Origin of the sequence: Allobosea sp. RAF48, from assembly GCF_052114025.1 — a bacterium.
In the GTDB taxonomy this organism is placed as follows: Bacteria; Pseudomonadota; Alphaproteobacteria; order Rhizobiales; family Beijerinckiaceae; genus Allobosea.
This window is the reverse complement of the sequence record NZ_JBFRDZ010000007.1, coordinates 1-54185: the sequence shown is the minus strand read 5'-3', so window position 1 is coordinate 54185 and position 54185 is coordinate 1. Positions and strand designations below refer to the sequence as shown.

Sequence of the window (54185 nt, the reverse complement as noted above, 5' to 3'; positions counted from 1 at the left end):
GCAGGCCTGAGGCCTTGGGCGGCGTCGCCCTGCCGATAAATCCCGCTAGCAGGACAATGGTCATCAGATAGGGCAAGGCCTGGATCGCTTCCACCGGAACGAGGCCAACCCCCGGCAGGCTGACACCCTGGAGCCGGATCGCGACCGCATCGAGCAGGCCGAAGAGCAGACAGGCGCCGAGCGCGGGCCAGGGCCGCCAATTGGCGAAGATGACAGCCGCAAGCGCGATGAAGCCACGCCCGGCCGTCATATGCGGCAGGAAGCCGGCCGATTGCGCGGCGGCGAGATAGGTGCCGCCGATGCCGCAGAGCACGCCGCAGATCGCGACCGCGCCGTAGCGCAGGCCGGCGACCGAGATGCCGGCGGTATCGACCGCCGCCGGGTTCTCGCCGACGGCGCGGATGCGAAGGCCGAAGCGCGTCCGGCCGAGCACAAAGGCGGTAACGGCCACGCAGATGAAGGCGAGATAGGCCGGCGCGGCATGGCCCGAGACGACCTCGTCATAGAACAGGCCGAGAATCGGAACATGTTCGCGCGCCCAGGGAGCGAAGGGCAAGGTGAGCTCGCCGAAGCGCGCAGCGCCTTCCAGCGAGGGCGTGCGCCCGCCCTGCCCGTACCAGGCATTGCCGAGGACGACGGTGAGCCCCGCCGCCAGCATGTTGACGGCGACGCCGGAAACGATCTGGTTGCCGCGCCAGGTGATGGCGGCGAAGCCGTGGACCAGCGCGAGTGCGAGCGCGGCGAGAATGCCAGCACCCAAACCCGCCCAGGCCGAGCCAGTGACGAAGGCCGCGACCGCAGAGGCGAAGGCCGCGATCAGCATCTTGCCCTCAAGGCCGATATCGACGACGCCGGCCCGCTCCGACCAGAGGCCAGCCATCGCGGCGCAGATCAGCGGGACCGACAACCGGATCGTCGAATCGAGCACGACGGCGAGCGTCTGAAGCCAATCCATCAGGCGTTACCCCCGCCGATGCGCAGCACGCCCGCAACCAGGCGTCGAAAGAGCCCGTCGAGCGCTCCTGCGAAGAGGATGAGGACGCCGCCGATCACGACAACCATGTCGCGGGTGATGGTCGGCTTGTCGAAGGAAAGCTCGGCCCCGCCCTGGTAGAGGACGCCGAAAAGCAGGGCCGCAAGCGCGACACCCAGGGGATGGCCGCGCCCCATCAGCGCCACCGCGATGCCGACAAAGCCGTATCCGGCGGTGAAGTCGAGCACCAGCCGATGCTGCACGCCGAGCGCCTCATTGACCGCGAGACCGCCGGCGAGCGCGCCGGAGATCGCCATCGCGATCATGGTGACCGCAGCCGGCGAAATGCCTGCATAGGCGGCGGCGCGCGGATTGGCGCCGACGGTGCGGATCGCATAGCCGAGCCGCGAGCGATAGATCAGCAGCCAGACTGCGACGAGTGCCATCAGGGCCAGCAGGAAGGCACTGTTGAGCGGGGTGGAAGGCAAGTTCAGCCCGAGCGGGGCGAGGAGCTGGTGCATCGGCGTCAGCACCGCCTGCGCCGGGAAATCCGGCGTCTCCGGCTGCATCGAACCGGGCTTCCCGATCACTTCGCGCAGGAGGTAGACGATCAGCGTCGCCGCGACGAAGTTCAGCATGATCGTGGTGATGACGACATGGCTGCCGCGCTTCGCCTGCAGCCAGCCGGGGATGAAGGCCCAGAGCGCGCCACCCGCCGCCGCCGCCAGGATCGCGATGGGAACGGCGAGGACGCCCGGCGCCCAGGACAGGCCGAGGCAGGCGATCGCCATCGCGATGCCGGCCGCGGTCGCCTGGCCCTCGCCACCGATATTGAACAGCCCGGCATGGAAGGCGACCGCCACGGCAAGCCCCGTGAAGATGAAATTCGTCGTGTAGTACAGCGTGAAGCCGATGCCCTCGGCGCTGCCGAGCGCACCGCGCAGCAGGAGCGCGGTCGCTTCCAGCGGGTTCTCGCCGATGCCGATGACCACGAGGCCGGCGACGAGCAAGGCCGCCGCTACCGAGACGAGCGGCACCAGCGCGATGTCGGCCCAACGCGGCAGGTCGACCGGGGCCGCGCTCATCCGGCCAGCGTCACGTTGCCGGCGGTGTCGAGCGGGAAGAAGGGGTTGTGGGCAAGCTCCCAGAGATGGCCGTCCGGATCGGCGACATAGCTGGAATAGCCGCCCCAGAACACCTTCTGAGGCTTCTTCACGGCTGTCGCCCCCGCCGCAACCATCTCCGCGAACACCGCATCGACCTCCGCCTCGCTGCGCAGGTTGTGCGCAAGGGTGATGCCGGCGAAGCCGGCCGCCCCGTCGGGCACCTGCGCGTCCTTCGCCAGTTCGGTCCGCGGAAACAGCGACAGGCCGATGCCGTTCAGCTGGAAAAAGGCGACACTGCCCTGCCGTGGCTCGATCTCGTTCCACCCCAGCGCAGCATAGAAGCGCCGCGACCGTTCGAGGTCGGCGACGCCGAGCGTCACCAATGTCAGCCTCTGTTCCATCATGCGGCCTCCTCTACGCCAGCCATGAGCAGGCCCAGCTCGCGCTCATCCGCGCCAGACCCAGCTCGTTCGCCGGTAATCCGGCCGCCGCACATGGCAATGATTCGGTCGGAGAGCGCCATCACCTCCTCGAGCTCGACAGAAACCAGCAGGATCGCGACGCCGGCATCGCGCAATTCGACCAGCCGGCGATGGATGAACTCGATCGCGCCGATGTCGACGCCGCGTGTCGGCTGGCCGACGAGCAGCACCTTGGGATGCCGCTCGATCTCGCGGGCGAGCACGATCTTCTGCTGGTTGCCGCCGGAGAACTTCGCGGTCTTCAGCGCCGGATCGGGCGGGCGCACGTCATAAGCCGCAAAGGCCTCGCGCGCATGGGCCTCGATCCGCGTGGGCGACAGGAGCGGGCCGGCGCCGAAGGCGGGATCGTGCTGATAGCCGAGGATCGCGTTCTCGGCGGCCGAGAAGGTGGTGACGAGGCCGCTGCGGTGGCGATCCTCCGGGATATGCATCAGCCCGAGCTGGCGCAGCCGTGCCGGGTGGCGATCGGCGCCCGACAGAATCTCGCCGCCGAGGCGGATGACGCCGCGCGTCGGCTGGATCAACCCGGCGAGCACTTCGAGGAGTTCGCTCTGGCCGTTGCCGGCGACGCCGGCGATGCCGACGATCTCGCCGGCATGGAGGGTCAAGCCGACGTCCCGCAAGGTTTCGGCCCCGCGCGCATCGCGGCAGGACAGACCGGCCGCCTCCAGCACGGGCGCGCCGCGCTCGCGCGGCGGCTTCTCGACCCGCAGCAGCACGCGCCGGCCGACCATTGCCTCGGCGAGCGCCGGCGGCGAGGTCTCGGCCGTGGCGACATGGGCAACCATCTCGCCACGGCGCATCACCGAGACCTTGTCGGTGACATCCATGATCTCGCGCAGCTTGTGGGTGATCAGGATCACCGTCTTGCCCTGCGTCTTCAGCGCCCTGAGCAGGGCGAAGAGCTGATCGGCTTCGGCAGGCGTCAGCACCGCGGTCGGCTCGTCGAGGATCAGGATCTCCGCGCCGCGATAGAGCGCCTTCAGGATCTCGACGCGCTGCTGCAGGCCAACCGAGAGCTCGCCGACGATCGCATCGGGATCGATGGCGAGGCCATAGTCCTGAGAAAGCCTGGCCAGCGCCGCCCGCGCCTTCGCCAGACCGCCCTTGAGGAAGGCGCCGCCTTCGGCACCGAGCACCACGTTCTCGACCACGCTCAGCGTCTCGACCAGCATGAAGTGCTGGTGGACCATGCCGATCCCCGCCGCGATCGCATCCGCCGAGGAACGGATGCGGCGCGGCGTGCCGCCGATCCTGATTTCGCCGTCATCGGCCTCGTAGAAGCCGTAGAGAATCGACATCAGCGTCGATTTGCCGGCGCCGTTCTCGCCGACGATGCCGTGGATCGAGCCGGCGGCGACCGTCAGCGAGACGTCCTTGTTGGCCGCGACGGCGCCGAAGCGCTTGGAGATGCCAACGAGCTCGATGGCCGCCGGCGAGGGCGCGCCTTTGGCTGATGCTGCACTCAAGGGAGCGTCTTGCTCCTCACATCGTGCATTTCTGGTCGGACATGTAGTCGTGCACCTTGACGGTGCCGGCGATGATGTCGGCCTTGGCCTTGTCGGCCGCGGCCTTCATCTCAGGCGTGATCAGCCCCTTGTTGGCGTCGTCCAGCGCCCAGTCGATGCCGTCCTCCTTGAGGCCGAGAACCGAGATGCCCGGCTTCCAGGAGCCGTCCTGCGCGGCCTTGAAGGAATTGTAGGCCGCGACGTCGACGCGCTTGAGCATCGAGGTCAGCACCTTGCCGGGATGGAGGGCATTCTGGTTCGAATCGACGCCGATACCGAGCTTGCCGGCATCCGCCACCGCCCGCAGCACGCCGATCCCGGTGCCGCCGGCAGCGTGGTAGATCACGTCGGCGCCGCGATCGATCTGGGACTTGGCGAGCTCGCCGCCCTTGACCGGATCGGCCCAGGCGGCCGGCGTGGAGCCGGTCATGTTCTGGAAAATCTCGGCATCGGCCTTGCCCGCCTTGACGCCCTGGACATAGCCACAGGCGAATTTGCGGATCAGCGGGATATCCATGCCGCCGACGAAACCGACCTTGCCTGTCTTCGAGGCCATCGCGGCTAGCAGGCCGACCAGATAGGAGCCCTCATGCTCCTTGAAGACGACCGACTGCACGTTCGGCAGGTCGACGACCATGTCGATGATGGTGAATTTCAGGTTCGGGAACTCGGCCGCAACCTTCTGCAGCGCGGTCGCCTGCGAGAAGCCGACCGCGATGATCGGCGAATGGCCGTCGCGGGCGAAGCGGCGCAGGGCCTGCTCGATCTGGGCATCGTTCGCCGGCTCGAAATCGCGGAAATCGACGCCGGTCTCCTTCTTGAACCTGTCGGCGCCGATGAAGACGCCTTCGTTGAAGGATTTGTCGAATTTGCCGCCCTTGTCATAGACCACGGCCGGCTTAATCGCCTGCTGCGCCAGCGCCGCCACAGCCGAAAGCGCAACGCCGGCCAGTGCCGCCGCAAAAGAACCCAGACGCATGAACCGATCCCCTGTTATGGCCGGGCGCCGTGGTCCGGCCCTCGATGCCGACACGATGGCATGGCTCGTCGGCGCGGCCAAGCCGCCCAAAGCTCATGCCCGGCCGATGCCGCAATCGCCATGCCGATTGCCGAAGAACGGCCATCGTCTTACGCTGCTGCCATGATGATGGGCGACGACGAGATCGAGCGCTATGCGCGCCATATCGTGCTGCCGGAGATCGGCGGCCCAGGGCAGCAGAAGCTGAAGAACGCGCGCGTGCTCGTCGTTGGCGCGGGCGGGCTCGGCGCGCCGCTGATCCAATATCTCGCCGCAGCTGGCGTCGGGAAGATCGGCATCGTCGACGACGACATCGTCTCGCTCTCGAACCTGCAGCGCCAGACCATCTTCACCACCGAGGATGTCGGCGCCCACAAGGCCGTCGCCGCAGCTCGCTTCGTGCGCAACCTCAACCCGCATGTCGTGGTCGAGGAGCATGTCACCCGCATCGACCCGCACAATGCCCGGGCCTTGATCGCCTTCTACGACGTGGTGGCCGAGGGGTCCGACAATTTTGCGACGCGCTATGCCGTCTCCGACGCCTGCTTCCACGAGCACAGGCCGGTCGTCATGGGGGCGCTGGGGCGCTTCGACGGCTCGCTGACCACGATCCGTGCTCACGAAGCCGGCCCGGACGGCCGGCCGAATCCGACCTGGCGCTGCCTCTTCCCGGAGGCTCCGCCGCCCGGTTCGATCCCGACCTGTGCGGAAGCCGGCGTGCTCGGAGCGCTGCCCGGCATCATCGGCTCGCTGATGGCGCTGGAGGTGATCCGCGCCGTGACCGGCTTCGGCGAGCCACTGGTCGGCAAGCTGCTGCTGCTCGACGCGCTGACAATGCGGTTCGAGACGCTGCGCTATGGCTGGGACGAGATGAACCCGCTGAGCGGCGGCAGCGTCGCGGCCTGAGGCTTTCAGAATAGCGCAGCAGCCGTCATCCCGGACGAGCCGCGTTGGCGGCGTTGACCCGGGATGACGCGCGAAGCTGCAAAGCTCAGCGCTTCGACTCGATCACGTCCCAGAGCTGCGCCGCCAGATCCGGCCCGCCGAGCTTTTTGATGGCGCGCACGCCGGTCGGCGCGGTGACGTTGATCTCGGTGAGCTTGCCGTGGATGACGTCGATGCCGACGAGCAAAAGGCCGCGTTCGCGCAGCGCCGGGCCGATCGCCTCGCAGATCTCGAGCTCCTTCTTCGACAGGTCGGTCGGCCGGGCAGCGCCGCCGCGCACCATGTTGGCGCGCAGGTCGCCCACCGCCGGGACGCGGTTGACCGCGCCCGCCGCCTTGCCGTCGATCAGGATGATGCGCTTGTCGCCCTCGGTGATCTCCTTGATGAAGGCCTGCACGACCCAGGGTTCGCGGAAGAGGTTGCTGAACAGATCGAAGAGCGAGCCGAAATTCGGATCGGTCCTGCTGGTCTTGAAAACAGTCGCGCCGCCATGGCCGTAGAGCGGCTTCATGACGATCTCGCCGTGCTCGTCGCGGAAGGCCTCGATCTCGGCCTTGTCGCGGGTGATCAGCGTCGGCGGCATCAGCTCCGGGAAATGGGTGACGAAGATCTTCTCGGGCGCGTTGCGGACTTCGGCCGGGTTATTGACCACCAGCGTCTTCGGATGGATGCGCTCCAGCATATGCGTCGTGGTGACATAGGCCATGTCGAAAGGCGGGTCCTGCCGCAGCAGGACGACATCGAGCGTCGAGAGATCGATCTTCTCCTCGGCTCCCGCCGTGAAATGATCGCCCTCCGCATCCCGCACCGTGACCGGGCGCATCGGCGCCGTGACCTTGCCGTCGCGCATCGAGAGCTTGTCGGGGGTGTAGGTGTAGAGCGTATGGCCGCGCGCCTGCGCTTCCAGCATCAGGGAGAAGCCGGTGTCCCCGGCGATCCGGATGCGCTCGATCGGGTCCATCTGGATGGCGACGGAGAGAGTCATGGCAGGCCTTCCTGTTGCGGCCGGTTCTTATCGGGCCGCGGGCGGGGTTCCTGCAAGTGGGTCGCGTCGATCACGTCGCATTCTGACGGAATCGTCAGAATGCTGAAAACGTGATTGATTCCAGAATCTTAGAGCGTAGCTGCAGGAAAAACGGGTACCCACTTTTTTGCGCAATGCACTTGCGTCACAGGACGAGCGCAAAGGCAGCCGGCACATGGCACGGCCGGCGCCAGGGCGCCAGAAACACAGCGTCGGCACGCAGATGGTGATCGTTCGCCCAGGGATTGCGCGCGAGCCAGTGCCGGATGCGGCGCTCGACGAGGCGGCGCTTTTCCGGCGTCACCGCGGTCAGCGCATCATCGAGCCGGCCACGCGCCTTGACCTCGACGAAGGCGACGGTGAGGCCCCGCTTCATCACCAGATCGATCTCGCCGCCCTTTCCGCCGAAGCGCCGTTCCAGCAGCCGGTAGCCCTTCGCCGTCAGCCAGAGGATGGCGAACCATTCTGCACGGCGGCCGGTGAGGCCGGAGCGCCTGGCCTTGCGGCTGCGCTTGCCGGGATCGGCAGCCGCTCCGCTCACGGATCGTCGCGAGTGAGTTCAAGGGCGCGCGCGTAGACTTTCCGGCGCGGCTGGCCGGTCTCGGCCGCGACCTGCGCGACGGCCTCCTTCAGCGAGACCTTCGCCAGTGCGGCGCGCAACCGCTCGTCGATCACATCGCCGGCCGGCAGCAGCTCGACGGCGCCGGGCGGGCCGATGATGACGACGATCTCGCCACGCGGCTCCTCTTCGCTCTCGTAATGCGCGGCGAGTTCCGGCAGCGCGCCGCGCCGCACCGTCTCATGGTACTTGGTGAGCTCACGCGCCACCGCGCCGGGCCGCGAACCAAGCACCGCTGCTGCGTCGGCCAGCATCTCGGCGAGGCGGCGCGGCGATTCGAAGAAGACCAGCGTTCCGGGAATCACCGCGAGTTCGGTCAGGCGGGACTTTCTTGCCGCGGATTTGGGCGGAAGAAACCCCTCGAAGAAGAAGCGGTCGGTCGGCAGACCCGCCAGCACCAGCGCCGCCAGCACGGCCGAAGGACCGGGAATGCCGGTGACCGGCAGCCCTTCCGCCACCAGCTCGGCGACGAGCTTGTAGCCGGGATCCGAGACCAGCGGCGTGCCGGCGTCCGAGATCAGGGCAAGCTTGCCGCCCTCGCGCAGCTTCGCGAGAATCTTCGGCCGCATCTGCGCCGCATTGTGCTCGTGATAGGGCAGCAGCGGCGTCGAGATACCATAATGCGCCAGCAGCGTCTTCGACGTGCGAGTATCCTCGGCCAGGATCACATCGGCCGCGGCGAGCGTCGCCAGCGCCCGGAACGAGATGTCGCGCAGGTTGCCGATCGGAGTCGCGACGATGTGAAGCCCCGGCGCCAGCCGCTCGGCCTCGGCGCGCAGTCCGAAGGCGGTGTAGCTGGGAGGGCGGGCAGCGGCATCATTCGACATCGCGCCACGCTGCCACAGCGGCAGCCGCCACGCCATGGCACAGCGTCGCGCTGTGTGTGCAACTCATAGTTAACAACTTGAAAATAGGATTCCGCACTGGCACGTGTCCGGCGGGGGCAATTTTTCCGCTGGAACTCATCGCCGGGCGAGCGCCTGCCTGCCCGGTCACGACTGGAGATCGCCCGTGTTGCATCATCGGTACGTCACGCCGGTCCTGCGGTTGAAGGCACGGGCTCTCGCGGTTCTTCTGCCGCTTGCGCTGGCCGCCTGCGGCGGCGGCACATCAGGCCTGCCGGGCTTCGATTCCGGCTCGCCCGCGCCGGGTACGGCGCCAACCGGGCAGACCATCGGCAACGGCAAGGTCAAGGTCGGCCTCGTGCTGCCGCTGACGGCGGAGGGGCAGGGCGCGATCGTCGGCAACTCGCTGAAGAACGCCGCCGAAATGGCGCTGGCCGAGTTTCCGAACGCGGACCTCACTCTCCTGGTGAAGGACGACCGCGGCACGCCGGAAGGCGCCCGCGCGGCGACGCAGGAAGCGCTTTCGGAAGGGGCGGAACTGATCATCGGCCCGCTCTTCGCACCTTCGGTGCAGGCGGCGGCGCAGGTCGCGCGCGGTGCAAATCGCCCGATCATCGCTTTCTCCAGCGACACCAGCGTCGCCTCGCGCGGTGTCTATCTGCTCTCCTTCCCGCCCGAGAACGACGTCAACCGCGTCATCGCCTATGCCAGCCAGCAAGGCCGGAAATCCTTCGCCGCCCTCCTTCCCGATACCGCCTATGGCAAGGTTGTCGAGGCGGCCTTCCAGCAAGCCGTCGCCAGCCGAGGCGGCCGTGTCGCCGCGATCGAGCATTTTGGCGCCGATCCGGCCGCGATGCGCAGTGCGGTCCAGCGGCTGATGCCCTCGCTGCAGCAGGCGGATGCGCTGTTCGTGCCCGCCGCCGCCGACACCATGCCGACGCTCGGCCAGCTCCTGCAGGAGGCCGGCTACAACCCGGCAAAGGTGAAGCCGCTCGGCACCGGCGTCTGGAATGATGCCGGCGTGGCGCGCGTACCGGCGGTCCAGGGCGGCTGGTTCGCCTCGCCCGACACCGCCGGTTTCAACGCCTTCGCCGGGCGCTATCAGCAACGCTTCAACAGCGCGCCGACCCGTACCGCGACGCTCGCCTATGACGCCGTTTCGCTGTCCGCGGCGCTGGCCCGCACGCAGGGATCGCAGCGCTTCTCGGAGAGCGTCCTGACCAATGCTTCCGGCTTCGCCGGCGCCGACGGCGTCTTCCGCTTCCGGACGGATGGACAGGTGGAGCGCGGGCTTGCCGTGCTGGAGTTGCGCAACGGCCAGATCGTCACGATCAACGCCGCCCCGCGCGATCTCGGACCGCGCTCGCAGTAGGCGGGCCAGCGGTCCGCCGTCATTCTCGGGCGAAGCGGAACGCAGACCCGAGAATCGCTGGCAGGAAGAAACGCGGAGCCTCTCTCGGCAAGAGATGCTCGGGTCGAGCCCGAGCATGACGGCGGCGAGCGATCAGCTCAGCGGCGCGTATTTCACGACGCAGCCATAGGCCTTGGTGCTTGCTTCCGTGACCGGCTTGCCGGCCTTCAGCTCCGCAATCGCCTGGCGGACATAGCTCTTCGCACCATTGAGGCTTGAGGCTGCGGAGGACGGCTTGTCGTCGATCGCGCCCATATAGGCGAGCCTGCCCTTGGGATCGATGATGTACATGTGCGGCGTGGTCTGCGCGCCATAGGCCCGCGCCACCTGGCTCTTGGGATCGAGCAGGATGCCGGCCGGCGCGGCGTCACGCTGGACCGTCAGCTCCTTGGCCTTGGCTCCGTCGACATAGCCCTGCTCGCCCGGCGGCGAGGAAATGACCGAGAGCCAGACGATGCCTTCCTTCGCCATGTCCTTCTGCAGCGTCTGCATCGTGGCGCTGTTGTAGTGCTTCCGCACATAGGGGCATTCGTGATTGGTCCATTCGAGGATCACGGTCTTGCCCGCGAAATCGGCGAGATTGCGGGTCTTGCCGTCGGCATCGACGGCCTGGAAAGTGGGGGCCGGCGCGCCAATCCTGGCCGCTCCCTGAGCGAAGGCGACCGCCGGGACGGCGAGGCCGGCGAGAGTCAGGCCGGCGATGAAAGTCTGTCTGGTGAGGCCTTTCATGTCTGTCTCCCTTCCTGAACGTCGGAGCCTTACGGCGTTGCCGCAGCGGTCTTCGCATCCCGGCCTGCCGCGCGCTGGGCGGCCGCGATCACGGTATCGGGCGTCAGGAGCTGCGGCAGGATCTCGGCCTGCCCGTCCTTGCGGCCCGGATAGAACAGGTAGAGCGGCACGCCGGCGCGGCCCTGCTCGGCCAGCGCCTGGGCGATGCGCTGATCGCGATTGGTCCAGTCCGCCTTGAGATAGGTCACGCCGAGCCTGGCGAAGGCGTCTTTCACCTCCTGCCGGGACAGCGCGACGCGCTCATTGGCGAGGCAGGTGATGCACCAGGCCGCGGTGAAGTTGACGAAGACCGGCTTCCCTTCAGCCTGCAGCGCCGCGACGCGCTCGGGCGACCAGGCCTGGACATCGCCAGCCCGCGCCTCGGTGTTGGCGCCCGGCACGGCGTTCTCGACCGTGAACCAGCCGGCGCCGAGCGCAACCAGCACGGCCAGCACCGTCCCGAAGGCGCGGCGCGGCAGGGAGCCGCGGGTGACGCCGACGAGCCAGACGACGAAGCCCGCCGCGAACACAGCGACCAGTGCCGCCAGCACGCCTTGCGGGCCAGTCTGCACCGAAGCGACCCAGATCAGCCAGATCGCGGTCGCGAACATCGGGAATGCGAAGGCCTGCTTCAGCACCAGCATCCAGCGGCCGGGCTTCGGCAGCAGCCGCAGCAGGCCGGGGGCGAAGGAGAGCGCCACGATCGGCAGCGCAAAGCCGAGCGCCAGCGCCAGGAAGACGGAGAGAGCGACCGCCGGCGGCTGCGTCACCGCATAACCCATCGCCGCCCCCATGAAAGGCGCCGTGCAGGGCGTCGCTACGACGACGGCAAGCACGCCGGTCATGAAGGCACCGAAGCGGCCGCCCCGGCTGGCGAGACCATCGCCCACGCCGGTGATCGAAGCACCGATCTCGAAGGCGCCGAGCAGATTCAGGCCGATCAGCACCATAACCACCGCCAGCGCGATGACAAGCGGCGGTGATTGGAGCTGGAAGCCCCAGCCGACGCTGTTGCCGAGTGCGCCGAGCCCGATCACTGCGCCGGCCAGCACCGTGAAAGCGATGAGCACGCCGCAGAGGAAGAACAGGCCCTGTTGGCGCACGGCGCTGCGATGGGCATGAGCGAGCTGTGCGAAGCCGAGCGCCTTGATGAAGAGCACCGGCAGCACGCAGGGCATCAGGTTGAGGATCAGCCCGCCGGCGAAAGCCAGCGCCAGAGCCGCCCAGATCGTCAGATCGGCGCCCTCGACCGGGACCGGAATCCGCACAATGGCGGGCCGAGCCTCCGACGTGGCTGTCCCTGCCGCCATCAACAGCGCGGGGTCGGCATCGGCAGCGAGCGTCACGGCCCTGGCCGCGCCGTTCTCGCGGAAGGTCAGGACGCCGGAAACCTCGGGCTCCTGCAGCTTGAAGGCGCTGGAGCGGACCAGCGTCAGCACCGGCTTCTCGCCTGCGGCAAGCTGCTGGTCGGCCGCATGCTCGATCAACGTATCCAGAACCGGAAAGAAGCGCAGATCGCTCGCGCCCGCCGGCAGCCCCGGCAACTCCAGAGCGAGCCTGTCGCCCTCGCCGCGGAGCCTGCCCCGGAACGACGCCGGCTTCGGCAGGGCTGCCAGCGCCGCATCGATGCGCGCCTGCGCCGCTTCATCGGTGACGCCAGCCGGACCAACCGGCAGATCGAGCGTGAACGAACCTTCCTCCGGAATGCAGATCTTCTCGCAGACCAGCCAGGTGGCATCGGCCTTCAGCGAAAAATTGTCGCCGGGCCTGGCATCGGCCGGCACGGTGATCTCGACCGGCAGCAGCACGGTTCCTTCGAAGCCGAAATTGACGAGCGGTTCGACCCGGATCGCCTTCGGTGCGGGCCATTGGATGTCTCCGGCCGTCGCACCGGCGGGCAGGCGCCATTGGATCCGCGTCGCTTCGCCGGAATCGCCGGGGTTCAGCCAATAGGTATGCCAGTGCGGGGCGAGTTTCTGGACCAGCGCGACCTTGAAGCGCTCGCCCGGCATCACCGTGTCACGGCTCGACAGCAGCGCGGCGGTGACGCGCGGCGACGTCACCGGAGCGGATTCGACCGCCAGGGCCAAGCTGGGCGCCAGCAGTCCCAGCGCCAGCACCGCCTTGCCCAGGAAACCTCCACCGAAAATACGCCGCATGATCTCGTCGCTGTCCTCGAATACCCGGACCTCATGCCTCAATCCGGTCTCGCATACCAATGACAAGGCGGTGAGGCCGGCCCTGCCGCATTCTCCGTCATCTGTTTGCGGCAGGCAGCGTGCCATGATGTCGCCTCTGCTCGCGCCTTAGCTCCAGCGCCCGAATCGTGGACCATGAAGATCATGACCAGCCACCCCGCTCTCGCTCCTTCCCACGTGGCCGTCATCACAGGCGGCGCATCCGGGATAGGCTTCGCTGCCGCCCGCGCCTTCGCGGATAGCGGCATGAGGATCGTGATCGCAGACAGGGACACCGAAGCGCTGAAGGCGGCCGGCCAGGTTCTGGCGACGCTGATCGGCGACGACAATGTGCTTGCGGTCCCGACCGACGTCTCGCGCCGGGACGAGATCGCCCATCTGCACGAGGCGGTCATAGGCCGTTTCGGCAAAGTCCATGTCCTCATGAACAATGCCGGCACGCAGCCGGGCAGCGCGATCTTCGGGCCGCAGGACAATTGGGAGCGCACGCTCGCCGTCAACCTCGGCGGCATCGTCGCCGGTACGCAGCTTTTCGGGCCCGAGATGATCTCCCATGGCGAGCCGGCACTGATCATCAACACCGGCTCGAAGCAGGGCATCACCACCCCGCCGGGCAATCCGGCCTACAATGTCTCCAAGGCCGGCGTGAAGGCCTTCACCGAGGCGCTGCAGCACGAGCTACGCAACACCAAGGGTTGCAGGGTCAGCGCCCATCTGCTGATCCCCGGCTTCGTCTTCACACCGCTGACCGCGCGCGGTCGCGTCGAGAAGCCGGATGGCGCCTGGACGCCGGAGCAGACCGTGGACTTCATGCTGGAGCGGCTCGCCGCCGGGGATTTCTACATCCTCTGCCCCGATGGCGATACGACCCGCGCGCTCGACGAAAAGCGCATGGCCTGGGCGATGGGCGACATCATCGAAAACCGCCCGCCGCTCTCCCGCTGGCACAAGGATTACGGGGAGACGTTCAGGGCGTTTCTCGGCAAGGATTGAAGAACTGCGCCGTCACCCCGGGCGCAGCAAAGCGAAGCCCCGGGATGACCGCGCTTCGGATCGCACCGATCGCTAGATTGCGGCTCCGTCCATGACGATGTCGGCACCGAGCCCCTGGCGGACGGCCCGCACGATCTCAGCCTCGGCTGCTGCACCGCGCCGGCGCGGGCGGGCCGCGTCGATGCGGTGCTCGGCGATGATCTGGCCGGGCGCGCCCGACAGGATGACCACCCGGTCGGCGAGATAGGCGGCTTCGTCAATGTCATGGGTGACGAAGAGCACGGTCTTGCCGGTGCGCTGCCAGACGCGGATCAGCTCATCCTGCAGGGTTTCGCGGGTGAGGGCATCGAGAGCCGAGAAGGGCTCGTCCATCAGCAGGATCTCGGGTTCGACCGCGAGCGCACGCGCCAGCGAGACGCGCTGGCGCTGCCCGCCCGAAAGCTGATGCGGCCAGCGTTGCGCCAGCGCGCCCAGGCCGACGAGATCGAGCGTCTCGCCCGCCTTTGCCAGGCGCTCGGCCCGCGAGACCCGCCCTTCCAGGCCGAAGCCGACATTGGACACGACCTTGCGCCAGGGCAGCAGCCGCGAATCCTGGAAGACGAGAGCGACCGGCCTGCGCGTCGTATCCCTGGCATTGATGACGACCTCGCCGCCGCTCGGCTTCGCGAGCCCGGCAATGACGCGCAGCAGCGTCGACTTGCCGACGCCGGAAGGGCCGACGATGGCGAGGAATTCGCCGCGCCCGACACTGAGGTCGAGCTTGCGCAGCACCTCGGTCTGCTCGCCGTCGCGGGTGAAGGTCAGCGACAGCCCCTTGATCTCGATCACGCTTTCCAACGCAGCACCCATTTCTGGAAGGCGACGAAGCCGGTGTCGAGCAGGCCGTAGAGCGCCGCCATGGTCAGCATGTAGACGACGACGATATCGGTCGCGAGGAGGCTCGACGCCTGCATCATGCGCTGGCCGACACCGGCGACACCGAAGATCTCGGCCGCGACCACCGCCATCCAGGCCTGGCCGAGCGCCGTGCGGAAGCCTACGAGGATGCCCGGCATCGCCGCCGGCAGCAGGATCTTGGACAGGCGCGCCCAAGGCGAGCGAAAACCGAAGGCATCGGCAACCTCGACGAGATCGCGATCGACGCCGCGGATCGCGCCCTGCGCCGCGAAGAAGGCGATCCAGAACACGCCGATCGCGATGATGAAGACGGCAGCGCCGGGCGTCACGCCGAACCAGATGATCGCGAAGGGCACCCAGGCGAGGCCGGGAATCGGCCTGAGAACGCGCACGACCCAGGCCGTCGCCTCCTCGGCGATACCAGACATGCCGACGAGGATGCCGGCAGCAACGCCGAGGCCGGCACCAACGAAGAGTCCGACGAAGTAGTGCCAGAGCGAACCGAGTATGGCCGAGAGCCAGGCACCGGAGGCGACCTCCCGCATGAACGCCTTCGGCAGCGCGCTCGGCGGCGGCAGGAAGGCCGGATTTACCAGCCCGAAGTAAGGCACCGCCTCCCAAAGCAGCAGGAAGGCGACGAGACCCAGAAGCGCGAGGGCCGGAGCCCGTAGACTACTCACAATGTCAGCCGCCCGCCCTGACCGCGCGCTCGTAATACCGCGTCTCGAACAGGCCGTCGAAGGGCAGTTCCTTCTCCAGCGAGCCGAGCTTGACCTGATAGGCCTGCATGGCGCGGGCAGGCTCGATGATCTTGCGCGGATCGATCTCGAACTGGCTTGCCGGCGAGACCAGCGCCTTCTGGATCAACTCGGGGTCGACGATGCCCTTGCCGAGAGCCGCACCGACATGGGGCGCAGCCTTGGCGGGGTTCGCCTTGATCAGGGCCGCAGCCTTGACCAGCCCGTTGACGAGGGTCTGCACGGCTTCGGGGTTCTTGGTGGCGAAGGCGCCGGAAACGGCGACGACCGTGCCGGGCTGGCCGGGGAAGACTTCCTCGCCGCCGGCGATCAGCTTGATCTGCGGATTGCGGCTCTGGATGATCGTCAGGGCCGGCTCGCGGACGCTGCCGCCGTCGACGGCGCCGGCGAGAATCGCCTGCTGCGTCGCATCGATGCCCATCGGCACGATCTCGACATCGGCCTTGTCGACCTTCGCGACCTCCCAGAGCCAATACTGCAGCGTGGTGTTGGGCACGGAACCGGCCGGCTGGGTCGCGAGGCGGGCGGGCTTACCGTTGGCCGCGCGGAAGGCCTTGAAGGCGGCTGCGGCGCTGGTGCCGGCGGTGAAGAATTTCGTCAGCGAGGGCGCGCTGACGACCACGTTCTCGCCGATCGCCGTCGAGGCGACCACGCGGATGTCGACACCGCGCGAGCGGGCAACGGCCAGAGGGGCGACGCCGGCGACATAGACGTCGATCGTGCCGGAGGCGAGCGCCTGGATCATGTTCGGACCGGACTCGAACACGGTCAGAGCCACGTCAAGGCCGCCCTGCTTCAGCCAGCCCTCGCCCGACGCGACGAAGAACGGCGCCGTGCCGACGATCGGGATATAGCCGACGCGCGCCGTGACGCTCTGCGCCCGGGCCGCACCGGCGAACGGCAGGGTGGCAGCAAGGCTCGCTCCCGCGATGAGAAACTGGCGGCGGTCCATCGTGCAAATCCTTCTCGCAGCGCGGGCAGATCGAGCCTCGATCAAGCCCCATTGACAGATTGAGAAAAGGATTTTCTATCTGAATGCAATAGATCGACCTTAAAAAGATAAACCATCTTTATATGGACGATTTGATAGTTTAAATTTCTTCCAAGAGCGAGTTTGAGAGAATGGACGCCATCGACCGGAAAATTCTCACTGTCCTGCAGGCCGACGCGAATATTTCGATCGCCGAACTGGCCGATCGCGTCGGGCTGTCGCAGACGCCGTGCTGGAAGCGCATCCAGAAGCTCGAACAGGCAGGGGTGATCCTGAAGCGCGTCGCGCTGGTGGCGCCGGAGAAGATCGGGCTCGGACTCACCGTCTTCGTCCAGATCGAAACCGCTGATCATTCCGGCCCCTGGCTGGAGAAATTCGCGCAGATGGTCGCGGCGATGCCGGAGGTGATGGAGTTCTACCGGATGGCTGGCGATGTCGACTACATGCTGCGCGTCGTCGTCGCCGACATGGCCGCCTATGACGCCTTCTACAAGAAGCTGATCGAGACGATCCCGCTCAAGAACGTGACCTCGCGCTTCGCCATGGAGCGGATCAAGGCGACGACGGCCTACAAGGTGCCGGAGCTGCCACGCGATTGACGGCGGAACAGGCCGGGGCCTGGCTCGCAAAGCCAGTCCTCGTCCCCAGTGGCCCCGAAGGGCCGTCTCGAAGGACGTTCCGGCTGCCTCCGGAACCTCGTGAAGCATCCTTCGAGACGCAGGCTGGCGCCTGCTCCTCACGATGCGGGCCGCGGCGGACCGGGAGCGCATGACAGGCCAACATCCCGGATGCTAGGAAGCGGTCAGTCCGACGCTCTCGCTGCCCGAGGAGCCGCCTTGTCCGCTTCCCGCTCCGTCCTTCTGATCATCGGCGGCGGCATCGCCGCCTACAAGGTGCTCGAAGTCATCCGCCGGCTGAAGGATCGCGGCATCGCCGCGCGCTGCATCCTGACCAAGGCCGGCGAGCAATTCGTCACGCCGCTCACCGTCTCCTCGCTCGCCGGCGAACGCTGCTTCACCGATCTGTTCTCGCTGACAGACGAAGCCGATATCGGCCATATCCAGCTGTCGCGCTCGACCGATCTGATTGTCGTGGCGCCGGCGACTGCCGACCTGATCGCCAAGATGGCCAACGGCCTCGCCGACGATCTCGCCTCGACGGCGCTGCTTGCCACCGACAAGCGCATCCTGATCGCGCCTGCGATGAACCCGCGGATGTGGCAGCACCCGGCGACGCGCCGGAACATGGCCCAGCTCGAGAAGGACGGCGTCCTCGTCGTCGGCCCGAATGTCGGGGCCATGGCCGAGCGCGGCGAGAACGGGCCGGGCCGCATGGCCGAACCGCCCGAGCTGCTGGCCGCGATCGAGTCGGCACTGGCCGGCGAAAAGCCTGCGGCCGCCCGCGCCATCGGCTTCCTCGGCAGGCTGCCCGGCGGCGACCATACCAAGCCGGGCCCGCTCGCCGGCCGGCATGTGCTGATCACCTCTGGGCCGACTCATGAGGCGATCGACCCGGTGCGCTACATCGCCAACCGCTCCTCTGGAAAGCAGGGCCACGCCATCGCGGCGGCTGCCGCCGCGGCGGGCGCGCGGGTCACGCTGGTCAGCGGTCCGGTGAATCTGCCCGACCCGGACGGTGTCGAGACCGTCCATGTCGAATCCGCCCGCGAGATGCTGGGCGCAGTCGAAACCGCCTTGCCGGCCGATATCGCGATCTTCGCCGCCGCTGTCGCCGACTGGCGCGTCGCCGATGCCGCGCCGGAAAAGATGAAGAAGGATGGCAAGGCCCTGCCGCCGCTGGCGCTGGTCGAGAACCCCGATATCCTGGCCACCGTCGCGCACCGCAAGAGCGGGCGCCCGCCGCTGGTCGTCGGTTTTGCCGCCGAAACCCAGAACGTCATCGACTACGCCAAGGCCAAGCTGGCGAAGAAGGGTTGCGACCTGATCGTCGCCAACGACGTCGGCGGCACCGGCGTGATGGGTGGCGACGCCAACACGGTCCATCTCGTCACCGCCGCAAATGTCGAGACCTGGCCGACGCTGCCGAAGGACGAGGTTGCGAGCCGGCTGATCGCCCATATCGCGGACCTTGCCCCGACCGGCCGGGCGGACTGACGGCGATGGTGACGATTGCACTGCAACGCCTGCCGCATGGCGCCGACCTGCCCTTGCCGGCCTATGAGACGGCCGGAGCGGCAGGCCTCGATCTGCGCGCCGCCATCGGCGAGCCACTCCTGCTCGCACCCGGCGAAAGGACCCTTGTCCCAACCGGGCTGGCGATGCAGCTACCCGACGGTTTCGAGGGGCAGGTGCGCCCGCGCTCGGGGCTTGCGGTCAAGCATGGCGTCACCGTGCTGAATGCGCCCGGCACCGTGGACAGCGACTATCGCGGCGAGATCAAGGTGCCGCTGATCAATCTCGGGCAGGAGCCCTTCGCGATCGCGCGGGGCGACCGGATCGCCCAGCTGGTGATCGCCCCGGTGACGCATGCCGTGCTCACCGAGGTCGCCTTTCTCGATCGGACGGAGCGCGGCGCGGCGGGCTTCGGCTCCACCGGCATCGGCGGCGGCAAGCACGGAGAGAAGCGGCCATGATGCTGCTCTCGCGCCGCAGCCTGCTCGCCATCGCAGCAGTGGTCGACATCGCGCTGCATGCCCGGCCTTCGCCGGTCGCCGCCAAGCTCCTGGCCGCGCGTCATGCCCTGCCGCCGCGCCATCTGGAGACGCTGCTCCAGACGCTCGTCCGCGTCGGTATCCTGAAGGGCGTGCGCGGCCCGCGCGGGGGCTACGAGCTCGCCCGGGAGCGGCGCAAGATCACGGCCGGCGACATCGCCCGCGCCGCGATGCAGGAGTCGGGCGAAGAAGGCCTCGGCCCGCTGCCGCAATCGCGGCTGGTCGACGAGGTCGTCGGGCCGGAGGTCGAGGCAGCGTCGGCCGCCTTCCTGGCAATGCTCGACAAGGTGACCGTGGAAGAGCTCTGCCAGCGGGCGCAGGCGAAATCCGTCTTCGGCAGAGGTAGTTCCGGAGCAGATTTCACTATTTAGGATTGTGATTTATTTCTTTAATCGACACAATCTGTGAATTGACCTAGCTTCACCGCCAACCATCCGTCGAGGAGGATTGATCCATGGCTGAAGCACAGGCGCCGACGAAAGCCCCGGGGCGCGGGCGCATCTACAACTCCATCACCGACACGATCGGCGACACCCCGCTCGTCAGGCTCAACCGCCTGCCGGCCGAGCGTGGCGTCAAGGCGACGATCCTCGCCAAGCTCGAATTCTTCAATCCGATCTCGAGCGTGAAGGACCGCATCGGCGTCAACATGATCGATGCGCTGGAGGCGTCCGGCACGCTGAAACCCGGCGGCACGCTGATCGAACCGACCTCGGGCAACACCGGCATCGCGCTCGCCTTCGTCGCGGCGGCACGCGGCTATCGCCTGATCCTGGTCATGCCCGAGACGATGTCGCTGGAGCGGCGCAAGATGCTCGCCCTGCTCGGCGCGGAACTCGTCCTGACGCCCGGCCCCGGCGGGATGCGCGGCGCCGTCGCCAAGGCCGAGGAACTCAAGAACGAGATCCCCGGCGCGATCATCCCGCAGCAGTTCGAGAACCCGCATAACCCGGAGATTCACCGCAAGACGACGGCCGAGGAGATCTGGAACGACACCAACGGCCAGGTCGACATCGTCATTTCCGGTGTCGGCACCGGCGGCACCATCACCGGCGTCGGCCAGGTGCTGAAGGCGAAGAAGCCGGGCGTGAAGATGGTCGCGGTCGAGCCGGAAGATTCACCCGTCCTCTCCGGCGGCCAGCCCGGCCCGCACAAGATCCAGGGCATCGGCGCCGGCTTCGTGCCGGGCGTGCTCGATCGCAGCGTGATCGACGAAGTCGTCACCGTCGGCAACCAGACCGCCTTCGAGACGGCGCGCGCGCTAGCCAGGAAAGAGGGCATTCCGGCCGGCATTTCCTCGGGTGCTGCGGTCGCGGCCGCGCTCGAAGTCGGCGCGCGACCGGAGAACGCCGGCAAGACCATCGTGGTGATCATCCCCTCCTTCGCCGAGCGCTATATCTCCAGCGCCCTGTTCGAGGGTCTGTGAACCCGGCAGCCATCCAGATCGTCCGGCTGGCGGAGAGCCTGCCGGACGATTTCGAGGCGCTGCGCCACGAGGCGAGCGCAGAAAGCTATCGCTTCGTCGAGGGCCTGCGTGAGGAATGGCTGGCTGGCCACTATGCCGGCGACGACGACCGCTTCGTGACCTTCGCCGCCTTTCAGGAAGGCGAGCTCTCCGGTATCGGCGCTCTGACGCCAGATCCTTACGACCCCGAGCCCGATCTCCTGCGGGTCCGGCACGTCTATGTCCGGCCGCTGCATCGCGGCACCGGCATCGGCCGCGTTCTGGCTGCGGCGCTCATTCAGCAAGGGCTGGCGCTGGCACCGCGCCTCTCGCTCCGCGCCGCCGATCCGCGCGCAGCGGCGTTCTGGGAAGCAAGCGGCTTCAAGCCCGATACCGGCGGAACGCGTCGCTCGCACCTGCTGGCGCGCTGAGCCCTCTCAGCGAACCAGAACCAGCCTGTTGCCCCAGGGATCGCCGATCCCCGGCGCTCCGTCGCTCTCGCTGCCGCCACCGCTGAGGATTCGTTCGCGCATCGCGATGAAATCGGCCTCGCTGCGCGCCACGACCTCGAAGCGATCGAGACCCGCCTCGCCGGGCTGACGAGGCCCGGCGCCGCGGCTGCCCCAGATATTGCCGGCGATATGATGGTGGTAGCCACCGCTGGCGAGGAAGCTTGCGCCGGGATAGTGGACCATCAAATCGAAGCCGAGCAGGTCGCGATAGAAGGCCTCGGCCGCCACCGTATCGCCGACGCGCAGGTGGATATGGCCCATGCCGGTGCCTTCGGGCATGCCGGCATAAGGCCCGCTTTCGGCCTCGCTCAGGAGTCTGTCGAGATCGAGCCGCTCGGTCGCCATGGCAATGCCGCCATCGGGCCGGCGCGGCCACTCGGCACGCGTGCGGTCGCGATAGATCTCGATGCCGTTGCCCTCGGGGTCGGAGAGATAGAGCGCCTCGCTGACAAGGTGGTCGGAGGCGCCTTCGAGCGGGATACGCGTCTCGGCGGCGTGCTTCAGCCAGTTGGCGAGATCGCGCCGTGACGGCAGCAGGATGGCGAGGTGGAAGAGGCCGGCTGGCGAGCTCGGCTGCGCCGCACCGGCCTGTAGCCGAACGAGCACTCGTCCATCGATACCAAGTTCCGCGCCGTCACGGTCTTCCCGAATCAGGCGCAGCCCGATGGCGTCACGATAATAGGCGGTGAGCTTGGCAAGATCGCGCACGCGCAGGGTGACGGCCCCGATATGATAGGGCGCATCATGGGCTTCCAGCCTGGCGAGAGGCGCGGTCTTCTCTGCGGTCGCGGGCATGGCGTGGTCCTTTCGCGGCAGCCGCAACGGCTGACGCCACCAAAGATGGTGCTTCCCACCCCGCTTGTCGCCACCCTCCCTGGCAAGAGCGGGATTGCAGCGTTGCAATGAGGCTGCGGACTCCGCCTCACTCGGCCTTCGCCGGGCCGACCCTGTCGGCCATGGTCGCGCCGCGCTCGCCGAGAGGCTTCGGCTTGCCGGTCGTCGTGTCGTGTGCCGTCTGGTGTTCCAGCTCGGCATTGAGCTCGGCACCGGCGAGCACGATGGTCGCCGAGAGCCAGAGCCAGGTCATGAACACCACGACGGTCGCGAGCGAGCCATAGGCGGCCGTGTAGTTGCCGAGCGTGCTGACATACCAGGAGAAGGCATAGGAGGCCGCGCCCCATAGAAGGGCCGCGGCGATGGCGCCGGGCATCACCCAGACGAAGCGCATGCGCTGGCGGCTCGGGCCGATCCAGTAGAGAACCGCTATCGAGAGCGTTGCCATGACGAAGAAAGCGGGCCAGCGCACCAGCCGGATCAGTCGTTCCAGCTCGAAATGGAAGGGAAACAGTGCGGTCACGACCGGCAAGCTGGCGATTGCGACCAGTGCCGCGACGAGCAGCACGACGCCACTCACCGTGGTGAACAGCGAGATCGCGTTGAGCTTGAGGAAGCTGCGCTTCTCCTGTTCGCGATAGATGATGTTGAGCGCGTCGAAGATCGCCTTCACCGCCGCGTTGGCGGACCAGGCCGCGACGAGGAGGCTGATGTAGAAGGTCAGGGACAGGCCGACTCCCGACTGGGTGGAGAGCCGCATCGCCTGCTCATGGATGAGCTCCCGCGCGGCCTGCGGGAACATGGTCGTCACGGCGTCCAGCTGCCCGGCGATGGTCGCCGGATCGGTGAAATAGCGGTAGATCGTCACCAGCAGCGAAAGCGCCGGGACCAGCGAGAGCAGGGTGAAGAAGGCGACCGCGCCGGCGAGCGAGGTCAGCCGGTTGTCGGCGACATTGCCGATGAAGCGCAGCAGCACGTCCTTCCAGCCGAGCCAGGTCATTTGCAAAGGCGTCCGTGCCAGCCGCCCGCGCGCGGCTTCCTGCCGGCGCCTGTCGCGATGGTTGGACAGAGCTCCCGACAGATAGCCCAGCGCAACCCCCAACCCGGCGGCGCCCGTGATCCGTTTGAGAAATGCCATGTCGGGGTGAGGTCTCCGCGGCCGTTGAGACTGCAGCTTGCGAGCAACCGCGCCGCGCCGCAATCGTTCCGGCGAAGCCCGCTCACGATCGGCGCTTAGCTGATTGTTAACCTTAATGCTTCGTTATGACCGGGCGCGCTCGATCCTCCGGGCGCATCACGATTTCTCGGAAAGCCCGATGTCGAAGCTCAGATATGCCCTGGCAGGATGCGTGGCGCTGCTGTCAGGCGCGGCCGCCGCGGCCGATCTGCGCGGCGTCGCCCTGCCGCCCGCGCCGGAACTGCCTGCGCTCTATTCCTGGACCGGCGTCTATGCCGGTCTGCAGGGCGGCTACTCCTGGGGCAGCAACCGCGTGCGGATCGGAGCGCCGACCGGCCCCTTCGCGCCGATGAGCTTCCACATCGACGACGATTCCGCTTTCGGCGGCGCCCATGCCGGCTTCAACTATCAGTTCGGCAGCATCGTGCTCGGCATCGAGGGCGACATCGAAGCCGTCAATAGCCGCAGCCGCTTCGCCGGCGCCGGCTTCAACGGCCGCGTCTCGCAGGATTGGCAGGGCGCGGCGCGCCTCCGCATCGGCTATGCCTTCGACCGGCTGATGATCTATGCCGCCGGCGGCGCCTCATTCACGGAATATGAGCGGCGTGTCTTCGATACGGCCGGCTTCGGCGAAAGGCTGACCAGCGCCCGGACCGGCTGGAACCTCGGCGCCGGCGTCAATTTCGCCTTCACCGACAACCTGATCCTCGGCGCCGAATACCGCTACACCGATTTCGGGCGGAACCGCTTCGCGAGCTCCGGCGCCTTTCCAGGCCTGACCGGCGATCAGGAATTCACGGCGCACAGCGCCCGCGCCAGCATCGCCTACAAGTTCTGAAGGCGCCGCCTGGCGTCATGCCCGGGCTTGGCCCGAGATTCTCGGGTCGCAGCTCTGCTGCGCCGCGAATGGCGGAAGGCGCAGTTCTGCCTCAAAACCCCGTGCGCTGGCGGATCGCGGCGGCGAGCGTGCCGTCATCGAGATAGTCGAGCTCGCCGCCGACCGGCACGCCATGGGCGAGCTTCGTCACCTTGACCGGCAAATGTGCCAGGAGGTCGGTGATGAAATGCGCCGTGGTCTGGCCGTCGACCGTGGCGCTGAGCGCGAGGATGATCTCCTTCACCGCCGGATCGGAAGCGCGCGCCACCAGCGCATCGAGCGAGAGATGCTCGGGCCTGACGCCATCGAGCGCCGAGAGCACGCCGCCGAGCACGTGATAGCGCCCCGCCACGGCACCCGAGCGCTCCAGCGCCCAGAGATCGGAAATATCGGCGACGACGACGATCAGGCTGTCGTCACGACGCGGATCGGTGCAGAGGCCGCAGGGATCGCTGGTATCGACATTGCCGCAACGGCAGCAGACGACGATGCGCTCGCGCGCGACCGCCATCGCCTCGGAAAGCGGGCCGAGCAGCTGCTCGCGTTTCTTGACGAGATGCAGCGCCGCACGCCGGGCCGAGCGCGGCCCGAGCCCGGGCAGCTTGGCCAGGAGCTGGATCAGCCTTTCGATCTCGGGACCGGCGATGGCGCGGGACATTGGTGGTAAACGACCTTCTGGCTCTTCTCAGCCCTCATCCTGAGGAGCCGCGAAGCGCCGTCTCGAAGGATGTTCCAGAGCGCGCTGGAGCATCCTTCGAGACGCAGCCTATCGGCTGCTCCTCAGGATGAGGGCTGAGAGAAAAGACTCAAAACAGCTTCATGCCCGGCGGGATCGGCAGGCCCTTGGTGATCTCGGCCATCCGCTCCTGCATGACGCGCTCGCCGCGGGTCCGCGCATCGTTCGCCGCGGCGACGATCAGGTCCTCGAGGATTTCGCGCTCGTCCGGCACCATCAGGCTCGGGTCGATCTTCACGCCCTTGAGCGCGCCCTTGGCCGTCATCGTGACCGTGACCATGCCACCGCCCGCCGTGCCCTCGACCTCGATGGCGTCGAGCTCGGCCTGCATGTCGGCCATCTTCTGCTGCATCTGCTGAGCCTGCTTCATCAGACCCATCATGTCGCGCATGGGAAATCCTCCTTAAAAAAATCAGAAATCGATGCCGTCGAAATCCGGCTCGGAATCGTCGAAAAGCGGCTCGGCGTCGGGCAGATACTCCTCCTCGGCCGGAGCCGCAGCAGCATTCTCGGCCGCGGCGATGGCGCGCGGATCACGGACATCGACGATGCGCGCGCCGGGAAAGCGCTCCAGCACCGCCTTGACCGAGGGATGAGCCGCAGCGTCGCTCTCGCGCCGGTCCTTGGCCGCCACCGCCTGCTCACGCAGGGTCGCGCCGCCCTCTTCGTTGACGACAGCGACCATCCAGGTCTGGTTCGTCCATTCCTTGAGGCGGCGGGATAGGTCCTGCGCGAGGGTGCGCGAAGCGCCCTCGGCAAGCGAGAACTCGATGCGGCCGGGCTCGAAGCGCACCGGCCGGATATCTCGCTCCAGAGCGATCTTCAGCGTGATGTCGCGGTTCTGCGACGCCAGCGCGACGACATCCTCGATCGAGGCGACGATCGCGGCCGGAGCCGCGGCAATGCGTGCGACCGGAACCGGAGCCGGATTTGCGCTGGCGAGGATCGGCCGGGCGGCGAGCGCAGTGTTGCCGCCCCCGGAAGGCGGGCGCGGCGCGCCGCCGCCATTTCCGTTTCCGGCCGGGCCGGAACCCATGCCGTCGCGCAGCAGCTTCAACGCCTCGTCCGGCGTCGGCAGGTCGGCGGCATGGGCGAGGCGGACGAGGACCATCTCGGCGGCCATCACCGGCCGGTCGGCCTGCTTCACCTCGGCAATGCCCTTGAGCAGCATCTGCCAGGTGCGGGCGAGCACGCGGATCGAGAGGCGCTGGGCGAAATCGCCGCCGCGCACGCGCTCTGCCTGGGCGAGGCTGTTGTCCTTCACCGCCTCGGGCACGAGCTTGAGGCGGGTCACGAGATGGGTGAACTCGGCGAGGTCGTTGAGCACCACCGCCGGATCGGCACCGGCGTCGTATTGCCCGCGCAGCTCGCCCAGAGCTGCGGCGATATCGCCCTTCATCACCGATTCGAAGAGATCGATGACGCGCGCGCGGTCGGCGAGGCCGAGCATGGAACGGATGTCGTCGAGCGTGATCCGCCCGGCCGCATGGGCGATGGCCTGGTCGAGGATCGAGAGCGAATCGCGCACCGAGCCCTCGGCGGCGCGGGCGACGGCGGCGAGCGCCTCCTGCTCGGCATCGACGCCTTCGGCCTTGCAGATGCCGCCGAGGTGGTCGACCAGCACATCGGCCTCGACGCGGCGCAGGTCGAAGCGCTGGCAGCGCGACAGCACCGTAATCGGCACCTTGCGGATCTCGGTGGTCGCGAAGATGAACTTCGCGTGCGGCGGCGGCTCCTCCAGCGTCTTCAGGAAGGCGTTGAAGGCGCCGGTCGAGAGCATGTGCACCTCGTCGACGATATAGACCTTGTAGCGCGCGGAGACCGGCGCATAGCGCACGGCGTCGTTGATCTGGCGGATATTGTCGACGCTGTTGTTCGAGGCGGCGTCGATCTCCATCACGTCGATATGGCGGCCCTCGATGATCTCGCGGCAATGCACGCCGAACTCGCGCAGATCGGTGGTCGGTGCGCCCTTCCCGTCGGGTGTCTGGAAGTTCAGCGCCCGCGCCAGAATGCGGGCGGTCGTCGTCTTGCCGACGCCGCGCACGCCGGTCAGCATCCAGGCCTGCGGAATGCGGCCGGCAGCGAAGGCGTTGGTGAGCGTGCGCACCATCGCTTCCTGGCCGATGAGATCGCCGAAATGCGCCGGCCGATATTTGCGGGCGAGCACGCGATAGGGCGTCGGCGCCGCACCGGACACCGCGTGCGGCGCAGGCGCCGGGTCGAAACCGGCGAATCCCGGTTCGTCAGCAGAGGCAGCGTCGATCTGGTCGGTCATGGAAACTGGTTTCGCCAATCGGGAGGCGAGGGTCAATGGCGCTATGCCAACTTGGGCGCCGTGCCGGTTTGACCTCGGCCCGGGCGCGGCCGGAGCACGGCGCTTTCACGCGGCGCATGAGGTGGGAGGCTGGACGAAGACCCGTTCGGTCTCGTTAGGGCTGCTTCCTTCCGGACCTGACCCGGTTGGCGAGTGAGACGTCCCTCGCCAACCTCCCGGGCGCTATATCGGGGATGTCGACGCGAAGCGCAAGCCTGCCGGCAACAGATCCGGCAGCGCGCTCACGGTCGCTTCGGCGCCTCGGGAGCGCGATTCTCCTCCTGCGCCGCGAAAACATTGTGCGCGTAAGCATCGAGGATCGCTTCCGAACGCTGCAGGCGCTCGGCCGCCTCGCCGGCACGGGGGGCGCCGTAGAAGTCCAGCTTGCGGATCTTTTCGATCCAGTTCCGGAATTTCATCAGCTCCTGCTCGTTCTCCTCGAGCTCGGCGAAGGTGAAATGCGAGACCCGCGTCTCCTCGTCGATCTCGGCCTCGAAGGCGAGGCACTTCCCGATGAACTCCTTGTACTCGTCGTCGCGATCGGCATTGAAGCGCGCGACGACCTTCTCCTGCTGCTTCTGGTCGAGACCGACCGTCGCCAGCAGCAGCGCCTCGCCCTCGGCCTCGGCGATCTCGTTCTCGAGCATCCTGAGCCGACGCAGATGATCGTCCGTCTTCGGCAGCAGGCAGACGCCGCCCTGGAGGTAGACCGCCCCCATGCCCTTGAGCTTGCGCCAGATGGAGACCCGCTTGCGCGCCGGCTCGGCCGGAACCTTGTAGGTCAGCAACAACCATTCGAGCGACGCCATGGTACCTCTTGAATGTTACGACTGTTACAAATACTATCTTACCATGGCCTTTCAAGGCCGAAACCATCGTGACAGCAAAAGCCGACGCTGTCGCCTGCGTGCCGGATCGTTCACGAGAGGTCGCCGATGACTTGGACCATGGCTGCTCCCGCGCTCTCCGCAGCCTTCCTCGCCTCGCTGGTCGAGGTGGTCGAAGCCTTCACCATCGTCCTCGCGGTTGGCACCGTGCGTGGCTGGCGGCCGGCGCTCATCGGCACGGGCTGCGCGCTGGCTGCGCTCGCATTGCTGGTGCTGCTGCTCGGCTCGGCCCTGACACGGGTGCCACTGCAAGCCCTGCAGCTCACCATCGGCATCCTGCTCCTGATGTTCGGCCTGCGCTGGCTGCGAAAAGCGATCCTCCGCGCCGCCGGCTTCATTGCACTCCATGACGAGGAGGCAGCCTTCATCAAGGAAACCGGGGCCTTGCAGGCCGGCGATGCCGGAACGACAGGCCATCACGACTGGATGGCAGGCCTCACCGCCTTCAAGGCCGTCATGCTCGAAGGCATCGAGGTCGTCTTCATCGTGCTCGCCGTCGGCGCCGGCCGGGGCCTGCTCTGGCCCGCCAGCCTCGGGGCACTCGCGGCCTGCGCGCTGGTGCTCGCGCTCGGCCTCGTCCTGCGCAAGCCACTCGCCCGCGTTCCCGAGAACACCCTGAAATTCGCAGTCGGCGTGATGATATCGGCCTTCGGCATCTACTGGACGGGCGAAGGGCTGGGCGTCGATTGGCCCGGCGGCGACCTTGCGATCCTCGCGCTGGCGGCGCTCCTCGTCGCGAGCGGGCTCACCCTCGTCGCAACCTTTCGCCGGAACTCCATGGAGACGGCAGCATGAAAACGATCGGCACGATCCTGCGCGAAATTGCCGCGCTGTTCATCGACGACGAACGGCTCGCCCTCGCCATCCTTGCACTGGTCGGACTATGCGCCTGCCTTGCCTTCGGCCTGCACGGCAGTCCGATCGGCGTGGCCGCGGCGCTGACGGGAGGCTCCGTCCTGGTTCTGGCGTTCAGCGTCCGCCAAGGGGCGAAGCGTGGGCCGCGCCGGCCGATACGTGAAGCTTCGTCGCAGACGGCGGCTTCGCGGATCATTCGGCATTGACTCGGTGTCGTCCATCCGTCATAAGCCCGCGACCTGCGCAGCCGAAAGGCCGCGCCGACCCTTATCGCATGACAGGCTCGGTTGGCCATGCTTTCCCCGGAAAGCCGCGGCCGTCGTGCTCATAAAGGCCCCGGAGACGGACCGTGAAGAGAACCTATCAACCCAGCAAGCTGGTTCGCAAGCGCCGCCACGGCTATCGTGCCCGCATGGCGACCAAGGGTGGCCGCAAGGTCATCGCCGCTCGCCGTGCTCACGGCCGCAAGCGCCTGTCGGCCTGACAAGCACTGGCGCGTGAGCATAGCGCGCCCGTTCCCGAAGACTGGCCAATCGCCATGCGCCTCGCCCGTCTGACGCAACGCAAAGAATTCCTGGCGGCGGCCGACCACGGCCGCCGTTTTCGTTCGCCTGCCTTTATGGCGCAGGTGCGCGACTGCATGCCCGAGGAAGAGCGGGACGGGCTGCGGCTCGGGCTCACCGCCTCGCGCAAGACCGGCAACGCCGTGAAGCGCAACCGCATCCGCCGCCGCCTGCGCACCGCTGCCGCCCAGGCCCTGCGCGACCAGACGAACAAGCGCTGCGACATCGTGATCGTTGCCCGCTCCGAAGTGCTGAAGGCAGATTTTCACGCACTCGTGGCCGATCTTTCCATTGCCATCGACCGGGCGAAGCCTCAAAAGCCGCATGCTGACCGACACCGCTCGCGCCTGAAGCGCGATGCGGCGCCGCAAGCCTGACCTGACACGCCGAGCCCTGCCGGACCAAGCGAGATTCGTTTCCGATCATGATGAAAGAAGACAACCGCAATCTGCTTCTCGCGATCGTCATGTCCGTGGTCATCCTGCTCGGCTGGCAGTTCTTCTATGCCAAGCCGCAGATGGAGAAGCAGCAGGAGGCCGCGCGGCAGAACCAGCAGGCCCAGAGCCAGCAGGCGCCCGCGGCGTCCGGCTCGACCCCGGCTCCCTCCACGCCCGGCGGCTCCGCCGCGCCCGGCACTGCCGCGACGCAGGCCGTCGGCACGCGCGAGCAGGCTCTCGCCGCGAGCCCGCGCATCAAGATCGACACGCCCCGGATCGCTGGCTCGATCTCGCTCACTGGCGCTCGCGTGGATGACGTCTCGCTCAAGGCATTCCGCGAGACGGTAGACCCCAACAGCCCGATCATCGTCCTGCTTTCGCCGGCCGGCGGCCCCAACGCCTATTATTCGGATTTCGGTTGGGTCGCAGCGCCCGGCAGCTCGGTAGCGGTGCCCAACGCAAAAACCGTTTGGACTGCGGATAACCAGACCCTGACGCAGGCCACGCCGGTCACGCTGAGCTGGGACAACGGCCAGGGCCTGATTTTCAAGCGCATCATCGGCGTCGACAACAACGCCATGTTCACGATCCGAGACGAGGTCGAGAACAAGGGGGCCACCCCGGTCACGCTGTTCCCGTACGGCCAGGTCGTCCGTCAGGGCCGACCGCACACGCTGGGCTATTACGTTCTCCACGAAGGCCTCGTCGGCTATGTTGGCGAGCACGGCCTGCAGGAATGGACCTACGACAAGCTCGATAAAGAGCCGGCGCTGTCGCCCGGAACCGTCGGCCGCAACTGGAAGGATGCTGTCGGCGGCTGGGTCGGTATCACCGACAAATATTGGGCAGCGACCGTCATCCCCGACCAGAAGCGCAAGTTCGAAGGCCGTTTTTCTTCGGTCCAGACCGGTTCGGAGCGCACCTACCAGGCCGACTTCCTCGGCGAGGCGGTTGCGGTGGCGCCGGGCGCGAGCGCTGCGTCGCAGTCGAAGCTTTTCGCCGGCGCAAAGGAAGTCGCGGCGATCAATGGCTATGAGCGCGATCTTCAGATCACGCGCTTCGACCTGCTGATCGACTGGGGCTGGTTCTATTTCATCACCAAGCCGATGTTCCTGCTCCTCGACTGGATCTACAAGCATGTGGGCAATTTCGGCGTCGCGATCCTGATCGTCACGGTGCTGCTCAAGGCGCTGTTCTTCCCGCTCGCCAACAAGTCCTACGCCTCGATGGCGAAGATGAAGGCGCTGCAGCCGGAAATGACGGCGATCCGCGAGCGCTACGCCGACGACAAGATGAAGCAGCAGCAAGCGCTGATGGAGCTTTACAAGACGCAGAAGATCAACCCGGTGGCCGGCTGCTGGCCGGTGCTGCTGCAGATCCCGGTGTTCTTCGCGCTCTACAAGATCCTGTTCATCACCATCGAGATGCGGCATGCGCCGTTCTTCGGCTGGATCCACGATCTCGCCGCGCCCGATCCGACGAACATCTTCTTCTTCCTGCCCGCGGCCATGACGAGCTATCTGCATCTCGGCATCTGGCCGATCATCATGGGCATCACGATGTTCATCCAGATGAAGATGAACCCGGAGCCGCCGGACCCGGTGCAGAAGATGATGTTCACCTGGATGCCGGTGTTCTTCACCTTCCTGCTCGGCTCGTTCCCGGCCGGCCTGGTGATCTACTGGAGCTGGAACAACCTGCTCTCGGTGACCCAGCAGGGCTTCATCATGCGCAAGAACGGCGTGAAGATCGAACTGTTCGACAACCTCAAAGGCATGTTCGGCAAGAAACCCGCGACAGCGAACACCGCCGCCACGCCGCCAAAGCCGGCCAACACCAACAAGAAGTGAGTGATCGAAGGGCGGGTTTCCCGCCCTTCGCCTTTTCAGGCCAAGGCCTTTCCGCGATGCCGCTTCCCGATCCACAGACGCGCCACCCCATTCCCGGCTGGAAGGGCACCGCCTTCCTGAAGGCAGTGGTCGATCATCCGCTGATCGAGGTCGGCGACTACAGCTATTACGACGACTCGCGCGGGCCGGAGCATTTCGCCGCCCGCTGCGTGCGCTATCATTTCGACTTCATCGGCGACCGGCTGATCATCGGGAAATTCGTCGCCATCGCGCAGGCGGCGCAGTTCATCATGAACGGCGCCAACCACCCGATCGGCGGCTTCTCGACCTTCCCCTTCCAGATGTTCGGCCTCGGCGATCCCGAGGCGCTGAAGCGCCCCGGACCGAACAACCGCGGCGACATGGTGATCGGCAACGATGTCTGGATCGGGCGCGAGGCGGTCATCATGCCCGGCGTCAGGATCGGCGACGGCGCGATCATCGGCACGCGGGCGCAGGTCACGAAGGACGTGCCGCCCTATGCGGTCGTCGCAGGCAATCCCGGCCGGATCGTCAAGATGCGCTTTCCGGCCGAGATCGTCGCGGAGTTGCTGGCGATCCGCTGGTGGGACTGGGAGGCGGACAAGATCGCGCGCCATATCGACGCGATCCAGGGCGCCGACATCGACGCGCTGCGCGCAGCCGTGTAAGAGCAAACCATCCTCAGCCCTCATCCTGAGGAGCAGCCCTCAGGCTGCGTCTCGAAGGATGTTCCGGTGCGCGCTGGAGCATCCTTCGAGACGCTGCTTCGCGGCTCCTCAGGATGAGGGCTTCTGATTTCGAAAGAGCGGAAGCCATGACCACGTCCACGACCAAGCCCTATGACGCCGAGGAGATCGAGGCGGCCCGCAAGCTCTTCGAGGGGCCGTGGGATTTCGTCTGGGCCTCGACCAAGATCGACGATCTGCCGCCGATGGTCGGCCAGGAGATCGCCTTCGCCGGCCGCTCCAATGTCGGCAAGTCGAGCCTGATCAATGCGCTGACACGGCGCAACGCCCTGGCGCGCACCTCGCATACGCCTGGCCGGACGCAGCAGCTCAATTTCTTCCGCCAGGTCGACCATGACGAGCGGCTGACCATCGTCGACATGCCCGGCTATGGCTATGCCGCCGTGGGCAAGGAGAAGGTCGCGGCCTGGACCCGGCTGATCCACGACTATCTGCGCGGCCGCTCGAACCTGATGCGCGTCTATGTGCTGATCGATGCCCGCCATGGCATCAAGGATGTCGACGGCGCCGTGCTGGAGACGCTCGACAAGGCCGCCGTCTCCTATCAGGTCGTGCTGACCAAGGGCGATGCGCTGAAGCCGGCCGACCAGCAGTTCATGTGCGAGGCGACCTATGACGAGATCAAGCGTCGTCCGGCCGCCTTCCCCGAGGTGTTGCTGACCTCCAGCGAGAAAGGCTCGGGCATCCCCGAGTTCCGCGCCGCGATCGCGCGGGTGCTGGCGGAGCGGCAGTGAGGATCGCGTGACCGCCACCCGCATGCATCTCGCGCTGGCCGCACTGATGGGGCTCGCCGGCGTCGCCCTGCTCGCAGCCGCCGCCCATGTCACCGGCACGGCCAATGTCCAGACCGCCGGCCAGATGCTGCTGTTCCACGCCTCGGTCGTGATCGGCGCCACCGCCGCCCGCAAGGGCGGGCATCTCCAGGATATGCTGGCGCGGATCGCTCTCTCGGCGATGATCCTCGGCGCGGCGCTGTTCGCGGCCGATCTATCCCGCCGCGGCTTCGCCAACGAAGCGCTGTTCCCGCGTGCGGCGCCGATCGGCGGCTGGTTCATGCTGGGCGGCTGGCTCGGCCTCGCCGTTGCCGCGGTGACCGCCAGGCGCAATTGACGACCAAGCGCGCCTGACCGGCAGCGGACATCCTTCCGCAGCCGCGCAAGTTCGGGTAGAAGCGCCGCCGGACCTTTCCTGCGGCCGCGCGGAGCCTGCCCGAATGACCGACCATCCCCTTCTGACGCCGTCGCAATCCGCCGAGCTGCTCGTGCAGGCGCTGCCGCACATGCAGCGCTACGATCAGGAAATCATCGTCATCAAGTATGGCGGCAACGCCATGGGCGACGCGGCCACGGCAGAAGACTTCGCCGAGGATATCGTGCTGCTCGAGCAGTCCGGCCTGAAGCCGGTCGTCTGCCATGGCGGCGGCCCGCAGATCGCGGCGATGCTGAAGAAGCTCGGCATCCAGTCCGAGTTCAAGCAGGGCCTGCGCGTCACGGACGAGGCGACCGTCGAGGTCGTCGAGATGGTCTTGGCCGGCTCGGTCAACAAGGAGATCGTCGGTTACATCACCCGCGAGGGTGGTCGCGCCATCGGCCTGTGCGGCAAGGACGGCAATATGGTCACCGCCCGCAAGGTGACCCGCACGATCGTCGACCCGGATTCCAAGATCGAGGAAGTTCTCGATCTCGGCTTCGTCGGCGAACCCGAGACGGTCAACACCACCGTGCTCGACGCCGTGCTCAAGGCTGAGCTCATTCCGGTGCTAGCGCCGGTCTGCGCCGCCGCCGACGGGCAGACCTACAACGTCAACGCCGACACCTTCGCCGGCGCCATCGCCGGCGCCCTGAATGCCAAGCGCCTTCTGCTGCTGACCGACGTACCGGGCGTGCTCAACAAGGACAAGCAGCTCATCCCCGAGCTGACGGTCGAGGAATGCCGCCGCCTGATCGCGGACGGCACGATCTCGGGCGGCATGATCCCGAAGATCGAGACTTGCATCTACGCGCTGGAGAAGGGCGTCGAGGCGGTCGTCATCCTCGACGGCAAGGTGCCGCACGCCGCACTGATCGAGCTCTTCACCGACACCGGCGCCGGCACGATCATCCGGCGCTGAGAAGCACGCGGCGTCATTCTCGGGCGGAGCATAGCTCCACCCGAGAGTTTCGTGACCAGAGGGCGCCGGTTTCCGAGATGGTCGGGTCAAGCCCGACCATGACGGCGCACGYCCCCGCCGCGATTGAGCCTTGGCCAAGGACTTGCGGCGCAGTCTCCGGATCGCCACATCACCTAGTCCTATGAAAATACTCGCTGACATACCCGCCGCAGCACCGCCCTTTCCGGCAGAGGGCTTCGCGCATGTCGATCACTGGATCTTCGACCTCGACAACACCCTCTACTCGCACGAGGCGAAGGTCTGGCCGCAGGTCGACGAGCGCATCACCCTGTTCCTCGCAGAGCTGTTCGGGCTCGATGGGCTCTCCTCGCGTGCGTTGCAGAAATATTACTACCAGCACTACGGCACGACGCTGAAGGGGCTGATGGAGGAGCATGGCGTCGATCCCGGCGATTTCCTCGACTTCGCCCACCAGATCGACCTGACCCTGCTCGACCCGAATCCGGACCTCGGCGAGGCGATCGCGGCCCTGCCCGGCCGCAAGCTGATCCTGACAAACGGCTCGCGCGGGCACGCCGAGAACGTCGCCGGCAAGCTCGGCATCCTCCATCACTTCGAGGACATCTTCGACATCGTGCAGGCCGGCTTCACGCCCAAGCCGGAGCGTTCGACCTATGAGGCCTTTCTCGCCAAGCATTCCGTCGATCCGGGCCGGGCGGCGATGTTCGAGGATATCGAGAAGAACCTCGTCGTGCCGAGCGCGCTCGGCATGAAGACCGTGCTGATCGTGCCGAAGACGCCTGACCCTTTCCGTGAGACATGGGAACAGGTCGCCGTCGAGGCCGGACATGTCCATCACGTCACGGCCGACCTCACCGGCTTCCTGAAGCCGCTCGGGCGGCCTGCCGAACGCCACGCCTGAGACCGCAGAAGGTTTGCCGCGGGATACGTTTTCAGAAAAGGAAATTCTGTTCTTCTTTACGAACAGAAAGGGAAGTGCTAGTGGCGTTGTCCGTTATAAAGAACGGACTGAGGTTCCCCATGTCGGCATCGGACAACGCCGCAGCCAAGCTGCATCCTGAAACCCGCCTCGTCCACGCCGGCACCATGCGCTCGCAGTTCGGCGAGACGTCCGAGGCGCTGTTTCTGACGCAGGGCCATGTCTACGACAGCGCCGAGCAATGCGAGGCCCGCTTCCTGAACAAGGATCCGGGGTTTCAGTACGCCCGCTTCTCCAATCCGACCGTATCGATGCTCGAAGGCCGCATGGCCGCCTTCGAGAGCGCCGAGGCCTGCCGCGCCACGGCGACCGGCATGGCTGCCGTCACGGCGGCCGTGATGGCGCCGCTGCGCGCCGGCGACCATGTCGTGGCGGCGCGCGCGCTGTTCGGCTCCTGTCGCTACATCGTCGAGGACCATCTGCCGCGCTACGGCGTGGAGTCGACGCTGGTCGACGGCACCGATATCGAGGCCTGGCGCAAGGCTGTCAGGCCGAACACCAAGGTCTTCTTCCTCGAAACGCCGTCGAACCCGACGCTCGAGGTGATCGACATCGAGGCCGTCGCGAAGATCGCCAAGGCCGCCGGCGCCCGGCTCGTCGTCGACAATGTCTTCGCGACCCCGCTCTTCCAGCGCCCGCTCGAGCTCGGCGCCGACCTCGTCGTCTACTCGGCGACCAAGCATATCGACGGGCAGGGGCGCTGCCTCGGCGGCCTCGTCGTCGGCTCGAAGGAGCTGATCGAGGGCGACATCCAGACCTTCCTGCGCCAGACCGGCCCTGCCATCTCCCCCTTCAACGCCTGGGTGATGCTGAAAGCGCTGGAGACGCTGCCGCTGCGCATCGCCAAGCAGGCGGAGAACGCCACGAAAGTCGCGGATTGGCTCGCTGCCCATGCCAAGCCGTCCAAGGTGATCTTCTGCGGTCACAAGAGCCACCCGCAGGCCGAGATCATCGCGCGGCAGATGAGCGGCCCCTCGACGCTGATCGCCTTCGAGGTGCCCGGCGGCAAGGACGCCGCCTACCGCCTGCTCAACGCCTGCAGGCTGATCCGCATCTCCAACAATCTCGGCGACGCCAAGAGCCTCATCGTCCATCCGGCGACGACCACGCATCAGCGTTTCACCCCCGAGGTCCGCGCCGACATGGGCGTCACCGACGGCATGATCCGCCTTTCGATCGGGCTTGAGCATGCCGAGGACCTGATCGCCGATCTGGAGCAGGCTCTGGCGAGGGTTTGAGCTATTCCTCCTGGCCGTCATTCTCGGGCGAAGCGTAGCGCAGACCCGAGAATCTCAGGCAAGGGAAGCTCCGGAACCTCGTCCGGCATGAGATGCTCGGGTCAAGCCCGAGCATGACGCCTTTCGAGCGCACCTGTGGCCATCCCCGCCCGCCCCTGCTAAAGCGGGGCCGGTTCCCGCCAAGGCTTGAGAGGCCAGCATGCGTTCGGGCGAAGTGAAGCGCCGCACCAACGAGACCGATATCGCGGTCTCGCTCCTGATCGACGGCACCGGCAAGGCCGAGATCGCCACCGGCGTCGGCTTCTTCGACCATATGCTCGACCTCTTCGCCCGCCATTCGCTGATCGACCTCACGGTCAAGGTGAAGGGCGACACCCATATCGACGACCACCACTCGGTCGAGGATGCCGGCATCGCCATGGGCGAGGCGCTCAAGACAGCGCTCGGCTCGAAGAAGGGCATCCGCCGCTATGCCGACGTGCACCTGCCGATGGACGAGACGCTGACCCGCGTCGCGGTCGACGTCTCCGGCCGGCCGTTCCTGGTGTTCCGCACCGAGTTCAAGGCACAGAAGATCGGCAGCTTCGACACCGAGCTCGTGCGCGAGTTCTTCCAGGCCTTCGCCATCAACGCCGGCATCACGTTGCATGTCGAGACGCTCTATGGCGACAACGCCCACCACATCGCCGAAAGCTGCTTCAAGGGGCTGGCACGGGCGCTGCGCCAGGCGCTGGAAGTCGATCCGCGCGAGGGCGATCGCATCCCCTCGACCAAGGGCGCGCTCTGAATTCTTCGCCTGCGCATTTTCTTCACGCGAAACGGTACCCACTTCGCTCGAAAATGCTCTATAGCATCGGACCGAAAAGTGGATTCCACTTTTCGGACAAATCCGAAGCGATAACAAATGGATAGATCACCGTCACCGCGCCCTGCCGGACGCCCGGCGATCTAGGAAGCGACCATGGCATTCTACACGGTTCTGACACCGCCCCTGGCCACAGGCGGCCGTGGCGAGGAAATCGAGCAGGCGCGCCTCATTCCCGAGAGCTTCTCCTGGGGCGCCTTTCTGCTCACGGGCCTCTGGCTGCTCGGCAGGAGGCTGTGGCTCATGACCCTGCTGTTCGTGCTGGTGGGGGCCGGGCTGATCTATCTGCGCAGCCGCTTCGGCCTGCATCCGAGCGCGCTGTCGCTGATCTATTGGTCGATCGCGCTGTTCCTCGGCGTCGAGGGCAACAACCTCATCGTCCGCAAGCTCCTCCGCAAGGGCTGGAGGCTCGCGGACGTGGTCGAGGCACGCAGTCTGCCGGAGGCCGAGCGCCGCTACTTCGAGCGGGCGCTGGCCGGGGAGGCCGCGCCGCCACGCAGCGGACCCGCCACCCCCGCCGCAATGGTCCGCCCGAGCGGGCCGCTGCCGATCATCGGCCTGTTCCCGGAGGCCCGCGGACGATGAGCCAGACCGTTGCCATTATCGACTACGGCTCGGGCAATCTGCACTCTGCCGCCAAGGCCTTCGAGCGGGCGGCGCAGGAAAGCGGCATCACCTCGACCATCCACGTCACCAGCGATACCTCGATCGTGCGCGCCGCCGACCGCATCGTGCTGCCGGGCGTCGGCGCCTTCGCCGATTGCCGGCGCGGGCTCGATGCCGTGCCCGGCATGGTCGAGACGCTGGAAGAGGTCGTGCGGGCCAAGGGCCGGCCTTTCCTCGGCATCTGCGTCGGCATGCAGCTGCTGGCGTCGCGCGGGCTCGAATACACCATCACACAGGGGCTAGGCTGGATTCCCGGCGACGTCACACTGATCAAGCCGAACGACGACAGCCTCAAGATCCCGCATATGGGCTGGAACACCCTGCACAAGCAGGATGAGCACCCGCTGCTCGACGGCATCGAGACCGGGCCGCAGGGGCTGCACGCCTATTTCGTCCACTCCTACGCCCTGACGGCGGAGCGGCCGCAGGACGTGCTGGCGCTGACCGACCATGGCGGGCCGGTGACCGCGATGGTCGCGCACGGCAACGTCGCCGGCACGCAGTTCCACCCCGAGAAGAGCCAGAAGCTGGGGCTCAAGCTCATCGCCAATTTCCTGAGCTGGAAGCCATGATCCTCTTTCCCGCGATCGACCTGAAGGAAGGCCGCTGCGTGCGGCTGAAGCAGGGCGACATGGCCCAAGCTACCGTCTTCAACGACGACCCGGCAGCGCAGGCAGCCGCCTTCGAGGCCCAGGGCTTCCAATGGCTGCATGTCGTCGACCTCGACGGCGCCTTCGCCGGCAAGCCGATGAATGCAGCCGCGGTCGAGGCGATCCTGAAGCGCGTCGCCTTTCCGGTGCAGCTCGGCGGCGGCATCCGCGACATGAAGACGGTCGCCGGCTGGCTGGAGAAGGGCATCCGTCGCGTCATCATCGGCACGGCGGCGGTGCGCGATCCCGGCTTCGTGCGCGAGGCGGCGAAGGAATTTCCGGGGCAGGTCGCGGTCGGCATCGACGCACGCGACGGCTTCGTCGCCGTCGAGGGCTGGGCCGAGACCTCCTCGCTCGCGGCGGCCGATCTCGGCAAGCGCTTCGAGGATGCCGGCGTCGCCGCGATCATCTACACCGACATCGCCCGCGACGGCATGCTCCAGGGCATTGACTGGGAGGGCACGATCGCGCTGGCGCAGGCCGTGTCGATCCCGGTCATCGCCTCGGGCGGGCTGGCCTCGATGGCCGACATCGAGCGTCTCTGCGCTGATGATGCCGCCATCCTGGAAGGCGCGATCACCGGCCGCGCGCTCTATGACGGGCGGATCGACGCGGGCGAGGCGTTGAAGCGACTGGCGGCCTGAGCTCCTCTCCGAACTCGTTGCAGTCATTCCGAGAGCCGTCATGCTCGCCCTTGTGGCGAGCATCCACGTCTTGAACTCAACATTCGACCAACGAAGACGTGGATGGTCGGCACAAGGCCGACCATGACGGAGAAGGTGGCATACCCGAAACCTGCGCCCCAGTTCGTGCGGGAGCGGCAGCGGCTCAGCGCACGAACTGATCGTAGATCTTTGCGAATTCGCCGTTTGCCTTGGCGAGGTGGAGCCACTGGTCGACGAAGGCCTTGAAGGTGGCGTCGCCGCGCGGGAGCATGTAGCCCATCTCGCCATATTGCAGCGGCTCGTCCGGATTGACCGCGCAGAGGCCGGGCTTGGCCTTCTCCTGCACCTTCACCTCGATCGACTCGGCGACCATGAGGTCGGCCTTGCCGGCGAGGATCTGGTCGAAGATCGTGACGTTGTCGGGGTAGACCTCGATCTTGGCCTGCTTGAAATTGGCGCGCACGAAACGCTCATTGGTGCCGCCCGGATTGACGATGACACGGGTCTCCGGCTTGTCGATGTCGGCGACCGTCTGGAACTTGCCCTTGTCGGCGCAACGCACGATCGGCGCCTTGCCGTTGACGAGATAAGGCGCGGAGAAGAACACCTTCTTCTGCCGGTCGAGCGTCACCGAGATGCCGCCCATCGCAACGTCGCATTTGCCCGAGCCCATATCGGTCAGCAAATCCGCCCATTTCGTCTGGACGAACCTGGGCTCGACGCCGAGCGCCTTGGCGAGCGACTTCGCCAGCTCGATGTCGATGCCCTCGAAGGAGCCGTCCCTGGCGAGGGTGAAGGGCTTGTAGTCGCCGGTGGTGCAGATTTGCAGCGCACCGCGGCTCTGGACGGTGTCCAGCAGGCTCTGCGGTGCCTGCGCCTGCGCGCCGGTGGTGGTGGCAAGGCCGAGGAAGCCGGCAGCAATGGCGGCGCAGCGCAACATGGTCGATACGATAGTCATGGCACTCCCCTCTTTGGACTGCTATCAGTCGCCGCCAGCAGAGCAGGCTTGCTCCTGGCGATCAATCGGTTCCGCGCATGAGTTTTCCCTGCCGATGACCCTGAAAACCCGCATCATCCCCTGCCTCGACGTCAAGGACGGCCGCGTCGTCAAGGGCGTGAAGTTCCTCGATCTCGTCGATGCCGGCGATCCGGTCGAGGCCGCCAAGGCCTATGACGCGGCCGGGGCCGACGAACTCTGCTTCCTCGACATCACCGCGAGCCATGAGGATCGCGGCATTCTGTTCGACGTGGTGACGCGCACGGCCGAAGCCTGCTTCATGCCGCTGACCGTCGGCGGCGGGGTGCGCAAGGTCGAGGATATCCGCGCTTTGCTGCTTGCCGGCGCCGACAAAGTCTCGATCAACACCGCCGCCGTCACCAACCGCCAGTTCGTCAAGGAAGCGGCCGAGAAGTTCGGCGACCAGTGCATTGTCGTCGCCATCGACGCCAAGCAGGTCTCGCCGGGCCGCTGGGAGATCTTTACCCATGGCGGGCGCAACGCCACGGGCATCGAGGCCGTCGCCTTCGCGCGCGAGGTCGTCTCGCTGGGCGCGGGCGAACTGCTGGTGACCTCGATGGACAAGGACGGCACCAAGTCCGGCTACGATCTGGGCCTGACTTGCGCGATCGCCGATGCGGTCTCGGTCCCGGTCATCGCCTCCGGCGGCGTCGGCAATCTCGACGATCTCGTCGCCGGCGTCAGCAAGGGCCATGCCTCGGCGGTGCTCGCCGCCTCGATCTTCCATTTCGGCACCTACACGATTCAGCAGGCCAAGATGCATATGGCGGAAGCCGGGCTGCGGATGAGGCTCGACTGATGGCCGGCTTCACCCTCTCCGATCTCGAAGCCCGCATCGCCGAACGCGCCAGCGCCTCGCCTGAGGAATCCTGGACCGCCAAGCTGCTCGCAGCCGGGCCGGAGCGGGCCGCCAAGAAGTTCGGCGAGGAAGCGGTCGAGGCCGTGATCGCGGCGGTGAAAGGCGACCGGGCCGAGCTCATCGCCGAAAGCGCCGACGTGCTTTATCATCTTTTGGTCGTGCTCAAGGCGCGCGATGTTGCATTGCGGGACGTCTTGAGCCAGCTTGAGGCCCGCACCGCCCGCTCCGGAGTGGCGGAAAAGGCGGCCCGGCCCCGTTGAGTACCGCGAGGATGAACCCGCGTTGAACCTGGAAGCCTGGATTGCGGGTCGCGTCATGGACCAGCGTCACATCACGACTTCGCCTGAGCGCGAACTGGTCTCGCCCTACCGCCTGTTCTCGCGGGACGAGTGGGCGCATCTGCGCGCCGATGCTCCGCTGACTCTCTCGGTCGACGACCTGACCAAGCTGCAATCGATCAACGATCCGATTTCGCTCGACGAGATCGTGGCGATCTACCTGCCGCTGTCGCGCCTGCTCTCGCTCTACGTCGCCGCGACGCAGGGCCTGTTCAAGGCGACGCAGCGCTTCCTGATCGCCGAGTCCGAGGTCAAGGTGCCCTATGTCATCGGGGTTGCCGGCTCGGTAGCGGTGGGCAAGTCGACCACGGCGCGCGTGCTGAAGGCGCTGCTCTCGCGCTGGCCGAACACGCCGAAGGTCGAACTCGTCACCACCGACGGCTTCCTGCTGCCCAATGCCGAGCTCGAGCGCCGCGGCCTGATGCAGCGCAAGGGCTTCCCCGAAAGCTATGATGGCGCGTCGATCCTGCGCTTCCTCTCGGACGTGAAGGCCGGCAAGCCACAGGTGACGGCGCCGGTCTATTCGCACCTCGTCTATGACGTGGTTCCCGGCGAGACGGTGACGGTCGAGCGGCCGGACATCCTGATCCTCGAAGGGCTCAACGTCCTGCAGCCGAGCCGGATGCCGAAGGATGGCACGGTCATTCCCTTCGTCTCCGATTATTTCGATTTCTCGGTCTATCTCGACGCCGATGAGAACGACCTGCACCGCTGGTACGTCAACCGCTTCATGACGCTGCGCCAGACCGCCTTCCGTGACCCGCGCTCCTTCTTCCGCAAATACGCCGAGATCGGCGAGGAGGAGGCGCTCGGGATCGCCGAGAAGCTGTGGACCGGCATCAACCTGCCGAACCTGCAGGAGAACATCCTGCCGACGCGCCAGCGCGCCAGCCTGATCCTGACCAAGGGCGCGAGCCACCGCATCCAGCAGGTCGCCCTGCGGCGGCTGTGATCGCCACGATCTTGCTCAAACCGTCCTCGTCATTCTGGCCGCCGCGAAGCGGATCGCCGGAATCCATCGTGGAGTGCCGAGCGCTTCGATGGATTGCGGATCTGAGCGGCTGCGCCGCTTGCCCGGAATGACGTGGGATCCGTGGAAGCACTCTCCTCCCTCGGCCTGATGGCGGGTGCGGCTTTCGTAGCCGCCACCTTGCTGCCGGCGCAGTCGGAAGCGGTCTTTCTCGGATTGCTGGCGACGAAAAGCGCCGATCCGCTCGCGCTGTTCCTGACCGCGAGTCTCGCCAACACCGCCGGCTCCATCGTCAACTGGTGGCTCGGATGGCTGATCGCGCGCCACGGCGTCGAGAAGCTCCCGGCACGGCTGCGGCCCGATCCGGCCCGCTTCGCGCAGGCACAAGCCTTCTTCAGCCGTTTTGGCTGGCCCTCGCTGCTGCTGGCCTGGCTGCCCATCGTCGGCGACCCGCTGACCTTCGTCGCCGGCACGCTGAACTATCCGCCCGGCCGCTTCATCGCGCTCGTGCTGCTCGGCAAGGCGGGCCGCTACGCTGTGCTCTGGTTGGGTTGGGTGAGCCTCGTCTGAGCGCCTTATGATTTGCGAAACCGGCCATACCGGGCTACCAGCGAAGGCATCCGTTCAAGGAGATTTGACTATGAGCATTCAGCGTATCGGCGTCGGCCCGCGCATGTCCAAGGCCGTCGTGCACGGCGACACCGTCTATCTGGCCGGCCAGGTCGCGGACAAGGCCGCCGGCAAGAGCGTGGGCGAGCAGACTGCCGACATCCTCGGCATCATCGACGGGCTGCTGGCCGAAGCCGGCACCGACAAGTCGAAGCTGCTGATGGTCAATATCTGGCTCTCCGACATGTCGACCTTCGCCGAGATGAACGCCGTCTGGGACAAGTGGGTGATCGCCGGCCAGACGCCGGGCCGCGCCACGGTCGAGGCCAAGCTGGCCGCGCCGCAGTTCACCGTCGAGATCGCGGTCATCGCTGCGAAGTAAGTATTTGGAGCATTCCGCGTTCTTCGGATCGCGGAATGCTCCACCTCTTCATTTTATCGCATTTTCTGAACGCGAACCGGTATCCACTTCGCTCGAAAATGCTTGAGGCCGAGGCGGAACGGGAGGCAGCCATCAGTCAACCCGACCAGATCGTCCCGCTTCTGGCGCGCGTCGCCGGACGCCACGGCCTGCCGCCGGTGGCGCTGGCGGCGATGATTGCGGACTGGCTGCGTCGCCCCGGCCTGACACTTCCCGCCGAAGCCTTGCTCGATCGCAAGGCCGCGGACTTCCTCTCCCTGGCCCAGAGCCTTGCGGTAACGGTCGGCGACGCCGAAATTCAGCGTCTGCGCCGGGAGGCCGCCGCAGCCCTCGGTGCCGGAAGCTTCGCCGATGCGGACAAAGCCCTGGCGCAAGCCGAACTGCACGCCATCGGCGGCGCGTCAGACCTTTCGACACTGCCGACCGAGCGACGGCTGCTGATTGGCGAGAACCGGGCGGATCGTGCGACGCTCAGCTTCCTGCGCACAACCGCCGAAGGCTATCGCGAAGCGTCCACCCGTTACGGCGAGGCCTCCACATTGATCGGCCTCGCCGATGTCGAACGCAGCCGCGCTGCCGCGCTGGATCAGGCGAAGGCGTTGGCGCGCATCAGCGAGGATTTCGGCGGGCGCGACGGCTATGACACCGCCATTGCAGCGTTGCGCCGCCTGCTCGAAGGTCTCGACCGCCTGGCGGATACCGTGGCCTTTGCCGGTGCCCAGGAGGCTCTGGCCACTGCGTTGGAGGGTCTCGCGGCGCTCACCGGCGAGACGAAACTTCTGACTTCGGCGCTCGCCCATTGCCGTTCAGGCATCGAATATCTGAGCCGCGACGAGGACCCGTCGCTCTGGCGCATGCTGAAACTGCGCATCGGTCGAATCGCTGTCACGCTCGGGGTGACGCAAAAGGACGATGAGCTGCTCGAAGAAGCCATCGCGGAGTATGCCAGCGTCCTCGCCGCATGGGATCGCACCGACGACGAGCCGCGCTGGCTTGAGGCCGAGCATATGATCTCGCGGGCCCGGGCGACGCTCGGCCGCCGCCGAAGCGATCTTTCGCTGCTGGAGCGTGCCTTCAACGGGCTCAACCGGGTATCCATGGCGACGGAGCGCAGCCGCGAGCCATTGCGCTGGGCGGAACTCCAGGACCAGATGGGCAGCGTGCTCGCGGCCATGGGCGAGCGCTACAGCGAGCCTGTCGTCATCGAGGAGGCGATCGCCGCCTTCGCCGCCGCCCTGCAGGAACGGCGACAGGAGAGCGTGCCGTTGCTCTGGGCGCGCAGCCTCGCCAATCAGGCCGAGGCCATGCTTCAGCTGGCGCGACGCAACAAGGACAAGGAGCTGGCGCAGAAGGCGCTGGCTCAGTTGATGACGGCGACGGAGACGGCCCGCCGCTCAGCAGGCAGCGATTCGCTCGTCGCCGATCTCCAGAAGCGGCTCGTCGCCGCCGGGGCCGTGGCGACCAAGCTGATCAGCGACTGACGAAGCAGCCGTCCGCTTCAGCGCAGGCGGCGGGCGGCCAGCCTCTCCAGCGCCGCATCGAGCGTCGCGTCACGCTTGGCGAAGCAGAAGCGGACGACATTCCTCACCGCGCCCTCGGCATAGAAGGCACTGACCGGGATCGCGGCGACGCCGCTCTCGGTGACGAGGCGCCGACAGAAATCGGCATCGTCGCTCTCGCCGAGCGGTGCGATGTCGACATTGAGGAAATAGGTCCCGGCGCTGGGCAGCACCGTAAAGCCGAGATCGCCCAGGCCTGCGGCGAAACGGTCGCGCGAGCGCTGGAAATCGGCGCGCATGCCCTCGAAGTAGCCGTCCGCCTTGCCCAGCCCGTAGGCGACGGCCGCCTGCAGGTTCGGCGGGGTGGTGAAGGTGATGTATTGATGCGCCTTGGCGAGGACCCGCATGATCGCGGGGGCGGCCATGACGAGCCCGACCTTCCAGCCCGTGAGCGAGAAGATCTTGCCGGCCGACGAGATCTTGACGGTACGCTCGCGCATGTCCGGCCGGCCGAGGACCGAGGCATGGCGATGTCCGTCGAAGACGACATGCTCCCAGACCTCGTCGCAGATCGCGATCGCGTCGTGGCGGACGCAGAAATCGGCGAGGATATCGAGATCGGCCTGGCTGAAGATCGTCGCCGTCGGGTTGAGCGGGTTGTTGAACAGCACGACCTTCGTCTTCGGCGAGAAGGCCTTCGCCAGCGCCTCTTCCGTCAACCCGAAATGGGGCGGCGTCAGCGTCACGAATTTCGGGATCCCGCCGGCGCGCCGCACCAGCGGCAGATAGGCGTCATACATCGGCTCGAACAGCACGACCTCGTCGCCGGGCGTGACGAGCGCCATCAGCGCTCCGGCGATCGCCTCGGTCGCACCGGACGTCACCATCACCTCGCTGTTCGGATCGAGATCAAGGCCCTGCCAGTGCTTGAAGTGCGTGGCGGTCGCCTGTCGCAGTTCAGGCAAACCCATCATCGGCGGATATTGGTTCCAGCCGTCCATGACGGCATCCGCAGCCTTGCGCCGCACATCCTCCGGACCGGGATCGTCCGGGAAGCCCTGGCCGAGATTGACCGCGCCGGTTTCGCGCGCGAGCTGCGACATCGCCTCGAAGACGGTGGTCGGAAGAGCAGAGAAGATCGGATTCATCGCAGAGGCCGGCAGGAGCAAGAACGAGGCTGGCTTAGCACGCCGGGGCGTGGCGCGCACCCCGGGACCGGTGCCTAGCCACGGCGCCTGTATCGACTGCCGAGTGATGAATGTTGACATTCGTCATGGGTCAGTGTTTATTGAGTCTCAGCCGGTCCTCGGCGGGATCTTGTTACGACTTCGCCCCTTTGGCGTAGCAAGGTGCCGCAGTGGACCGGCGAACCTTGTCAGGATGATCGATCCCCACGAGCAGGATCGTTCGGCGCAGACGGCGCCAGAGTTCTGCACCTTCCTTGCATGAAGATTGCCCCCGGCAACCGGCTTTCCGCGCCACGGAAAACCGGGCTAAGCAGGCTGATGTCCCGCGCTCCTACGCCCGCCATCATGATCCTCGGCACCGGCTCCAATGTCGGAAAGTCACTGATCGTCGCGGGCCTCTGCCGGCTCCTCGCGAATCGCGGGCTCCGCGTGCGCCCCTTCAAGCCGCAGAACATGTCGAACAATGCCGCTGCGACCGCCGCAGGCGAGATCGGACGCGCGCAGGCGCTGCAGGCACGCGCCGCACGCATCGAGCCGCATCCCGACATGAACCCGGTCCTGCTGAAGCCCGAAGGCGAGCAGGGCAGCCAGATCATCCTGCAGGGCCGCGTCGCCGGGCGGCTGGCCTCCCGCGATTTCGCGCGGCGCGGCGATTTCCTGCCGCGCGTGCTCGAGAGCTTCGGGCGCCTCGGTGAGCAGGCCGATCTCGTTATCGTCGAAGGGGCGGGTTCACCGGCCGAGACCAATCTGCGCACCCGCGACATCGCCAATCTCGGATTCGCGCGGGCCGCCGGCGTTCCTGCGGTGCTGGTCGGCGATATCGACCGCGGCGGGGTCATCGCCAGCCTCGTCGGCACCCATGCCGTGCTCGATCCGGCCGATCGGGCGATGATCCGCGCTTTCGCGATCAACCGCTTCCGCGGCGATATCGGATTGTTCGGCCCCGGCCTCGACACCATCGCGACAGCGACGGGCTGGCCCTCTCTGGGTGTCATCCCCTGGTTCGCGGACGCGGCGCGCCTGCCCGCGGAAGACGGGCTTGATATCCGGTCGGGGCGGAAGCCCGGCGCGCGGCTCAAGATCGTCGTGCCCGTGCTGCCGGGCATCGCCAATTTCGACGACCTCGATCCGCTCAAGCTGGAAGACGGCGTCGATCTCGCCATGATCGGCCCCGGCCGGGCGCTTCCAGGGGATGCCGATCTCGTCATCCTGCCGGGGTCCAAGACGACCTTGCGGGACCTTGCGGCGCTGCGACGGGAGGGCTGGGACATCGACATCCTCGCCCATCGCCGGCGCGGAGGGCATATCCTCGGCCTCTGCGGCGGCTATCAGATGCTCGGGCGCGTGGTCCGCGACCCGCATGGACTGGAAGGCCCCGCAGGAGAGGCGGCGGGCCTCGGCCTTCTCGATGTCGAAACCAGCCTTGATGCAGAGAAGACCGTTCGCGAGGTCGGCTTTAGCGACATCGCCAGTGCCACCCATGGGCAAGCCTATGAGATCCATCTCGGCCGAACCATGGGCGACGACACTCTCCGCGCACCATTCGCGGTCCATGGGAGGGCCGAAGGCGCGGCCAGCCCCGACGGCCGCGTCGCGGGCTGCTATCTGCATGGCATCTTTGCCTCCGACGCAGTGCGCGGCGCCTGGCTCGCACGGATAGCCGGCACCAGCCTGCCGTCGTCGCTGGCTTATGACGAGGCCATCGACGGAACGCTCGACGCGCTTGCAGACCATCTCCAGCGCCATCTCGACATCGATGCGCTGCTGGACATCGCGAAATCGCGGCTTCCGGCCCCGTAGGTCAGCCGAATGCCGGCACTTCCCGCGCAACTTGCCGCGGCATGGCAGCGGCTGTCAGCATCCGACTTCAGGCGGGTTTGATCTGCGTCAAGGCAAAAGTCTTTATTCGCCATAAGGTTGACGAATGACGAAAATCGTCATAGAGATCAATTCTTCACCGCATTCGTTGAAATACAAGCAAGCCGGCGACGCCGTGAGTCATTCCGAACGCGATACCAAGCAGATCATCGTCGACACCGCCGAACGCTTTTTTCGGGACATCGGCTATCAGAAGACGACCGTGGCGGACATCGCGAAGTCCCTACGGATGAGCCCCGCCAATGTCTACCGCTTCTTCGACTCCAAGAAGTCGATCAACGAAGCGGTGCTCGAGCGCTACAAGCGCGAGCAGGAAGAGGCGATCGCCAACATCGCCGCCGAGGATCGCCCTGCCGCGGACCGGCTGCGCGACATTCTCGCCACCTCCTACCGGCTCAACGCCGCCCGCTTCGCCGGGCATGCCAAGATGCAGGAAATGGTCTGTGCGGCCATGGAGGAGAGCTGGGACGCGATCATCGCGCATATCGAGCGCTTCGACGTGGTTCTGCGCCGGGTCGTGGCGGATGGCATCGCCCGCGGCGAATTCCGGCCCATGGAGCCGGCCCATGCGACGGGCTGTATCCGCACGGCGATGATCCGCTTCATGCATCCGCTGCTGATCACGCAATGCGAGTGCATTCCCGGCCCTTCGCCCGACGAAATGATCGCCTTCGTCCTCAGCGCGCTGGAAGCCAGGCCGCCTGTGAACTGAGCAACCGCGCAACGCTGCGTTGACAAGCCATCGAGGGAGCGGGATACCCCGCCTGACATGGCCATCCTGCCCAAACAGAATCTGAAGAAGACAGCTGTCATCGTCCACGACCTCGTGATGACGGCGCTGGCGATCTGGCTCGTCTTCGTCGTCCGCTTCGAAGGTGGGCAGCTCGACGAGCATCTGCGCTACCTGCCGCGCTTCCTGCCGTTCTTCGTGGCTTATGCGGGGCTGGTCTACTGGTTCTTCTCGCTCTACCGCTCCAAGTGGCGCTTCGCCTCGCTGCCGGACCTGTCGAACATCGTCAAGGCCGTCTCGGTCCTCACCGTGACCCTGCTGGCCGTCGACTATGTGCTGGTCGCGCCCAATTTCTACGGCAATTTCTATTTCGGCAAGATCACGATCGCTCTCTACTGGCTCGTCCAGACCGCTCTGCTGGGCGGACCGCGCCTTGCCTATCGCTACCTTAAATATGCCCGGTCGCGCTCCAGCGCGGAACGCGAGGCGACCCTGCCGACCCTGATTCTGGGGCGTGGCGTCGAAGTCGAAATGGTGATCCGCGCCATCGAGACGGGCACGATGAAGCGATTGCAGCCGGCTGGCATTCTGTCGCCCCGCCCCGACGATCTCGGCCAGTCGATTCGCGGCGTCCCGGTGCTCGGCTTGCTCTCCGATATCGAGGAAATCGCGTCCGATGCCGCCGAGCGCGGCGAGGCCTTCCGCCGCATCGTGGCCACGCCCTCGGCTCTGTTGCCCGAGGCGCAGCCCGAGAAATGGCTCGCGCGGACCCGTAAGCTCGCCCTGCCGATCTCGCGCATCGAGGCGTTGGGCGAAGGGGCGCGCGACACCGAGGTCGCGCCGCTGGAGATTGAAGACCTGCTGGTGCGCTCGACGGTCGCCATCGACCGCGAACGGCTGGGCGCCTTTCTCAAGGGCAAGCGGGTGATCGTCACGGGTGGCGGCGGGTCGATCGGCTCAGAGATCTGCCTGCGCTGCGCCGCTTTCGGTGCGGCCGAGCTGCTGATCGTCGAAAGCTCGGAGCCTGCCCTGTTCCAGATTACCGAGCAGCTTGCCGTCCAGGCTCCGGACACGGCTGTCTCGGGCGTCCTGGCCGATGTGCGCGACCGTGAGCGCATCATGCCGCTCTTCGTCGCCTTCCAGCCCGACATCGTCGTCCATGCCGCCGCACTGAAGCACGTACCCTATCTCGAGGCGGACTGGAGCGAGGGCATCAAGACCAACATCTTCGGCTCGGTGAACGTCACCGACGCGGCCGTCGCCTCGGGGACGAAGATCTTCGTGCTGATCTCGACCGACAAGGCGATCGAGCCGGTCTCGATGCTCGGCGCCACCAAGCGCTTCGCGGAGATGTACGCGCAGTCGCGCGACGCCGAGTTCGTGGCTGCGACCTCCGGCATCAGGCTGGTGGCGGTGCGCTTCGGCAATGTCCTCGGTTCCGTCGGATCGGTGGTGCCGAAATTCAAGGCGCAGATCGCCCGCGGCGGCCCCGTCACCGTCACCAGCCCGGACATGATCCGCTACTTCATGACGATCCGCGAGGCCTGCGATCTGGTGCTGACCGCAGCCTCGCACGCACCGGCCGGCGGGCCGGATGCCGAGCGGGCCGCTGTCTATGTGCTCAAGATGGGCCAGCCCATGCGGATCATGGATCTGGCCGAGCGGATGATCCGCCTCGCCGGCTTCGAGCCGGGCGAAGACATCGAGATCACCGTGTCAGGCGTCAGGCCCGGCGAGCGACTGAACGAAATCCTGTTCGCGCGGGACGAGCCGATGGCCGAAACCGGGCTCGACGGCGTCATGGCCGCCAAGCCGATCTTCGCCGGCCGGGCCCGCCTGCAGGGCTGGCTGGCCCGTCTGGAAGCGGCCGTGAAGGCCGACGACCGCGCCGCGGCCAATGCGGTGCTCGAAGAGGCGATCCCCGATTTCAGCCAGCGCGAGGCCCAGCAGCAAGCCGCGCCAGAGCCGCTTTCGTCTCTGCAGGCGGTCGCCAGCCGGCCTTGAGCAGGCGCTCGGGCCGCGCGACGAGGCTCCCCGCCAGCTTGACGAAGGTCTCCTCGCGCCCGGAGAGGCGCGCCAGCCGCCTGAGCAACGGCTCCGGCACCGAAATAAGCCCCGGTGAACGGCCGAGGCCGAGGCGCAACGCCGCCAGAATGTCGGCGACGCTGATCGGCTCGGGGTCGGAGACCGTGTAGGCCTGCCGTGCCGGGCAATCGGGCGTCAGGGCGAAGCGGATGGCGTCGGCGATGTTCTCGACCGCGAGCAACGAGCGCGGAGCCTTCAGGCCCCCGAGCGGCAAGGGGATGGGCAGGCTTGCGAGCCTGAGCAGCGCCGCCATGTTGGCCTTGACACCGGAGCCGTAGATCAGCACCGGGCGCAGCGCCACCCAATCGAGATCCAGCCGGTCGAGCCCATGTTCGGCCGCGAGCTTGGAGCGGCCATAGGCATCGCCGGGCGAAGGCTCTGCCGCTTCGGACAGTGGCGCCCCGTCGAAGGCGCCGGACAGTGCCTTGATCGATGAGAGGTAGACGAAGCGCCGCACGCCGGCCGCCACGGCCGCTTGCGCCAGTTCCAGCGTCGCTTCGGTATTGATGCGGTCGTAGAGCGCTTCGTCGAGGCCTGGCCCGGCATGGGCAAGGCCTGCCATATGAACCACGTGATCGACGCCTTCGAGAGCCGGCCGCCAATCGATCGGCCCCGCCAGATCGCCCGTCACGATGGTTTCGGCGCCGCCCGGTCCGTCGTACGGGCGACGCTGGGCGAGACGAAGGCGATAGCCGGCCTGCGTCAGAGCCGCCACGACATGCGGGCCAACGAAGCCACTGGCACCGGTCAAGAGGATCAACGGGCTAGCCACGGCGTGGCCCTGCCGCAAGGCGGCGCAACAGCAAGCCCGTCAGCAAGCAGGCGGCGGCGAGGCAAGCCAGCTGGACACCGATCTGCGGCCAGGCGATCGAGATGCCGGCCAACACAGCGAGAGCGACATTCAGAAGAGCGACGCGCCCGACCACCGCGATCACGCTGAAGCCGTTCGTCGTCGCCTGCTGGTAGAAATGCGAGCGATGCGCCTCCCAGACCTTCTCGCCACGCGCCAGACGGCGCAGCAGCGTGATGGTGGCATCGGTGATGTGGTAGAGCGGCAGGATCACTGCCGCGGCAAGGGCACCGGTCCCGGCCAGCCGATAGAGCAGATAGGCGGTGACGAGGCCGATCGGCAGCGACCCGACATCTCCGAGAAACAGCCGGGCCACCGGCTTGTTGAAGGGAGCAAAGCCGATCAGCCCGCCACAAAGCGCGGCGGCCAGCCAACCGGTGACCGGATCGATCACGCCGAGGCTTCCCGCAAGTGCGAGAGCTCCGGCCAGCGGTACGATGCCGGCGACGGTGATCCAGTCGAGCCCATCCATGAAGTTGACGAGGTTGACGAACCAGACCCCGGCGAGAAGGGCCAGCGCCCGCTCGACCGCCATCGGCATGATCTCCGGAAACAGGCGCAGCTCAGGTGCGGCGCGAAACAGCACATAGCCGACGCAGGCCGCCTGCAGCACGAGGCGAAGACCGGCAGGCAGAGGCCGGATATCGTCCCAGGCGCCGACGATGGCCAGCGCCAGAACCGCCGCGCCGACGATCAGCACCGTCCGCCACGCTTCGGCCTCCGCCCGGCCGAGCCAGAGCGCCACGGCCAAGGCCAGGAAGGCTCCGGCGAGCACGGCGATGCCTCCCCCCTGCGGCGTCGGCACTTTGTGGCTGGAGCGGGCATTCGGCCGGGCAAGCGCATAGCGCATCAGAAGCGGGCGCAGCCAAACGCAGAGCAACGCCGCCAGCAGGGCGGCGGCGGAGAGGGCGGCAAGGGGGATCAGCAGTATCGACAAAGCGGGCCGCACCATAGTCGAGGCAGCGCAAAAGCCTAGAGCTAATGCACCGCCCAGCACTCGACGATCGACGCCGGCCCGCTATGCAATCTACTGCTTGAAGCCGATCAGCACGCCATCGGCGCCAAAGGAAAGCTGAAGCCCCTGCCGGCGCGTGGCGAGCTGCAGGGTCACGCCCTTGTCGTTGCGCAGCCAGACATTGCCGCTTCCCTGATTGCCGACCGCCCAGCCTTCCTTCAGCTGGACATAAGCGCCAGGGAAATCGGAGACGTTTCGCAGCCCGTAGACCGTCCCCGTCGCGAGGGTGCGGGAGGCGCCGATCGAACCGATGCCGAGGCCGCCGACGGTGATCGGATAGGAGCGGCCGCGGAAGCGCAAGGTACCGCCGCCTGCCTCGCCAGAGGCGATAAAGCCCGCCTGGACCTGCTCGATGCGGACCGAACCCGTTGAGGGGCCGAGCGAGCGCGCCGACTGCGCCATCGCTGGCGAAGCCAGCGTCAGAAAGGCGGCTAAGGAAACGGTCGTGTGCCTGATCGTGATCATGTTCTACTCCTCGCGCTCCATAGGCGGCGCGGGGAATGAACCCGCGAAGCGCGATTTCGATCCCCGCACAGGGGCGCAGCGACCTGGCGTGGCGTTACCGCGTTCCGTCGGCGAGGCGACGAAAGAGCGAAAGAACCGCCCCAAAGGCCGAAAACCGCACAATTCGACGCAATTTTATCTGCTGAATTGATCCCGATTTCAGAGCCCGCCCGGCATGGTCCCGCGTAACGATCCATCCGCCGCAGGTCATCATGTCTCCCATACGCTTTGTGAGTTTCGCCTTCCTGCTGACGCTCGCCGTCTTTTTCTTCTCTTCGGCGCAGTCGGCGCCGGTGTGACCCGGCTTTCGGCCCCCTCACATCGTCGCTTCGGAACCTTCAACCGCCGCGGGTTCCGCTACCCCTGAGCCCGCCCGGCTACCCCCCGTCTCTGCGATCTGCAGGATGTAGCGGCCGTAATCGCTTTTTGCGATCTTCTGGCCGAGGGTGGTCAACTGGGCGTTCGAGATCCATCCCTGGCGATAGGCGATCTCTTCGGGGCAGGCGATGCGCAGGCCTTGCCTGGCTTCGAGGGTGCGGACGAACTCGCCGGCCTCGAGCATGCT

At 66.9% G+C, this 54185-nt stretch carries 59 protein-coding genes, 1 other RNA gene and 1 pseudogene (1 of these 61 running past the window's edge); 35 read left to right on the top strand and 26 right to left on the bottom strand.

The annotated features are described in order from the left end of the window. The 5 genes in view from AB4Z10_RS14795 to AB4Z10_RS14775 are tightly spaced (at most 16 nt apart) and all read right to left on the bottom strand, a layout consistent with a single transcriptional unit that may run on beyond the window. Positions 1–955 carry the 5' portion of an ABC transporter permease gene (locus tag AB4Z10_RS14795; RefSeq protein WP_441471147.1) on the bottom strand. It extends 20 nt beyond the left edge of the window, so the window shows 955 of its 975 coding nt (coding positions 1–955); it begins with the start codon at positions 953–955; its stop codon lies beyond the left edge, outside the window. After that, complete coding sequence (locus tag AB4Z10_RS14790) at positions 955–2058, bottom strand: ABC transporter permease (RefSeq protein WP_441471146.1); 1104 nt, start codon at positions 2056–2058, stop codon at positions 955–957. Before AB4Z10_RS14790 ends, AB4Z10_RS14795 begins: the two co-directional genes overlap by 1 nt. Continuing rightward, positions 2055–2483 (bottom strand): VOC family protein, encoded by a 429-nt coding sequence (locus tag AB4Z10_RS14785; RefSeq protein WP_441471145.1) that lies wholly within the window; start codon positions 2481–2483, stop codon positions 2055–2057. Before AB4Z10_RS14785 ends, AB4Z10_RS14790 begins: the two co-directional genes overlap by 4 nt. Beyond that, complete coding sequence (locus tag AB4Z10_RS14780; RefSeq protein WP_441471144.1) at positions 2480–4030, bottom strand: ABC transporter ATP-binding protein; 1551 nt, start codon at positions 4028–4030, stop codon at positions 2480–2482. The genes AB4Z10_RS14785 and AB4Z10_RS14780 overlap by 4 nt, the downstream gene beginning before the upstream one ends. Positions 4031–4046: 16 nt before the next feature. Next, positions 4047–5048, bottom strand: coding sequence for a BMP family lipoprotein (locus AB4Z10_RS14775; protein ID WP_441471143.1), 1002 nt, complete (start codon positions 5046–5048; stop codon positions 4047–4049). Between the two features lie 162 nt (positions 5049–5210). On the opposite strand from AB4Z10_RS14775, the gene AB4Z10_RS14770 reads away from it, so the two are divergent. Beyond that, positions 5211–5993 carry a HesA/MoeB/ThiF family protein gene (locus AB4Z10_RS14770; protein WP_441471142.1) on the top strand — a complete coding sequence of 261 codons (783 nt, stop codon included), beginning with the start codon at positions 5211–5213 and terminating at the stop codon, positions 5991–5993. An 85-nt stretch (positions 5994–6078) separates the two neighbouring features. On the opposite strand, the gene gshB is transcribed toward AB4Z10_RS14770, so the two are convergent. The 3 genes from gshB to rsmI all read right to left on the bottom strand — a co-directional run bounded on the left by gshB (position 6079) and on the right by rsmI (position 8502). After that, positions 6079–7017 (bottom strand): glutathione synthase, encoded by a 939-nt coding sequence (gene gshB, locus AB4Z10_RS14765; protein WP_441471141.1) that lies wholly within the window; start codon positions 7015–7017, stop codon positions 6079–6081. A 184-nt stretch (positions 7018–7201) separates the two neighbouring features. Beyond that, positions 7202–7597, bottom strand: a complete 396-nt coding sequence (locus AB4Z10_RS14760) for a YraN family protein (RefSeq protein WP_441471140.1) — start codon at positions 7595–7597, stop codon at positions 7202–7204. Continuing rightward, entirely contained in the window at positions 7594–8502 is a 909-nt protein-coding gene (gene rsmI / locus AB4Z10_RS14755; protein WP_441471139.1) for a 16S rRNA (cytidine(1402)-2'-O)-methyltransferase, read from the bottom strand. The genes AB4Z10_RS14760 and rsmI overlap by 4 nt, the downstream gene beginning before the upstream one ends. Before the next feature lie 184 nt (positions 8503–8686). On the opposite strand from rsmI, the gene AB4Z10_RS14750 reads away from it, so the two are divergent. Then, positions 8687–9892, top strand: a complete 1206-nt coding sequence (locus tag AB4Z10_RS14750) for a penicillin-binding protein activator (RefSeq protein WP_441471138.1) — start codon at positions 8687–8689, stop codon at positions 9890–9892. A 132-nt stretch (positions 9893–10024) separates the two neighbouring features. Here the strand turns inward: AB4Z10_RS14750 and AB4Z10_RS14745 are convergent, their stop codons facing one another. Together AB4Z10_RS14745 and AB4Z10_RS14740 are read right to left on the bottom strand one after the other, a co-directional pair. Then, entirely contained in the window at positions 10025–10660 is a 636-nt protein-coding gene (locus AB4Z10_RS14745) for a thioredoxin family protein (protein WP_441471137.1), read from the bottom strand. Positions 10661–10689: 29 nt separating this feature from the next. Next, a complete protein-coding gene (locus AB4Z10_RS14740) occupies positions 10690–12858 on the bottom strand; it encodes a protein-disulfide reductase DsbD family protein (RefSeq protein WP_441471136.1) in 2169 nt (722 codons plus the stop codon). 183 nt (positions 12859–13041) lie between these two features. On the opposite strand from AB4Z10_RS14740, the gene AB4Z10_RS14735 reads away from it, so the two are divergent. After that, positions 13042–13890 (top strand): SDR family NAD(P)-dependent oxidoreductase, encoded by an 849-nt coding sequence (locus AB4Z10_RS14735; RefSeq protein WP_441471344.1) that lies wholly within the window; start codon positions 13042–13044, stop codon positions 13888–13890. 72 nt (positions 13891–13962) lie between these two features. Here the strand turns inward: AB4Z10_RS14735 and AB4Z10_RS14730 are convergent, their stop codons facing one another. Genes AB4Z10_RS14730 through AB4Z10_RS14720 form a run of 3 tightly spaced genes read right to left on the bottom strand, consistent with a single transcriptional unit; the run spans position 13963 to position 16497 of the window. Next, positions 13963–14739: an ABC transporter ATP-binding protein gene (locus AB4Z10_RS14730; RefSeq protein ID WP_441471135.1), complete on the bottom strand. Its 777-nt coding sequence runs from the start codon at positions 14737–14739 to the stop codon at positions 13963–13965. Beyond that, a complete protein-coding gene (locus AB4Z10_RS14725) occupies positions 14715–15467 on the bottom strand; it encodes an ABC transporter permease (protein ID WP_441471134.1) in 753 nt (250 codons plus the stop codon). The genes AB4Z10_RS14730 and AB4Z10_RS14725 overlap by 25 nt, the downstream gene beginning before the upstream one ends. Positions 15468–15471: 4 nt before the next feature. Beyond that, positions 15472–16497, bottom strand: a complete 1026-nt coding sequence (locus AB4Z10_RS14720) for an ABC transporter substrate-binding protein (RefSeq protein ID WP_441471133.1) — start codon at positions 16495–16497, stop codon at positions 15472–15474. 170 nt (positions 16498–16667) lie between these two features. Between AB4Z10_RS14720 and AB4Z10_RS14715 the strand changes: the two genes are divergently transcribed. The 6 genes from AB4Z10_RS14715 to AB4Z10_RS14690 all read left to right on the top strand — a co-directional run bounded on the left by AB4Z10_RS14715 (position 16668) and on the right by AB4Z10_RS14690 (position 21082). Then, on the top strand, positions 16668–17135 hold the full coding sequence (locus AB4Z10_RS14715; protein ID WP_441471132.1) for an Lrp/AsnC family transcriptional regulator: 468 nt from the start codon (positions 16668–16670) through the stop codon (positions 17133–17135). 237 nt (positions 17136–17372) lie between these two features. Beyond that, complete coding sequence (locus AB4Z10_RS14710; protein ID WP_441471131.1) at positions 17373–18650, top strand: phosphopantothenoylcysteine decarboxylase domain-containing protein; 1278 nt, start codon at positions 17373–17375, stop codon at positions 18648–18650. A gap of 5 nt (positions 18651–18655) precedes the next feature. After that, the gene (gene dut, locus AB4Z10_RS14705) at positions 18656–19129 is read left to right on the top strand and encodes a dUTP diphosphatase (RefSeq protein WP_441471130.1); all 474 of its coding nucleotides are present in this window, start codon (positions 18656–18658) and stop codon (positions 19127–19129) included. Continuing rightward, complete coding sequence (locus AB4Z10_RS14700; RefSeq protein ID WP_441471129.1) at positions 19126–19578, top strand: RrF2 family transcriptional regulator; 453 nt, start codon at positions 19126–19128, stop codon at positions 19576–19578. The genes dut and AB4Z10_RS14700 overlap by 4 nt, the downstream gene beginning before the upstream one ends. An 83-nt stretch (positions 19579–19661) precedes the next feature. Further along, positions 19662–20633 carry a cysteine synthase A gene (gene cysK, locus AB4Z10_RS14695; protein ID WP_441471128.1) on the top strand — a complete coding sequence of 324 codons (972 nt, stop codon included), beginning with the start codon at positions 19662–19664 and terminating at the stop codon, positions 20631–20633. Next, positions 20630–21082, top strand: coding sequence for a GNAT family N-acetyltransferase (locus AB4Z10_RS14690; protein ID WP_441471127.1), 453 nt, complete (start codon positions 20630–20632; stop codon positions 21080–21082). The genes cysK and AB4Z10_RS14690 overlap by 4 nt, the downstream gene beginning before the upstream one ends. A 6-nt stretch (positions 21083–21088) precedes the next feature. On the opposite strand, the gene AB4Z10_RS14685 is transcribed toward AB4Z10_RS14690, so the two are convergent. Both AB4Z10_RS14685 and AB4Z10_RS14680 read right to left on the bottom strand, forming a co-directional pair. Further along, a complete protein-coding gene (locus AB4Z10_RS14685; protein ID WP_441471126.1) occupies positions 21089–21958 on the bottom strand; it encodes a VOC family protein in 870 nt (289 codons plus the stop codon). A 127-nt stretch (positions 21959–22085) separates the two neighbouring features. Beyond that, positions 22086–23135 carry a YihY/virulence factor BrkB family protein gene (locus AB4Z10_RS14680; RefSeq protein WP_441471125.1) on the bottom strand — a complete coding sequence of 350 codons (1050 nt, stop codon included), beginning with the start codon at positions 23133–23135 and terminating at the stop codon, positions 22086–22088. A gap of 178 nt (positions 23136–23313) precedes the next feature. Here AB4Z10_RS14680 and AB4Z10_RS14675 point away from each other — a divergent pair, with 178 nt between their 5' ends. After that, a complete protein-coding gene (locus AB4Z10_RS14675) occupies positions 23314–24012 on the top strand; it encodes an outer membrane protein (RefSeq protein WP_441471124.1) in 699 nt (232 codons plus the stop codon). Positions 24013–24103: 91 nt separating this feature from the next. Here the strand turns inward: AB4Z10_RS14675 and recR are convergent, their stop codons facing one another. From recR to AB4Z10_RS14650, 5 genes are all read right to left on the bottom strand, one after another. Continuing rightward, positions 24104–24709: a recombination mediator RecR gene (recR, locus tag AB4Z10_RS14670; RefSeq protein WP_441471123.1), complete on the bottom strand. Its 606-nt coding sequence runs from the start codon at positions 24707–24709 to the stop codon at positions 24104–24106. 148 nt (positions 24710–24857) lie between these two features. Then, on the bottom strand, positions 24858–25178 hold the full coding sequence (locus AB4Z10_RS14665) for a YbaB/EbfC family nucleoid-associated protein (RefSeq protein WP_441471122.1): 321 nt from the start codon (positions 25176–25178) through the stop codon (positions 24858–24860). A 21-nt stretch (positions 25179–25199) separates the two neighbouring features. Further along, complete coding sequence (locus AB4Z10_RS14660; protein ID WP_441471121.1) at positions 25200–27065, bottom strand: DNA polymerase III subunit gamma/tau; 1866 nt, start codon at positions 27063–27065, stop codon at positions 25200–25202. Positions 27066–27185: 120 nt separating this feature from the next. Then, positions 27186–27282: signal recognition particle sRNA small type (gene ffs / locus AB4Z10_RS14655), an RNA gene on the bottom strand. A gap of 64 nt (positions 27283–27346) precedes the next feature. Further along, the gene (locus tag AB4Z10_RS14650; RefSeq protein WP_441471120.1) at positions 27347–27913 is read right to left on the bottom strand and encodes a Chromate resistance protein ChrB; all 567 of its coding nucleotides are present in this window, start codon (positions 27911–27913) and stop codon (positions 27347–27349) included. 126 nt (positions 27914–28039) lie between these two features. On the opposite strand from AB4Z10_RS14650, the gene AB4Z10_RS14645 reads away from it, so the two are divergent. The 15 genes from AB4Z10_RS14645 (at position 28040) to hisA (ending at position 39636) form a co-directional block, all read left to right on the top strand. Beyond that, a complete protein-coding gene (locus AB4Z10_RS14645; RefSeq protein ID WP_441471119.1) occupies positions 28040–28786 on the top strand; it encodes a COG4280 domain-containing protein in 747 nt (248 codons plus the stop codon). Then, complete coding sequence (locus AB4Z10_RS14640) at positions 28783–29052, top strand: hypothetical protein (protein ID WP_441471118.1); 270 nt, start codon at positions 28783–28785, stop codon at positions 29050–29052. Before AB4Z10_RS14645 ends, AB4Z10_RS14640 begins: the two co-directional genes overlap by 4 nt. Positions 29053–29195: 143 nt before the next feature. Then, on the top strand, positions 29196–29330 hold the full coding sequence (rpmH, locus tag AB4Z10_RS14635) for a 50S ribosomal protein L34 (protein ID WP_038364779.1): 135 nt from the start codon (positions 29196–29198) through the stop codon (positions 29328–29330). Between the two features lie 54 nt (positions 29331–29384). Further along, a complete protein-coding gene (rnpA, locus tag AB4Z10_RS14630; RefSeq protein ID WP_441471117.1) occupies positions 29385–29786 on the top strand; it encodes a ribonuclease P protein component in 402 nt (133 codons plus the stop codon). A gap of 50 nt (positions 29787–29836) precedes the next feature. Further along, positions 29837–31696: a membrane protein insertase YidC gene (yidC, locus tag AB4Z10_RS14625; protein ID WP_441471343.1), complete on the top strand. Its 1860-nt coding sequence runs from the start codon at positions 29837–29839 to the stop codon at positions 31694–31696. 56 nt (positions 31697–31752) lie between these two features. Further along, positions 31753–32385 carry a CatB-related O-acetyltransferase gene (locus tag AB4Z10_RS14620; protein WP_441471116.1) on the top strand — a complete coding sequence of 211 codons (633 nt, stop codon included), beginning with the start codon at positions 31753–31755 and terminating at the stop codon, positions 32383–32385. A gap of 146 nt (positions 32386–32531) precedes the next feature. Further along, the gene (gene yihA, locus AB4Z10_RS14615; RefSeq protein ID WP_441471115.1) at positions 32532–33197 is read left to right on the top strand and encodes a ribosome biogenesis GTP-binding protein YihA/YsxC; all 666 of its coding nucleotides are present in this window, start codon (positions 32532–32534) and stop codon (positions 33195–33197) included. A 7-nt stretch (positions 33198–33204) separates the two neighbouring features. Then, complete coding sequence (locus tag AB4Z10_RS14610) at positions 33205–33573, top strand: DUF423 domain-containing protein (protein ID WP_441471114.1); 369 nt, start codon at positions 33205–33207, stop codon at positions 33571–33573. A gap of 103 nt (positions 33574–33676) precedes the next feature. Next, complete coding sequence (argB, locus tag AB4Z10_RS14605; RefSeq protein WP_441471113.1) at positions 33677–34573, top strand: acetylglutamate kinase; 897 nt, start codon at positions 33677–33679, stop codon at positions 34571–34573. A 181-nt stretch (positions 34574–34754) separates the two neighbouring features. After that, positions 34755–35495 carry a pyrimidine 5'-nucleotidase gene (locus AB4Z10_RS14600; RefSeq protein ID WP_441471112.1) on the top strand — a complete coding sequence of 247 codons (741 nt, stop codon included), beginning with the start codon at positions 34755–34757 and terminating at the stop codon, positions 35493–35495. Positions 35496–35614: 119 nt separating this feature from the next. Next, a complete protein-coding gene (locus AB4Z10_RS14595) occupies positions 35615–36811 on the top strand; it encodes an O-succinylhomoserine sulfhydrylase (RefSeq protein WP_441471111.1) in 1197 nt (398 codons plus the stop codon). Positions 36812–37010: 199 nt separating this feature from the next. Next, the gene (hisB, locus tag AB4Z10_RS14590; RefSeq protein WP_441471110.1) at positions 37011–37598 is read left to right on the top strand and encodes an imidazoleglycerol-phosphate dehydratase HisB; all 588 of its coding nucleotides are present in this window, start codon (positions 37011–37013) and stop codon (positions 37596–37598) included. 174 nt (positions 37599–37772) lie between these two features. Then, positions 37773–38261, top strand: coding sequence for a DUF2628 domain-containing protein (locus AB4Z10_RS14585; protein WP_441471109.1), 489 nt, complete (start codon positions 37773–37775; stop codon positions 38259–38261). Beyond that, a complete protein-coding gene (gene hisH / locus AB4Z10_RS14580) occupies positions 38258–38914 on the top strand; it encodes an imidazole glycerol phosphate synthase subunit HisH (RefSeq protein WP_441471108.1) in 657 nt (218 codons plus the stop codon). The genes AB4Z10_RS14585 and hisH overlap by 4 nt, the downstream gene beginning before the upstream one ends. Then, positions 38902–39636: a 1-(5-phosphoribosyl)-5-[(5-phosphoribosylamino)methylideneamino]imidazole-4-carboxamide isomerase gene (hisA, locus tag AB4Z10_RS14575; protein WP_441471342.1), complete on the top strand. Its 735-nt coding sequence runs from the start codon at positions 38902–38904 to the stop codon at positions 39634–39636. Before hisH ends, hisA begins: the two co-directional genes overlap by 13 nt. A gap of 184 nt (positions 39637–39820) precedes the next feature. Here the strand turns inward: hisA and AB4Z10_RS14570 are convergent, their stop codons facing one another. Beyond that, on the bottom strand, positions 39821–40615 hold the full coding sequence (locus tag AB4Z10_RS14570; RefSeq protein ID WP_441471107.1) for a transporter substrate-binding domain-containing protein: 795 nt from the start codon (positions 40613–40615) through the stop codon (positions 39821–39823). Between the two features lie 94 nt (positions 40616–40709). On the opposite strand from AB4Z10_RS14570, the gene hisF reads away from it, so the two are divergent. The 6 genes from hisF (at position 40710) to AB4Z10_RS14540 (ending at position 45353) form a co-directional block, all read left to right on the top strand. Continuing rightward, the gene (gene hisF / locus AB4Z10_RS14565) at positions 40710–41474 is read left to right on the top strand and encodes an imidazole glycerol phosphate synthase subunit HisF (RefSeq protein WP_441471106.1); all 765 of its coding nucleotides are present in this window, start codon (positions 40710–40712) and stop codon (positions 41472–41474) included. Beyond that, positions 41474–41794, top strand: a complete 321-nt coding sequence (locus AB4Z10_RS14560) for a phosphoribosyl-ATP diphosphatase (protein ID WP_441471105.1) — start codon at positions 41474–41476, stop codon at positions 41792–41794. The genes hisF and AB4Z10_RS14560 overlap by 1 nt, the downstream gene beginning before the upstream one ends. A gap of 55 nt (positions 41795–41849) precedes the next feature. After that, on the top strand, positions 41850–42824 hold the full coding sequence (gene coaA, locus AB4Z10_RS14555; RefSeq protein ID WP_441471341.1) for a type I pantothenate kinase: 975 nt from the start codon (positions 41850–41852) through the stop codon (positions 42822–42824). A 141-nt stretch (positions 42825–42965) separates the two neighbouring features. Further along, a complete protein-coding gene (locus tag AB4Z10_RS14550) occupies positions 42966–43412 on the top strand; it encodes a YqaA family protein (protein ID WP_441471104.1) in 447 nt (148 codons plus the stop codon). A gap of 70 nt (positions 43413–43482) precedes the next feature. After that, positions 43483–43833, top strand: coding sequence for a RidA family protein (locus tag AB4Z10_RS14545; protein WP_441471103.1), 351 nt, complete (start codon positions 43483–43485; stop codon positions 43831–43833). Further along, positions 43734–45353: a coiled-coil domain-containing protein gene (locus tag AB4Z10_RS14540; protein WP_441471102.1), complete on the top strand. Its 1620-nt coding sequence runs from the start codon at positions 43734–43736 to the stop codon at positions 45351–45353. The genes AB4Z10_RS14545 and AB4Z10_RS14540 overlap by 100 nt, the downstream gene beginning before the upstream one ends. A gap of 17 nt (positions 45354–45370) precedes the next feature. Here AB4Z10_RS14540 and AB4Z10_RS14535 read toward each other — a convergent pair whose 3' ends face one another. Further along, positions 45371–46519 (bottom strand): aminotransferase, encoded by a 1149-nt coding sequence (locus AB4Z10_RS14535; protein ID WP_441471101.1) that lies wholly within the window; start codon positions 46517–46519, stop codon positions 45371–45373. Between the two features lie 357 nt (positions 46520–46876). Between AB4Z10_RS14535 and AB4Z10_RS14530 the strand changes: the two genes are divergently transcribed. The 3 genes from AB4Z10_RS14530 (at position 46877) to AB4Z10_RS14520 (ending at position 51170) form a co-directional block, all read left to right on the top strand. After that, complete coding sequence (locus tag AB4Z10_RS14530; RefSeq protein ID WP_441471100.1) at positions 46877–48358, top strand: cobyric acid synthase; 1482 nt, start codon at positions 46877–46879, stop codon at positions 48356–48358. A gap of 193 nt (positions 48359–48551) precedes the next feature. Then, the gene (locus AB4Z10_RS14525) at positions 48552–49148 is read left to right on the top strand and encodes a TetR/AcrR family transcriptional regulator (protein WP_441471099.1); all 597 of its coding nucleotides are present in this window, start codon (positions 48552–48554) and stop codon (positions 49146–49148) included. 66 nt (positions 49149–49214) lie between these two features. Then, positions 49215–51170 carry an SDR family NAD(P)-dependent oxidoreductase gene (locus AB4Z10_RS14520; protein ID WP_441471340.1) on the top strand — a complete coding sequence of 652 codons (1956 nt, stop codon included), beginning with the start codon at positions 49215–49217 and terminating at the stop codon, positions 51168–51170. Here the strand turns inward: AB4Z10_RS14520 and AB4Z10_RS14515 are convergent. From AB4Z10_RS14515 to AB4Z10_RS14505, 3 genes are all read right to left on the bottom strand, one after another. Continuing rightward, the gene (locus tag AB4Z10_RS14515) at positions 51094–52023 is read right to left on the bottom strand and encodes an NAD-dependent epimerase/dehydratase family protein (RefSeq protein ID WP_441471098.1); all 930 of its coding nucleotides are present in this window, start codon (positions 52021–52023) and stop codon (positions 51094–51096) included. The genes AB4Z10_RS14520 and AB4Z10_RS14515 overlap by 77 nt on opposite strands. Next, positions 52016–53032, bottom strand: a complete 1017-nt coding sequence (locus AB4Z10_RS14510) for an MraY family glycosyltransferase (RefSeq protein ID WP_441471339.1) — start codon at positions 53030–53032, stop codon at positions 52016–52018. Before AB4Z10_RS14510 ends, AB4Z10_RS14515 begins: the two co-directional genes overlap by 8 nt. A gap of 96 nt (positions 53033–53128) precedes the next feature. After that, positions 53129–53581 carry a hypothetical protein gene (locus AB4Z10_RS14505; RefSeq protein WP_441471097.1) on the bottom strand — a complete coding sequence of 151 codons (453 nt, stop codon included), beginning with the start codon at positions 53579–53581 and terminating at the stop codon, positions 53129–53131. Between AB4Z10_RS14505 and AB4Z10_RS14500 the strand changes: the two genes are divergently transcribed. Further along, complete coding sequence (locus AB4Z10_RS14500; protein ID WP_441471096.1) at positions 53562–53771, top strand: hypothetical protein; 210 nt, start codon at positions 53562–53564, stop codon at positions 53769–53771. The two genes, AB4Z10_RS14505 and AB4Z10_RS14500, sit on opposite strands and share 20 nt — an antisense overlap. A 165-nt stretch (positions 53772–53936) precedes the next feature. Here the strand turns inward: AB4Z10_RS14500 and AB4Z10_RS14495 are convergent. Then, positions 53937–54185: pseudogene (locus tag AB4Z10_RS14495) on the bottom strand (hypothetical protein); the annotation flags it as partial.

Bases quoted from the DNA above. Each gene is read 5' to 3' on its own strand.
- AB4Z10_RS14675 (WP_441471124.1), top strand. From the start codon at position 23,314: ATGTCGAAGCTCAGATATGCCCTGGCAGGATGCGTGGCGCTGCTGTCA.
- coaA (WP_441471341.1), top strand. From the start codon at position 41,850: ATGGACCAGCGTCACATCACGACTTCGCCTGAGCGCGAACTGGTCTCG.
- AB4Z10_RS14700 (WP_441471129.1), top strand. From the start codon at position 19,126: ATGATGCTGCTCTCGCGCCGCAGCCTGCTCGCCATCGCAGCAGTGGTC.
- AB4Z10_RS14740 (WP_441471136.1), bottom strand. From the start codon at position 12,858: ATGCGGCGTATTTTCGGTGGAGGTTTCCTGGGCAAGGCGGTGCTGGCG.
- cysK (WP_441471128.1), top strand. From the start codon at position 19,662: ATGGCTGAAGCACAGGCGCCGACGAAAGCCCCGGGGCGCGGGCGCATC.
- AB4Z10_RS14660 (WP_441471121.1), bottom strand. From the start codon at position 27,065: ATGACCGACCAGATCGACGCTGCCTCTGCTGACGAACCGGGATTCGCC.
- AB4Z10_RS14745 (WP_441471137.1), bottom strand. From the start codon at position 10,660: ATGAAAGGCCTCACCAGACAGACTTTCATCGCCGGCCTGACTCTCGCC.
- AB4Z10_RS14620 (WP_441471116.1), top strand. From the start codon at position 31,753: ATGCCGCTTCCCGATCCACAGACGCGCCACCCCATTCCCGGCTGGAAG.
- yidC (WP_441471343.1), top strand. From the start codon at position 29,837: ATGAAAGAAGACAACCGCAATCTGCTTCTCGCGATCGTCATGTCCGTG.
- hisB (WP_441471110.1), top strand. From the start codon at position 37,011: ATGCGTTCGGGCGAAGTGAAGCGCCGCACCAACGAGACCGATATCGCG.
- yihA (WP_441471115.1), top strand. From the start codon at position 32,532: ATGACCACGTCCACGACCAAGCCCTATGACGCCGAGGAGATCGAGGCG.
- dut (WP_441471130.1), top strand. From the start codon at position 18,656: ATGGTGACGATTGCACTGCAACGCCTGCCGCATGGCGCCGACCTGCCC.
- recR (WP_441471123.1), bottom strand. From the start codon at position 24,709: ATGTCCCGCGCCATCGCCGGTCCCGAGATCGAAAGGCTGATCCAGCTC.
- AB4Z10_RS14585 (WP_441471109.1), top strand. From the start codon at position 37,773: ATGGCATTCTACACGGTTCTGACACCGCCCCTGGCCACAGGCGGCCGT.
- AB4Z10_RS14645 (WP_441471119.1), top strand. From the start codon at position 28,040: ATGACTTGGACCATGGCTGCTCCCGCGCTCTCCGCAGCCTTCCTCGCC.
- AB4Z10_RS14650 (WP_441471120.1), bottom strand. From the start codon at position 27,913: ATGGCGTCGCTCGAATGGTTGTTGCTGACCTACAAGGTTCCGGCCGAG.
- hisH (WP_441471108.1), top strand. From the start codon at position 38,258: ATGAGCCAGACCGTTGCCATTATCGACTACGGCTCGGGCAATCTGCAC.
- AB4Z10_RS14640 (WP_441471118.1), top strand. From the start codon at position 28,783: ATGAAAACGATCGGCACGATCCTGCGCGAAATTGCCGCGCTGTTCATC.
- AB4Z10_RS14595 (WP_441471111.1), top strand. From the start codon at position 35,615: ATGTCGGCATCGGACAACGCCGCAGCCAAGCTGCATCCTGAAACCCGC.
- AB4Z10_RS14570 (WP_441471107.1), bottom strand. From the start codon at position 40,615: ATGACTATCGTATCGACCATGTTGCGCTGCGCCGCCATTGCTGCCGGC.
- AB4Z10_RS14535 (WP_441471101.1), bottom strand. From the start codon at position 46,519: ATGAATCCGATCTTCTCTGCTCTTCCGACCACCGTCTTCGAGGCGATG.
- AB4Z10_RS14560 (WP_441471105.1), top strand. From the start codon at position 41,474: ATGGCCGGCTTCACCCTCTCCGATCTCGAAGCCCGCATCGCCGAACGC.
- rsmI (WP_441471139.1), bottom strand. From the start codon at position 8,502: ATGTCGAATGATGCCGCTGCCCGCCCTCCCAGCTACACCGCCTTCGGA.
- rnpA (WP_441471117.1), top strand. From the start codon at position 29,385: ATGCGCCTCGCCCGTCTGACGCAACGCAAAGAATTCCTGGCGGCGGCC.
- AB4Z10_RS14715 (WP_441471132.1), top strand. From the start codon at position 16,668: ATGGACGCCATCGACCGGAAAATTCTCACTGTCCTGCAGGCCGACGCG.
- AB4Z10_RS14530 (WP_441471100.1), top strand. From the start codon at position 46,877: ATGTCCCGCGCTCCTACGCCCGCCATCATGATCCTCGGCACCGGCTCC.
- hisF (WP_441471106.1), top strand. From the start codon at position 40,710: ATGACCCTGAAAACCCGCATCATCCCCTGCCTCGACGTCAAGGACGGC.
- gshB (WP_441471141.1), bottom strand. From the start codon at position 7,017: ATGACTCTCTCCGTCGCCATCCAGATGGACCCGATCGAGCGCATCCGG.
- AB4Z10_RS14665 (WP_441471122.1), bottom strand. From the start codon at position 25,178: ATGCGCGACATGATGGGTCTGATGAAGCAGGCTCAGCAGATGCAGCAG.
- AB4Z10_RS14680 (WP_441471125.1), bottom strand. From the start codon at position 23,135: ATGGCATTTCTCAAACGGATCACGGGCGCCGCCGGGTTGGGGGTTGCG.
- AB4Z10_RS14505 (WP_441471097.1), bottom strand. From the start codon at position 53,581: ATGATCACGATCAGGCACACGACCGTTTCCTTAGCCGCCTTTCTGACG.
- AB4Z10_RS14785 (WP_441471145.1), bottom strand. From the start codon at position 2,483: ATGATGGAACAGAGGCTGACATTGGTGACGCTCGGCGTCGCCGACCTC.
- AB4Z10_RS14600 (WP_441471112.1), top strand. From the start codon at position 34,755: ATGAAAATACTCGCTGACATACCCGCCGCAGCACCGCCCTTTCCGGCA.
- AB4Z10_RS14685 (WP_441471126.1), bottom strand. From the start codon at position 21,958: ATGCCCGCGACCGCAGAGAAGACCGCGCCTCTCGCCAGGCTGGAAGCC.
- AB4Z10_RS14775 (WP_441471143.1), bottom strand. From the start codon at position 5,048: ATGCGTCTGGGTTCTTTTGCGGCGGCACTGGCCGGCGTTGCGCTTTCG.
- AB4Z10_RS14545 (WP_441471103.1), top strand. From the start codon at position 43,483: ATGAGCATTCAGCGTATCGGCGTCGGCCCGCGCATGTCCAAGGCCGTC.
- argB (WP_441471113.1), top strand. From the start codon at position 33,677: ATGACCGACCATCCCCTTCTGACGCCGTCGCAATCCGCCGAGCTGCTC.
- AB4Z10_RS14790 (WP_441471146.1), bottom strand. From the start codon at position 2,058: ATGAGCGCGGCCCCGGTCGACCTGCCGCGTTGGGCCGACATCGCGCTG.
- AB4Z10_RS14730 (WP_441471135.1), bottom strand. From the start codon at position 14,739: ATGGGTGCTGCGTTGGAAAGCGTGATCGAGATCAAGGGGCTGTCGCTG.
- AB4Z10_RS14735 (WP_441471344.1), top strand. From the start codon at position 13,042: ATGACCAGCCACCCCGCTCTCGCTCCTTCCCACGTGGCCGTCATCACA.
- AB4Z10_RS14720 (WP_441471133.1), bottom strand. From the start codon at position 16,497: ATGGACCGCCGCCAGTTTCTCATCGCGGGAGCGAGCCTTGCTGCCACC.
- AB4Z10_RS14770 (WP_441471142.1), top strand. From the start codon at position 5,211: ATGATGATGGGCGACGACGAGATCGAGCGCTATGCGCGCCATATCGTG.